We start from the raw sequence: 54,720 nt of genomic DNA on the forward strand, positions 1-54,720 counted from the left end.
CCCTCGCCGACCACAAACGCTGGAAGCAACTGACCCGCTGGACCCACAGACGCGACCGCCTGCCCGACACCTACCGTGCCATCGCCAACCTCGTACCTGACCGCTACACCACCGCCTGAGGACAGGCAATGAGCAGGTCAAACACGCCTCATCCGCTATCACGCACCAGCTCGTAAGAAGCCGCTCCACTCCACGCTCGCACAAAGGCCCGCATCCCCCGAACGAGGGAGCGGGCCTTTGTCTGTGCGGGACTGTCTGTGCGGGGGCTGTCTGTGCGAGGGCTCAAACGCCGGCGTAGGAGTGCTTGCCGGTGACGAAGATGTTCACGCCGTAGTAGTTGAAGATGTAGCAGCCGAACGCGGCCAGCGCGATGTACGCGGCCTTGCGGCCCTTCCACCCGGCGGTGGCGCGGGCGTGCAGGTAGCAAGCGTAGGCGACCCAGGTGATGAAGGACCAGACCTCCTTGGGGTCCCAGCCCCAGTAGCGGCCCCAGGCCGCCTCGGCCCAGATGGCGCCCGCGATGATCGTGAAGGTCCACAGCGGGAAGACCGTCGCGTTGATGCGGTACGCGAACTTGTCGAGCGACGCCGCCGACGGCAGCCGCATCACGAACGTGTCGGTGTACTTGGCCAGGTGCGCCTTGAAGCGCGCCACCCGCCGGTTCGACGGCAGCTCGGCCAGCAGCCGCTCCAGCCCGCGGCCGGTCCAGCCGCTCTCCAGCCGCGACTCGTAGCCGTCGCGGAAGAGGTACATCAGGGTGGAGCAGGCGCCCACCCACAGGGCCGCGCCGGAGATGATCGCGCAGGAGACGTGGATCCACAGCCAGTAGGAGTGGAGCGCCGGCACCAGCTGGTCGCTGTCGGTGTAGAGCACCGACAGGGCGAGGCCCAGGTCGAGCAGGATGGTGGTGACCAGGGGCAGACCGAGCCAGCGCACGTTCTTCTTGGCGACGAGCAGCCCGAGGTAGACCGCGACCACGGTCATGCCGAAGGTCGTGGAGAACTCGTACATGTTGCCCCAGGGGGCACGTTCCACCGACAGCGCGCGGGTGAGGACCGAGCCGGCGTGCAGGACGAACGCGAGGACGGTCAGGGAGATGGCGATCCGTCCGTAGACGTCGCCCTTCTCGCTGGTGCCCGCCGCGCCGGGACCGTCGGGGACGTCCCGGGTGCCCGCACCGGAGCGGGTGACGACCTTGGGACGCTCCAGCACGGCCGTGCCACCGCCCTGCCGCTCGGCCGTGCCGGCGGCGGCCGCCGCGGCGGCCTGGGGGGCGGTGAGCGCCGCGGCCGTGCGGCCGACCGCGCTACGGCTGCCGAGCACCCACTCGGCGATGTGCGCGAGGAAGGCCAGGGTGTAGACGGCCATGGCCGAATAGATCAGCACATTGCTGATCTCGGCCATGTTCTCGTTGGCTGCGGCAGCGATCGAGGTCACGCGCGCGCTCCTTCGGAGGAATCGGCGGAATCTGCGGGGTCGGACGTGGCAAGGGGCGGCGCTTGGGGATGCAGGGCGACGGCGAGGTCGGCAAGCTCCTCGGGGAGCCTCGCGGACTCACTGCGGCCCAGGCCGGCCAGTTCGACGACGGTGTGCCCGTCGGCGTCCCGGACGGCCCGCACCCAGACCCGGCGTCGCTGGATGAACAGCGAGCCGGCCACGCCGATCAGTGCGGCGACCGCTCCGACGAGGGCGGTGGTGTTGCCGGGCTTCTGGGAGATCTGGAAGGTGGCCCACGGCTTGATGCCGTCGAAGTGCAGCGTCCCCGCGCCGTCGGGCAGCGTCATGGTGTCGCCGACCTTGAGGACCTTCGCGAACGGGCTGCCGTCCTTGTCCTTGAACTGCTTCATCTTGGACACGTCGAGCTGGTAGACGCTCTGCGGCATGCCGGAGTCGATACCGAGGCTGCCGCGGTACGCGGTCAGGATGAGCCGCGGATTGTCCAGCGCGGGGAACTGGGACAGCATCGTGCCGGTCCGCAGGTCCAGCGTCGGCACGAAGTTGCCCTTGAAGCCGAGCTGGTCCTTCTTCCCGTCCTTGTCCCGGTAGTCACCGACCTTGAGCACGGTGGACTCGGTGACGTTGCCGTCCAGCGGCAGCGAGGGCACCGCGCCCTGGTGGGAGATGTTCCCCTGGCCGTCCCGGACGGTGACGACCGGCGCGTAACCGTGCCCGACCAGATAGACCTTCGAGCCGGCCGCCTCCAGCGGCTCGTTCACCTTGACCGTCTTCTTGCGGGGGGCGCCGTCCGCGCCCTCCCGGTAGGTGACGTGGGCCTCGTACGTACGAGGGGTGCCGCGCTGCGGCCCGGAACGCTCGTACGTGCCCTCGAAGCCGTCCAGCGTGAAGCTGAACGGGTCGAGGTCGTCGATCTTGAAGAGCGAGCCGGACTTGAAGTCGTCGTACTGGGTGATGGTGTTGGCGAAGCCGTCGCCCGCGACGATCAGCTTCTGCCCCTCGGACTTCCACAGCTGCCCGGAGGCGAAGGCCACCAGCATCACGATCAGCGCGATGTGGAAGAGGAGGTTGCCGGCCTCGCGGAGGTAGCCCTTCTCGGAGCCCACCGCGTCACCGGACACCCGGGTGCGGAACCGGCGCCGCTTGAGCAGCTTCTCCGCCGCCGCCAGCACCTGCTCCGGCTCCGCCTCGGTGCGCCAGGTGGTGTACGCGGGCAGCTTCGCCAGCCGGCGCGGGGCGACCGGCGGCCGGCCGCGGAGCTGGCCGACGAACTGCCAGGTGCGCGGCACGATGCAGCCGATGAGGGAGGTGAACAGCAGGATGTAGATCGCCGAGAACCACGCCGAGCTGTAGACGTCGAACAGCCCGAGCTTGTCGTAGAGCGGCGCGAGGGTCTCGTGGGCCTTCTTCCAGTTCTCGGCCTTCACCGCGTCGACGCTCGTCTGCGGGATGAGCGAGCCGGGGATCGTGCCGAGCGAGAGCATGAACAGCAGGATCAGCGCGACCCGCATGGAGGTCAGCTGCCGCCAGAACCAGCGCACCCAGCCGGTGGTCTCCCGCCACGTCCACGCCAGCGCGCCGAGCGCACCGGGCGCGCGGACACCGCCGAACGAACCGGGGACCGACTGCCCGCTGTCCTCGGCCGGGGCCGTGGACAGCTGTGAGCCGGCGTCACCGATGTCCTTGTCTTCCTGGACGGTGCTTGTCTGCGACTTGGCCATCTGATCAGACCTCGGGAACGTAGGAACTGGACCACGTCTGGAGCTCGGTGACCAAGCGGTCCCACATACCCGTGACGAGGAGGACACCGACCACGACCAGCATGAGGCCGCCGATCCGCATGACCCAGGCATAGTGCCGCTTGACCCAGCCGAACGCGCCGAGAGCGCGCCGGAAGGCCACCGCGGCGAGTATGAAGGGCAGCCCGAGGCCGACGCAGTAGGCGGCGGTCAGCACCGCCCCCCGTCCGGCGCTCGCCTGGTTCTGGGACAGGGCCATGACGGAGCCGAGCGTCGGACCGATGCACGGCGTCCAGCCGACCCCGAAGAGGACGCCGAGCAGCGGCGCCCCGGCGAGTCCCATGGCGGGCCTGGTGTGGAAGCGGAACTCGCGCTGCCCGAAGAGGTTCAGGGCGCCCATGAACGCGAGGCCCAGGACGATCGTGAAGGCCCCGAGCACCGTGGAGATCGTGCTCTTGTACTCCATCAGGGTCTCGCCGAAGAAGCCGAAGAAGGCACCCATGGAGACGAAGACGGCGCTGAAGCCGAGGACGAAGAGCGAGGCCCCGGCGACCATCCGACCGCGCTTGGCCTCGGCCATGTCCGCGCCGGTGACGCCGGTGACGTAGGAGAGATAGCCCGGTACGAGCGGCAACACGCACGGGGAGAAGAAGGAGACCAGCCCGCCGAGCACGGCGACGGGCAGAGCCAGCAGCAGCGCCCCGGTCAGGACGGTCTGGTTCAGGTCGCCGACGGCGGCGAGGGTGGTGACGGCGGTCACGGGGTCACTTCTCCGCGACCAGCGGATCGAGCGTCTTGCGCAGCTCGTCCTCGGTCAGCGCCTTGAGCGCACGCGCCGCGATCTTGCCGTCGCGGTCGATGAAAAGGGTCGAGGGAAGCGCCTGCGGGTTGAGGCTGCCCTTGGGGAAGCGCAGCAGGAGCTTGCCGGAGGAGTCGTGCAGGCTCGGGTACGGAACCTCGTACTCCTTCTCGAAGCGGATGGCCGGGGCGGGGTTGGGGTCGCGGGAGTTGATGCCCACGAACTGCACGCCCTTGTCCTGGTAGGCCTTGGAGACCTTCACGAGGTTCTTGGCCTCGGCCCGGCAGGGCGAGCACCACGAGCCCCAGACGTTAAGGACGACGATCTTGCCCTTGTAGTCCTCGGCGATGTCGAGCTGCTTGCCGTCGAGCGTCTTGCCGTCGAGGCCGGGCGCGCTCTGCCGGTCGGCCCGGTCCTTGACCACGCTCACCCCGCCGGTGCCCTGCACGAACTGGGTACCGCCACCGCTCTTGGGCTTGTCGCCCGTGCCGCACGCGGTCAGGGACAGGGCCGCGAGCGCGGCGAACATGACCGGCAGGGTGGTACGCCGGCGTGGGACAGGGCGTCGAGGGGCGCGGCAGGCACTCATGTGAAAAGTTTCGCATGGTCCATTTGGGGATCTTCCGCGCCCCCCTCCGGGGCCCCTCGTACGGGTTCCCGGGCCCCTCGGACGGGCCTATGGGCCTGCGGTGCCGTGACCGCGGGCCCGCCCCGTCGCTAGAGCGACGTCTTCCACTTCTCCCCGACCTGGAGGGTGCGCAGGTCCGCGAGGATCTTCGGGTCCTGGACATCCAGCCAGTCGACGAACTGCCGGAAGGAGACCAGGTGGACGTCCTTGTGCCGCTCGTCGGCGATGTGCTTGATCGCTTCCTCGACGGCGTCCATGTAGATGCCGCCGTTCCACTGCTCGAAGTGGTTGCCCACGAAGAACGGCGCCCGGTTCGTCTCGTAGGCGCGCTGGAATCCCTGGATGTAGGACTCCGTCGCCTGCTTGCGCCAGTACGAGTAGTTGGACCGGCGGCCCCGGGTGGTGTTCTTCGACTGATTGGCGAGGATGTTGTAGTCCATGGAGAGGACCTCGAACGAATGGCCGGGAAAGGGCATCTGCTGCAACGGCAGATCCCATACCCCCCGCCTTTTCTTCGGCCACATCTGCAGCCCGCCCGGTGAACTCGCGTCATAACGCCAGCCCAGCTTGTGGGCGACCGGCAGCAGATTGTCCTGGCCGAGCAGACACGGGGTGCGACCGCCGACGAGTTCCTTGCGGTAATCGAACGGCAGCGGCTCCACATCGGTGAATCCGCTGTTCGTGCGCCATTCGGTGACGAAGGAGATCGCCTGTTCGATCTCGGACCGCCAGTCCGAGGGCGTCCAATGCCCCACCGAGCCGGAGCCCTGGCAGAAGTGCCCGTTGAAGTGGGTGCCGATCTCGTGCCCCTCGAACCACGCCTCGCGCAGATTGCGCAGCGTCGACTTGATGTGGTCGTCGGTGAGATAGCCGATGTCGGATGCGCCGACCGGGTTGTTGGGGGGCTCGTAGAGGCGTTTTTTCGACTCGGGCAGGAGATAGATGCCGGAGAGGAAAAACGTCATCCGGGCACCGTGGTCCCGGGCGATCTTCCGGAAGCGGGGGAACAGCCCGTTGCCGACCTCACCGGCACCGTCCCAGGAGAAGATCACGAACTGCGGGGGCTTCTGGCCCCGCTCCAGCGGTTCGGGCTTGGGCGGCTGGTTCGGCTGCTGACCGGCGTCGGCGGTCGAACCGTCACCGATGGGTTTGGCCTTGGCCTGCTCGCTCGCTTTCGCCGCGGGGTCCTGCGCCTGGCCGGAGCCCGGGGGTGCGGAGCAACTCGCCGCGCCCAGCGCGGCCGCCGCTCCCACCCCCATTCCGAGGAGACCTCGTCGGCTGATGTCGCGCATGTCGTCTCCGTCCGTACTCGCCGTGCTTCACCCACCTGTCGTCCATATAAAACGACATTGGGTGAGAGAGCGCGTCGAGTACGGCGGTTGCGCGAATTCGCCGGTCTTTACGACCCTTTACTTGGCTTTGCCGCGCTTTGAGATCGTCAAGCGCCGGTTGACCAGGCGGCGTCGGAGCTCAGGCGCCGAACGCCTTTGCCCCGCCCTTGACCGGTTTGGCACCCGCCAACAGGTGCGCGGGCACCAAATCCCGGGCGGGCTCGCTGTAACCCACCGAAACGATTTTGTCCCCCCTATAGGTGAACGTCGTCAGGCTCGCCAGCGTGCACTGCCGCTTCCGCGGGTCGTGCCACAGCCGCCGCCGCTCCACGAAACTCCGCAGGATCCAGATCGGCAGCTGATGGCTCACGCACACGGCCTCATGACCGCGCGCCGCGTCCCGCGCGGCGTCCAGCGCGCCCATCATCCGCACGACCTGCTCGATGTACGGCTCGCCCCAGGACGGCTTGAAGGGGTTCGTCAGATGCCGCCAGTTGGCGGGCTTGCGCAGCGCGCCGTCGCCCACGCCGAACGTCTTCCCCTCGAAGACGTTCGCCGCCTCGATCAGCCGCTCGTCCGTCGCCAGGTCCAGCCCGTGCGCCTTGGCGACGGGCATCGCCGTCTCCTGCGCCCGCTCCAACGGCGAGGCGACGACGTGCGTCACGTCCCGCTCGGCCAGGTGCTCGGCCACCCGGTCGGCCATCTGCCGACCGAGCTCCGACAGGTGATAGCCCGCCCGGCGCCCGTAGAGCACGCCGTCCGGGTTGTGGACCTCGCCGTGCCGCATCACGTGGACGACGGTGATGTCGTCGTCGCTCTTCGCCGGGCCACTCGTCATGTCGCTGGTCATGCCACCCATCATTCCGTCGCCTCGGCTGCCGCCCGCGCCGCGGCCGGCAGCGCCGCCGCCACCTTCTCGATCGCCGCACCGTCGAGAGCCGTCGAGACGAACCACGACTCGAACGCCGACGGCGGCAGATACACACCCTGCGCCAGCAGCGAGTGGAAGAAGGCCGTGAAGCGGAAGGACTCCTGTGCCTTCGCCCCGTCGTAGTCCCTGACCTCGCGGTCCGTGAAGAACACCGAGAACATGTTCCCGGCGACCTGGAGGCGGTGCGCAACCCCCTCCTTGGTCAGCGCGGCGCCCACCAGACCACGGATCTCGGCCGAGACCGCGTCGACCTTCTCGTACGCCGCGTCGTCCATCAGCCGCAGCTGCGCGAGGCCCGCCGCCGTCGCCACCGGGTTACCCGAGAGCGTGCCCGCCTGGTAGACCGGGCCCGCCGGGGCCAGGTGCGCCATCACATCGGCGCGGCCGCCGAACGCCGCCGCCGGGAACCCGCCGCCCATGACCTTGCCGAAGGTCAGCAGGTCCGGCTTGACGCCGTCGATGCCGTACCAGCCGGCCTTGCTCGTCCTGAAGCCCGTCATGACCTCGTCGGAGATGAACAGCGCGCCGTTCTTCTCGCAGGCCGCCTTGAGCCCCGCGTTGAAGCCCGGCTGCGGCGGCACGACGCCCATGTTGCCCGGCGACGCCTCGGTGATCACACAGGCGATCTCACCCGGGTGGGCGTGGAACGCGGCGTGCACCGACTCCAGGTCGTTGTACGGCAGCACGATGGTGTCCCCGGCCTGCGCGCCCGTCACCCCGGGCGTGTCCGGCAGCCCGAACGTCGCCAGCCCGGACCCGGCCGCGGCCAGCAGCGCGTCCACGTGCCCGTGGTAGCAGCCCGCGAACTTGATCACCTTGGCGCGGCCGGTGAACCCGCGCGCGAGCCGGATCGCCGACATCGTCGCCTCGGTGCCGGACGACACCAGCCGCACCTGCTCGACCGGCTCGACGCGGGCGACGATCTCCTCGGCCAGCGCGACCTCGCCCTCACCGGGCGTGCCGAACGACGTGCCGCGGGCGACGGCCTCCTGAACGGCCGCGATCACCTCGGGGTGCGCGTGACCGAGGATCATCGGGCCCCACGAACACACGAGGTCCACGTACTCCCGGCCGTCCGCGTCCGTCAGGTACGGACCGGTACCGGACACCATGAACCTGGGCGTACCGCCCACGGCGCGGAACGCGCGGACCGGAGAATTCACGCCACCGGGCGTCACGGCCGCCGCCCGGTCGAACAGAACCTGCGAGACTGGGGCTTCATACGCATAGGGTTGTTCGGGCCTGACCTGCGGAAACTCGTTCACTGGTGCACTCCGTTCGCCCATGTCTTACCTTGATCCGCAGCTTCAACGACCCGCTGGCCGTCCTCGCTCATGACGCCCCACGCTGCTGCCTGCGGCGGAGCGAGGCCGACTCCACGAGGGTGCTTGGGAGCCCCCTCTACGTACTCATCTGCCATGCCGACAGGGTACGTCCCGGCCTTTGGCGGTAAGGCGCGCGCGGTACCCGCTACTCCTCCGGCCCACCGGCTCACTGTCCAAGTGAATAGGTGCCTCGGGTCCGAGCGAACCCGGCGACCAGTGAAATCGACTCCCCCGAGCTCCGCCCTCGTCTTGTGGCTCCCAAGGTGGGTACGTTCTCTTTCGTGTCCGGCGCGCGCCGGTTGGTCACCAGTTTTCGCGCGCGGCGGAAGATCGCGCACGGGACTTGGGGAGTTGGTACCGGCATGTCGTCTGACGCTGCTCGGGCATCGGAAGAGGGGTTCACTTCGGCGCGAGCGGCACGCGTGATGACTGCCGCGTGCCGAAGGGCGGGGCTGGATGACAGAGACGCAGAGCTGGTCCGGCTCGGGGAAAACGCGCTGTACCGGCTGGCGTCCACTCCCCTGATCGTGCGCGTGGCACGCTCGGCGGAGTACCTACCGGCGGCCCGCAATGAGGTAGCCGTATCCCGTTGGCTGGCGAAAGAGGGACTGGCAGCGGCCCGGGTCGTGGACGACCTCGAACAGCCACTTCTGATCGACGGCCACCCGGTGACCTTCTGGCATCTGATCCGTGAGGGGGACCGGAAGGCCACCTACGGGGAGCTGGGAGCCGTGCTCCGGGACCTGCACTCGCTGTCGCTTCCCAGTGATCTCGAGCTACCGCCGTACGACATCTTCGGACGCACGGACCTTCGGATCGAGCGTGCCGTGGGGATACCGGAGGACGATCGGGAGTTCCTGCGGAGCCGCGAACGGGAGCTACGCCACAAGGTGACGGACCTGCGCTTCGAGTCGCCCAAGGGGCCGGTGCACGGTGACGCGCACGTCCAGAACCTCATGGTGGACACCAGCGGGGCGGTGATCCTGATCGACTTCGAGGTCTTCGCCTTTGATCATCCTGAGTGGGACCTGAAGGTCACCGCCGTGGAGCACTACAGCTTGGGCTGGCAGACGGATGACCAGTACGCCGACTTCGTGAACGCCTACGGGCGGGATCTGCGCCACTGGCCCGGCTATGCCACGCTGCGTGACATCCAGGAGTTCCGCATGACGACGTGGCTCATGCAGAACGCGGCGGAGAGCGAGCGGGTAGCGGCCGAGTACGGGCGACGGATCTCCTCACTGCGGGATGCCGACGCGCCTCGGGACTGGCGGCCGTGGTGAGGGCTACTCCTCATCGAGCCGGGCGAGTGCAGCGCGTACCTGTTCGCTGAAAGCGGTCACGGTCGGGTGAGTCGACTGGGTGCTGATCTCGGTTTGGAAGTCGCTCACGTAGCGCTGAAAGCGGGCGGATTGCAGGGAGTCTCCGGCCTCGACGGCCAGACTCGCCGTGGCGACCGCTGTTTCCAGCTCGCCGTTGAGCAGTTGGCTCTGCGCCAGCACCATCCGGCAGAACCCGAGAGTCCGTGCGTACTTCGGGTCGGTTTCGTTCACGGCTCGCTCCGCGTGCAGCAGCGCTTCGGCGCGCTGTCTGAGATCGCGGAAGCAGTGGCAGAACTCGCCCATCAGCTCGGCCGAGTCGAAGTACGACAGCCATTCGGGATCTTCGGCTGTGGCTGCCCGCTCGAAGTAGCGCTCTGCCTCGTTCATGGCCCGGCCGGCGCCTCGTGGATCACCCAGGTTGGCCAGAGCGCGGGCCTCCATGGCTGCGAACATCGACATGGCACGCGGGGTAGCTCGGCCTTGGGCGCCTTCAAGGGCGGCACGGGCCAGCTGCACGGACCGAGTGTGGTTGCCCAGGTAATTGGCCTGGTGGCTGAGGTTGGCAAGGATGCGCCCGCCGAACATGCGATCACCGGTCACCTGGGACAGGCGAAGCGTTGACGTCAGGTACTGATGAGCCAGGCGGTGATTGCCTGAGTCGTACGCGGTCCAGGCGAGTAGCTGAGCGATCTCGGCGGCGGCTCCGAAGAGGGCGCTGCCCACCTTCTCGCTGTAGCTGGCGTCAAGCAGGGGCAGCACTTCGTGGCGGAAGTAGTGGCGGAGCGCCTTGTGCCCATGGCCACCGCCGAACTGGAAATCCAGTTCCATGAACATCTTGCCTGCGGTACGGATCGCTCGGACATCCCGCATGCCTACGCGCTGGCCTCCGGAACGCTCAGAGGGAATGCCGTCAGGGCGGGCGACCATCCAGGACAACACTGCGGAGCTGAGATCGCCTTCCGCGATGACGAAACTGCCGCTTCCCGATACTTCCGCGCTCTTCTCGCTGAGACCGTCGAGCATGGCAAGCGCGTCGGCAGGAGAGTCGGGGTATCCCACAGCCAAAGGGGCTGCTGGCTCGGCCTTCCCGAAAAAGCCCAGGTCAATGGGGGTGACCGTGCGCTGAAGCTTGGCACTCAGCGCGGCAGCGGCGATGGCCGCGGCCTTCGGCTGGATGCCCGCTCCGTCCCGCCATCGCTGCACAGAGACGTGAGTGGTTCCCAGGTGATCACCCCGCTGTGCGGCAAGGTCACGCATGCGCTTCGCCAAGCCCTTGTTCGAGACCTTGGCTTCTGCCATGAGAGAGATCAACTGTTCATTCGGCTCTCGGCTCATGCTCCCCTGGCCTTCGCTCGACGCCTGGGATTCATGCTGGCACAGCGAACTGACGTTGGGGGGTTCATCGGTGAACCCCCTTGGTGGAACCCCGTGTTCACGTGAACCCCCGGGTGAACGCTCCCGGTTGCACTCGGCAGGTCGTTCACTGTTCGTCACGCGGCACCGGAACAGAGGTTCCGCCGACGGACGGAGGACCAGCGGTGAGAGCAAGGAAGGCCAACCGGTCGGTGAAGGACCCTCCGGCGGTACCGCTGCACGACGTGGTGCAGGACGGTTCCCAGGAACGCTTCCGCGCGATGACGCTCTTCGTGGAGTCGCCGGACACAGTGCGCGCCGCCCGCGACATGACCCGTTCGGCCCTCGAAGACTGGGGGCTGAACGATCTGGTGGACGACACACGGTTGATCGTCTCGGAACTCGTCGGCAACGTGATCCACCATGCCGTTCCGGATCAGCACCTGGCCGTACCCGGTGCCCATCGCCGGATCGACGTAACTCTCCGGAAGTGGCCCGATTGGCTGCTCATCGGAGTGGCTGATGAGGACTCCAGCCCACCCACCCCTCCCATCGGTGACATGTTCTCGCCCCACCTGGTGGACGGACTTCCCGAAGCGCTGCTGCCGGACTGCGGGCGCGGGCTCATGCTCGTTCAGCGCCTGGCGGATGCACTGTGGTGGTGCCCGGGAGACGAGGGCGGCAAGACAGTGCTCTGCCGCCTCGACCTGGCCGGACGGTCCGCCGGCCTTCACCGGTAGAGATCCGGGCCGCTGCCCTGCCGATACCTCCCTACGCGATCGGGAGGTGGGCGGCGACCTGCGTCGGACAGGGACTGACCATCCGGTTCGGCGGAGCGCGGCCCTTGGGCCGGGACTCACTTCCCGCGCCAGGGCCGCGCTCAACAACTGAGTCCCACATGGGCGCTGGGGCGCCCGGATGAAGGGTGGCAGACGTGAAATTTCGAGTGTGGTCGCAGCGAGTAGAGCGCGGTGACGTGGTGATCGACAGGGGCCGGGGGCGTGAGGTGAAGGCCGTGCGTCAGAACGGACGGGGTGAGACCGTGCTCGTCTTCAAGGACGGGGCCCACCAGCGCGTCGACTCGACGGCGTCGCTCGTAGTGGAGCGCAAGGAGCGCCGTTCCCATGCGCGGTAGGGCGGCGCTCAGTTCCGATGCCCAGAACGGCTGGTGGGCACTGGAATGGGACATGTCGGGGAGCGGACCGGTGTACGAGGTCGAGTGCACGACGTGCGGGGGTTCCTCGGAGGCGTCGGAGGGCAGTGCGGGGCCGGATGCGTGGGCTCTTCAGCACGCGGACCGGGCCGGCCACACCGGCTACCGGAACATCCTGACGCGGTTCTCGCGGGCCTCGCGGTCGGCGGGCACCCCATAGACCGGATGAGGGCCGTGGCTCCGGGGATGGATCAAACGGCTCTCATCCTTCAACTCCCTCAGTGCGCAGACCGTGGCGCGGCGGGCCGTTCCTCCCGCCGCGCCGTGGAAGCGGGCGCTCATCCCGCGTGCCGCGCATGAGGGGGCGGCGGGATCCGTTCACCCCGTCGTCAGCGGTCCGGCCCTGATCCCCCGCGTGAGAGGCCGGACCGCGCACAACATCCGCAGAAGCAAGGCCGGACCACCCCGCGGCCTGGCAGCAACTGGGTGGTCCGGAAGGGATCGCGAGGACCCCGGTGCCGATGGTACCGGGGCTCTCGTCGTGCGTCCGTGCGACAGCCCCAGAAGAGCCATATGAGCCAAGGACTTTGAGGGGTGGCAAGTTGATGTCGGGGCCCGAGTATGAGGCGGTGGAGAGCGGCGCCGGGGGTGCTGGGGTTGAGGAGTTGCCCCTGGACGCGGTGGGAGCGTGGGTGCGCGGCGTGGACTACGTGGCGGGCTGGCGTGAGGCCACGGGCGCGTTGGCGGAACTCACGGACGCCCTGGCGGCGGCAGGGCTGAAGGGACCTGGAGTGCGGCTGCGGGCGGGCGTGGAGGACGACGGTTCTGGCGTGGTGCGCCTGGAGTTGACGGTGCCGGCTGCGCGGGCGGTGGCAAAGCTGGCGTTGGACGCTGTGGCAGGGGTTTCAGGGAATCGGTGACGTGAGCGTGTACCTGGAGTCACGATGAGGGGATGACTGGGCGGGCCAGGGTGCTGGCGTGACCGGCGACTCGACTAACAGTTCTGGAGTGTCATGAGCGGGCGAAGCAAACCAGGCGACCAGCCAGGCTCGCCCCCGCCGCTGACCGTGCCAGGGTCGTCGGTGACAGCGGCCGGTGCGCGATCTGTCGCCACGGCTGATGGTCTCGGGCTGGTCATGACAGGTGACGGCGCGGTCGGGACGCAGATCGCGCATGCCGTGGTGATGCCTCCTGAGGCGTGCGCTTCACCGTCCTCAGTGGTGTGCCCGGCGGGGCTGTCGAACCTCGTGGACCGGGCCAGTCTCTTCGTGGGGCGAGAAGAAGAACTGGGAAAGTTGGATGCGGCGTTGGCCGATCCGGGCAATGTCGTGGTGCAGGCGGTGCACGGCCTGGGCGGGGTCGGGAAGTCCACCCTGGCTGCGCGCTGGGCCGCAACCCGCACCTCCATGCACAATCCGGTGTGGTGGATCACCGCTGACTCCCCGGCCGCTCTTGACGCCGGGCTCGCAGGTCTGGCCGCAGCGTTGCAGCCGGCCCTGACCGACGTACTCGGACAGGAAGCGCTGCGGGAGCGGGCGGTGCAGTGGCTCGCCACCCATCACGGATGGCTGCTCGTGCTCGATGATCTCGCTGAACCTGCCGATATCCGGGCGCTTGTGGCCCGGGCGACAACCGGCCGGTTCCTGATCACCAGTCGCCGCGCATCAGGCTGGCATGGCATCGCCACACCTGTGGCTCTCGGCGTCCTCGATCATTCGGAGGCCGTCGAACTGTTCACCCAGATCCTCACCCATGATCGGCCCCGGGTATCCGACGGCGCCGACGAGGTATGCGCCGAACTGGGGTACCTGCCGCTGGCCGTGGAGCAGGCCGCCGCCTACTGCGCCGAAACTGGCACTTCTCCCCGCGCCTATCTCGACCTCCTCGCCCAACATCCAGCCGAGCTTTACGCGGATACCGCCGAGGGCGGCGACGCAAATCGCACCATCGCCCGCATCTGGCACGTGACGCTCGACCGCCTTGCCGACGATCCACTCACCGGGCAGATCCTGCGCACTCTGGCCTGGTTTGCGCCCGACGGCATCCCTCGCACTCTCCTGCACCATCTCGCCGATCCTCCCGCGTTGCTTCGCGCGATTGGCCGACTCGCCGCACACAGCATGCTCACTTTCGACGCCGAAACCGGCGACCTCAGCGTGCACCGACTCGTCCAAGCCCTTGCCCGGACCGCTGACCCCCACGACCCGCACCGTGAGCCCCAGGGCATCGAGCAGGCCCGGTCTCTTGCCATCGCGACGCTCAGCGACGCTTTCCCTGCCGACACGCAGGACCCCGCCTCTTGGCCCACCTCCCGCGTTCTGCTGCCGCACATGGAAGCCCTCACCAGCCACGCCCAGTCTCTCCCTGACGTCGACACAGCTTCCCTCCTCGAACGGATGGGGCTGTTTCTCCACGGTCAAGGCGCGGTGGGCCGTGTGATTGCCCTGTTCCACCGCACTCTCGCTGACCGTGTCCGGGTGTTGGGTGAAGACCACCCCGACACCCTCACCTCCCGCAACAATCTCGCCTACGCCTATCGGTCGGCGGGGGATCTCGGGCGGGCGATCCCCTTGCACGAGCGCACCCTCGCCGACCAAGCCCGGGTGTTGGGTGAAGATCACCCCGACACCCTTTCCTCCCGCAACAATCTCGCTGGCGCCTATGAGTCGGCGGGGGATCTCGGGCGGGCGATCCCGTTGTACGAGCGCACCCTCAACGATTGCGTCCGGGTACTGGGTGAAGATCACCCCAACACCCTCTCCTCCCGCAACAACCTCGCCTACACCTATGAGTCGGCGGGGGACCTCGGGCGGGCGATCCCGTTGTACGAGCGCACCCTCGCCGACCGGGCCCGGGTGCTGGGCGAAGATCACCCCAACACCCTCTCCTCCCGCAACAACCTCGCCTACACCTATGAGTCGGCGGGGGACCTCGGGCGGGCGATCCCCTTGCACGAGCGCACCCTCGCCGACCGGGCCCGGGTGCTGGGCGAAGATCACCCCAACACCCTCTCCTCCCGCAACAACCTTGCTGGCGCCTACGGGGCGGCGGGGGACCTCGGGCGGGCGATCCCGTTGTACGAGCGCACTCTCCACGATCGGGCCCGGGTGTTGGGCGAAGATCACCCCGACACCTTTATCTCCCGCAACAACCTCGCCTACACCTATGGGGCGGCGGGGGACCTTGAGCGGGCAGTCCTGTTGCACGAGCGCACTCTCGCCGACCGGGCCCGGGTGTTGGGCGAAGATCACCCCGACACCTTTATCTCCCGCAACAACCTCGCCTACGCCTACGAGTTGGCCGGGGACCTCAGGCAGGCGATCCCCTTGTACGAACGCACTCTCGCTGACCGGGTCCGGGTGTTGGGTGATGACCACCCCGACACCCTCACCTCCCGTAACAACCTTGCCAGCGCCTACCAGTCGGCCGGGGACATCGGACGGGCGATCTCCCTATACGAGCGCACCCTCCCCAACTGCGTCCGGGTACTGGGCGAAGACCACCCCACCACTCAAACCGTGCGCACCAACCTCGACGCGGCAAGGAATAGCTGACGTGGCCCCAAGGCTGTCCCACCACAGAAGTCAGGTTGGAGACCTAAGTCACGGAAAGTCAGCCGAGACGGTGGTGCGGCCTGACGAGCAGGCGCGCGTGTGTCTCCAGCAACCACTTACTCAGACCGGCCACGCCATCTGGCTTGTGAACCTCACGATGCCCGGCGCACCTCGGCCGACGCGATCAAGTCGCGCCCGCGCCTCAGTCACCTGGCCTGGAGGGGGGCGGGCGGCTGCCTCGTTCATGGCTGGCTGGGGTGTGGGCGGTGGGTGTCCGGCGGGACCGGCCGTCAGGCCGCAGCCCGCCGGGGCGGCCGGACCGCCCGGCGCGCCGCAGGCGCGCCCTTGAGTAAGTGAAGAAGGTTTCGACCGATCCCGGCTTTCAGGCGCGGGCGCGGCGTGCAGCGGGGGGCTTCTCGGCGGTGATGCGGTAGGCGAGCTGGGCGCGCTCGGCGCTGATGCGCAGGTCTTCGAGGATCAGCGGTTGGTCGTCGGTGCCGTGGGTGGTGCGGGTGGTGTAGAGGACGGGGGTGGCGTCGGGGATCTGCAAGACGTCGCGTTCGTCGGGCAGGGGCATGCGGGCTTGTACCGTCTCGGCCCACCACAGCTTGTGCCCAGCCTTGGTCAGCAGCTCGTAGATCACGCCCGGTTCGGTGTCCGGGGCCTGGGCGAGTTCGGTGTCCTCGGCGGTGGCGAACGGGATCAGCATGCGGTGCAGCGCCCTGGTGCCGGTCGCCGGATCCGTGAGTACACGGTCGCAGCCGAAGAGCGCTTCCCCCCCGCCCAGCCCCAACGGCGGCCCCGTGATCGCGGTGGTCTCGGTGCGATAGATCTTCGGTTCGTCGGGCTGTTCCCAGGTGATGCCGTCATGGGTGACGAACGGGCCTGATCCGCTGCGGCTGATCCGGCGTTCGACGGTGACCGGCGGCAGCCCAGAGGTGCGGACGAAGCTGCCCTTGCCATGCTGGACGTTCACCAGCCCCTCGGCGCGGAGTGCGGCGACCGCGTTGCGCACGGTGGGGCGGGAGACCTTGTAGCGCTCGATGAGCTGCGCCTCAGAGGGCAGTGCTGCTCCGGGGGCGAACTCGCCCGAGAGGATCGCGTCGCGAATAGCGGCTGCGACCTGCTGGTACAGCGCTCCGGGGCGCTTGATCTCCGTCATGTCTGGGTCCTTCGCTTCGGCGGTGGTCGGGGGTCGACGTCACTCGTCTCTCATAACTCGTCAGCATAAGCACTTGCGCTTCGGGTCGATAGGGCCTCATAGTCTCAACTCGTAAGGACGAGTGACGTCAGCCGGTTGGTTGGCGTCTGAGGCCAAGGGAGGCCCGCACCCCATGCAGTCCATTCCTGTGGGCACAACCCGGCTCGGCGTACTGCGGTGCGCCGTCGCGCCGGAACCGAAGATGTCCGGCTTCGAGACCAAGGAGGTGAAGAGGGACCGGGACGGCAACACGATCTACACCGTTGCCGTCATGGTCCGGCAGGACGGCCGGCGGGTCTCGGTGATCGAGATCTCCGTGACCGGCGAACCGAAGGGCGTCGTGGAAGGCGCGGAAGTGCGGGTGACGGGCCTGGAGGCGTTCTCCTGGGCCATGGGCGACCGGCACGGAATCAGCTTCCGCGCCGCCGCCATCACCCCCGTCCCGACCACCGCACCGGCGACTGCTCCGGCGGGCAAGACGGGCGGTGCCTGATGGAACCGACCACGTTCGCGTTCCTCCTCGCGGCCCTGGCCTGGGTGCTCGTTGCCGGTGCCCGGCTGAAGGACCGGAACCCGGTGTGGTTCTGGTACCTGACCGGCTACCCCGTCGTGGCCGTCCGGGTGCTGACCACGTGGCGGAAGGTCGCGCACCTGCATGACCTGTCGGTCTCGCGACGCCCGGCACGCGGCCTCGTCGGCGACCTAGTCGTCAAGGGCCAAGCGCTGCGGCCCGTCGCACCGCGGATTTCCTTCCCCAGAGCGACGCGCACGGGGTTAACCCTGGTCGTGCGCCTGCACCCCGGCCAGACACCCGCCCCGGTCATCCAAGCGGCCGACGCCCTCTCCCACGCCTGGAGGGTCCACGCCGTACGGGTCACCTCTCCCCAACGCGGCCTGGTCCGGCTGACCGCCACCATCACCGACCCGCTGGAACGCCCCGGCATCGCGATCGCACCGGTCGAACTGCTCTCCGCCGTGATCGGGATTCTGGAAAGCGGCGGGGCGTGGGTGATGAACCTGCGGCAGGTGCCGCACTGGCTGATCGTCGGCGCCACCCGGTCCGGGAAGTCCGCGCTCCTCGCCCGCCTGGTGAAGGAACTCGCCCGTCAGCCGGTGGCGCTGGTCGGGATCGACTGCAAGGGCGGCATGGAACTCGGGCTGTTCGCCCGGCGCTTCTCCGCCCTGGCCACCACCCGCCCCGAAGCCATCGCCACCCTCGGCGCCCTCGTTGCCGACATGCAGGACCGCATGCGCACCTGCCGGGACGCCGGGGCGCGGTCGATCTGGGAGCTGCCGGAGAAGCTCCGCCCGGTTCCCGTCGTGGTGATCGTCGACGAACTGGCCGAGCTGTACCTCACGGACGGGACCCGGGCTGCGAAGGCGGAGGCCGAGCAGTGCTCCACCTACCTCCTGCGCCTCGCGCAGCTCGGCGGCGCCCTGGGGTTGCACCTGGTCATCGCCGGGCAACGCGTCGGCTCCGACCTCGGCCCCGGTGTCACCGCGCTACGGGCGCAGCTCGGCGGACGGGTCTGTCACCGGGTGCACGACTCGGGCACGGCGGAAATGGCGCTCGGTGATCTCAACAAGGACGCGGTGGCGGTGGCTCTGTCCATCACGGAGGCAGAGAAGGGCGTCGCCGTCTGCACCGGGCCCGACGGTGGATGGGTGCGGGCCCGCTCGCACCTGACCTTCACCACGGAAGCCCGGGATGCCGCCGCACGGTACGCGCACCTGACCCCCGAACTCCCCAGCGTCACCCGCGGCCTGGGCACCCTCACCAAGGAGGCCGGCGCATGACGGAGAACGCGGCATTCCCGCTCGTGCTGGTCTTCGGGATCATCACCGTCCTCCTGGTCCGCTCCCGCGACGTGCGGTGGTGGCAAGCGGTGCTGATCGGCCTGTTCGGCGTCTACATCGGACAGACCCCCGTCCTCTTCACCATCCATGGCGTCGTGGCCTGGTTCCTCTCCCTCTTCCCCAACAGCTAGGCACCGGAGGCCCCGCCATGCCCATGCGCCGAGTCCGCTGCCCGATCTGCAAGGGCGAACGACGCACCAGGAAGACCCGGTCCGGCCGCTGGCACCGCTGCCGCTGCTGCCGCGGAACCGGCACCATCCGCTAACCCAACCCAACCCCACCCCGCTCGTGAGGGAGTGATCGCTATGGACGACACCGGTCCACCACCCACCATCCGTGCCGCTTCGGCGGCCCACCCCGGGAGGTCCCCACCATCCCCACGATCACCCCGGCTGACAGGCGCGCCGCCCTCGACCGCGCGGCACGCCTGCGTCAGCTCTCCGAAGCCGACCAGGACGTCATCCGCCTCGCCCAGGACCCGCAGTTCCCCCGCTTCATCGAACAGATCACCGCCACCGGCGGCTGCACCCACCCCATCCACCTCTCCGGCTCCACCACCACCCGCGACACCGCCACAGGTGAAGTGCTGCACCACTACGACACCCACAACGAACCCGGGGAACGGCTCTCGGTCCGCTGCCGCAACCGCCGCGCGTCGGTCTGCGCCCCGTGCTCCCGCCTCCACGCCGGAGACACCTTCCACCTCGTCCGCACCGGACTCACCGGCGGCAAGAGCATCCCCGCCCAGGTGCGGGAGCAGCCCCGGCTCTTCCTCACCCTCACCGCCCCGTCCTTCGGCCCCGTCCACCGCACCACGACCGACGGCGAACGCTGCCGCCCCCGCCGCAACGCAGGGAGCTGCGAGCATGGACGGCCGGTGAGCTGCGCAGCCGTCCACGACCCCGCCGAAGCGGTCGTCGGCCAGCCCCTGTGTCCGGGGTGCTACGACTACCCGGCGCACGTCCTGTGGCACGCCCACGCCGGGGAACTGTGGGACCGCTTCACCCGCGCCACCCGCCGCACCTTGGCCTCGGTCGTCGGCCTGGCGCAGACCCGATTCCGGGAGCATGCCCGGCTCTCCTTCGCCAAGGTCGCCGAGTACCAGAAGCGGGCTGCCGTCCACGTCCACGCCGTCATCCGCCTCGACGGCCCCGACGGGCCCCACACCCCGCCCCCGGCCTGGGCAACCCCCGAACTGCTGACCCGCGCGGTTCGCACGGCGGCGCGGTCGGTACTCGTGCGGAGCCCGTACAGCCCGGCCGTCGGGGAACTCGAACTCCGCTGGGGTGCACAGCTCGACGCCAGGCCACTCCGTGCCTTCGGCGACACCGACGGCCTGGCCGACGACGCCGTCGCTGCCTACGTCGCGAAGTACGTCACCAAAGGTGCCAGCGACACGGCGGCCGGCACTGACTACCGGCTCCTGACCTGGGACGACATAGATGCCGCGGCGGTTGCCCCACACACCCGGGCCATGATGCGCGCCTGCTGGCGCCTGGGCGGCTTGCCTGAGTACGAGTCCCTCCGGCTACGGGCCTGGGCCCACACTCTCGGATACCGGGGTCACATCCTCACCAAATCCCGCCTCTACTCCACGTCTTACGCCGCCCTGCGGTCACACCGCGCCGAGCACCAGCAGCGAACCGCGACCGGCGCACCAGACGATCCCGAAGTAGTCACCGACTCCCGGTGGCGCTGTGTCGGCTCCGGCCACAGCCCCGGCGCGGCCCTGATCGCTGCTGGAATCGCTGAGGACCTCGCCATGAACCGGCAGCTCGCCCGTGAAGAACAGGCGTGGCCGGATGCCTGAAAGCTTGGTGGGTTGGTTTCGATCCGGCCGGGTCATGAACCATAGGCCTGAGTCACTACCTCATTGGTGTGTATCTACCCATGACCCAAAAGTAGCGAAGGCAGTCGCTCAGCTTCTGGGAGGTCGTCCCGAGGTATCGGCACCTGGCGATGAGGGCCGTCTAGAAGTCCTGACCCACGCGGAAAAGGTTCAAGTTGTTGCCAGACCGGGTGCCTTGGTGACAGACATGAGGCTGTGGAACCGGTCTCGGCTCGTGCATCACTGCGACGGACTGGGGTTTCTAGGGCCAGAGGAGGACCGGGGCAAGCCGTGCGGGTGCCCTCGCTCCATGACCGAGCGAAAGGCCGCCGCAAAGGTTTTCCAAGGGCCGCAGCCGAATACCGTTCTTACCTTCCGGCTAGCCGATGCCCCAGACCTTGGCCTGTTCCGATTCCACTCGATGAGCTGGAAGCTTGCGGAAACCATCCAAGGGGATAAACGCGCCCTTGACGGTGCCGGTAATGGGGCGCTGCTTGAACTAGGTCTAGAACGAGTGGAGTTGACGACAGTGAGCGGAGTTTCCGTGACCTACCGGAAGCCGGTGATCAAGTTACTCAATGCGGTTGGCTAGGTCCTGTCCGACGGGTCGGGTGACCGGGTCGGCAGTCGCATCGTTCCGGCTGGTGTGGGGCGGGGTGATCTGTCGGATCGGGCGTGGGCTCGGCTTGAGCCGCACTTGCCGAAGAACGTGGGGCGTGGCGGTCGTTGGAAGAGCCATCGCAGGATGATCAATGGCATCCTCTTCCGGCAACGGACCGGTGTTCCGTGGCGTGACCTGCCGGCACGGGTGATCTGCGATGGACACACGACGGCCCCGGCACCAACCGGCAACGGGGTGACGACCGCGCGGCACAGGGCCCCCGCGTGCGTGCCGGATAATTGTCTGGTTCGGGTGGCCCGTTCGCTTGGACTCGAAGGTTAAGGTCCTCGCCTGTAAGCAACCAGGGGAGGATTGCGTGATCAAACGAATAGCGGCGACGGTATTACCTGCCCTCGCGGCGACCATGTTCCTGACCTCCGGTTCCGCCACCGCCTCGACCCGCTGGTCGAGCTGCGACGGTACCGACTGTGACTGGGGCTACGTCGACGGAGCCTACGCAACGATCTGGGACCAGAGCTGGGACGGGATCGGAGCAGCACTCGACGTCAGGACATATGACTACGGTTCCCCCCGCGTCGCCACCCTAGACCACGAGATTACGGGGGCGACGTTCTCCTCCAACGTCAAGCGGGCCCGGATCTGCGAATGGAACGGATCCAAACTGTCGAGATGCGGCGCCTGGAAAGACTTCTGAGATCATCTCGTGCCTAGGGCGTGTCCGACGGGTCCTGTCACTCAACCCATCGGACACGCCCTAGGACACATCCAAGCGATCCCTAGCCCACCACTCGACGCCGGGCGGTCCCAGCCATACTCCAGGCCGGGACCGCCCCATCTCTAAGCGGCTTGCACGACGTCCAACTCTGCTTCGTCGCGCTGCGCTTGAGCCATCCGCACCGAGACACGCTTCTCAACCTGGCACACGCGATTACTCCCGCCCCTGCCGGCCGCCTTCTTCACGCGGATCTCGTCCACGAAGAGACTCACCAGCATGCGCCGGTCGGCGACATCTGCCTTCTCCCACCAGGACCCCTCGCCCAGCGGGTCGCCGTCGGGTGCTTCGGTGTACGTCCACTCCGCGATAGGCAGCACGGGCAGTTCCAGGCCGCCCACCTCGCCGATTCGACGCTCAATGCTGGCCAGCCGTTCTTCGAGTACTTCCTTGTCCTGTAGGAACCGGGCCCGGCCGATCGCCCCCTCGTAGATGCCCAAGTTCAAGTCGTCATACAGTCGCCCGATACTGTTCTTGGTCTCCACGCGCTCCCCCAGAAGTGCGGCGCGCTCGCTTCGCATCTCAGGGACCTCGTTGTGTTTTGCGAACCTCCGCGTAGCTTCCGCCAGGATGTCAAGGGTCCCCGGATCGTCTTCCGCGGCGACGAGGACGGCCATGATTTTCCGGGCGACGTGCTCGTCCACCTCTTTCTCATTGATGGTGTTTCCGCCGACGTGCTGGTCGGGTTCCACCACACCAGATGGGCGGGAGCACTTATAGATTCCGGGCGATCCCGTCATTGGGCGGGCACACTCGCACTTGAGTTTGCCCATTGCTGTCAATAGGTGCACGCCACGCATAGGCACCGACTCGCGGCTTCGCCCGTCCAGCCATTCTTGCAGCTCGAACCATCGGGGAGGCGGGATAAGGGCTTCCCCGACAGTGATTGGCTCACCTGTTTCCGGATCTCGGAGGATCTTGTACCCGGCCAGCGTTGCGGTGGGGTACCCGTCCTTGTCCTTTCGGTAAACCGGATCGGCGGCGAATCCTGCCAACCGAGGATCGCTGAGAACACGCTTGACCGTCGGAGTACGCCACCGTCCGCCGTTCTGACTCGGAATCTCGTTCTCGTTGAGCCACGTAGTTATGGCACTTACTGAGGCCGGGTGGGCATTTTGCTTCCCGCGCCATGGTTTGCTCTTGAACTCGAAGATCCGGTCCACCATGCGGAGGATTACGCTGCTCTGATCCGACCCGTCCGGCAACCTCGGCACAGGACGCAACAGGCGAATGGTGATGGTGACAGGCTTGCCGTCCAGCATCCGCGTCTCGGGGCGGGAATAGCTCTCCATTCCATACGGCAAGACTCCGCCGACCCAACCGCCGAATTGCTTGGCATTACGCTTGGCGCCGGTGATTGTTTCGCTCCTTTCCTTACTGCTCTGGTATGCCGCCTCCAGCCGCATAACCAGCATGATGAACTCCATCGTATTGTCAGGCGAGAAGGATCCCTCAGAGACTGACGTGATGGTGACACCGTACGAGAACAACTCAAGGACGACGGGAATTGCGTCCTTGGGTTCCCTGCGCGAGAATCGAGTGATGTTGAAGACGATGATCTCTTGAACTTTCCCGTCACGGCAATCGTTCAATAGCCGCTCGAAGTTCTTGCGCTTCGCGTTCGGGCTGTAGCCTGAGACCCCGATGTCCCTGTAATGCCCAAGGAACTGACAGCCGCGCTCACGAGCCTTCCTGGCGGTGGCGTCGTCCTGCGTTTTAGGGCTGGCTTCTGACTTGTCGGCCTTCTTCTTTGACTGGCGGGTATACCCTGCTGCTACCCGGAGCACGGCAGCAACGTGCTCCGGGTGCCCAGCTTCTGAGATTTGGGTCACACCGGGAGACTACCGAACTACCCCAAGGTTATGAAGCTGGGGCTTCATATGGGTAGCTCACGCTAGCCATGGTCTCAGAGCCTCGCGGGCAGTCGCGTCCGGGCGTTTCGTCCGCCGTCCACGGGGGAGGTCTCTGAGACGATGATCGGGTTGCGCGGCGGGGGCTGTGCCACCTAAAAAGCAGTCGGGTGGAAGATATGCATCGCGGTGGCGGACTGGGTGAGGGCACTGATGACCTGGGCCCCGAGCGAGCGCAGAGGGCCCACAGAGGGCGCCACCGGCGCGAGGAAGAAAGCGCTGGGAGCAGGAGTGGCCGCGTGGGGGTGACCTACAAATACTTCGGGGCACCGAACGGGGCGACCGCTGCCCGCGTGCCGATCTCGATGCGCCCGGAGGAGCTCGGCGGTGACGAGCTCGGCATGGGCGGCATGTTCACCAAGATCAAGCCGGAGACGGTGGCCGCGATGGTCCTCACCGGCATCGAGGGCATACCCCTGCACAAGGTCCCCCCGCTTGAGCTGGTCGTTCTCCACCCCGACTACGCGGTCGTCAAGCTCCCCATGACCGTGGTCGACCCGCTGCGCGGAATCGGCGAGGAATCGGTGGGCGCCGCCGCGTTCATCTGGTCCACGGTGCCCGACCGCGGCGGCCCGCGCGACGCCTTCACGGTCTACCAGTTGCTCCACGAGTGGCAGGACTTCTCCCACCGGCTGCACGAGGCCGGCCACCAGCCGTACTGCCTGGTCTGGCCCTGAGTCCCGCCCGGCGCGGCGGCCGCGGTCAGCCCCGAGCGAGCTCCGCCGTGTCCAAGGTGCCCTGCACCACCTGCTGGGCGAGATCCGCCATCCGCAGCCGACGGGGGCGGGCATAGGTCCGCAGGCTCTCGAACGCCTCGTCCAGCCCGACCTGCCAGCGCTCGGCCAGCACGCCCTTGGCCTGTTCGATGACCACCCGGCTGTGCAGCGCCGTCTGCAGCTGCGCCTTGTCGACATTGCCCTGCTCGATCGTGCGCTGCTGGAGGATGGCGATCGTGGCCACGTCCGCCAGTGCCTGAGCCACCTGGGTATCGGCCTCAGTGATCGGCTCGGTGCGGGAGTGGAAGAGATTCAGCGCGCCGATGATCTGGTGGCGCAGCCGCATGGGAATGGCGTGCGTCGTGCGGAAGCCGGCCTGGCGGGCATGCGCGGCGAAGGGCCCGAAAGCCGCCGTGACCTGCGAGGACTCCAGATCGATGTTCAATTGCGCCACTCCGCTGTGGTAGCACTCCACGCAGGGCCCCTGCTCGTGCTGGAGGGCGAACAGTTCCAGCAGCCGGGTGTGTTCGTCCGAGGCGGCGATGACCTGCAGCTCACCATGGGGGTCGACGATCATCACGCCGACGGCGTCGACGTCGAGCAGTTCGACACAGCGACTGGTGAGCCGGTGCAGGAAGTCGATCAGATCGAAGTCGTCGATCAGTGAATCGACGGCCTCGACCAGGATCTCCAGCGTGCGTTGCTGGCTAGCCATGGCCATCATCCCCTTTTCTGAAAAGACGGGTCCGGCCCGTCACCAATGTCTCGGAAGCGCAGACGACGGGCAACCACGTCCTCCGCGGCCTGCAGCAGCGGAATTTCATGGCGGTAGGCGTGGGCGCGCAGCAGCACCAGGGCCTGGGCGACGGAAACCCCCGCCTGGACGCTGATCATGCCGCTGGCCTGGTGGACCGCGGCCCGGTGCAGATGGGAGGTGGACTCGGCCGTGGCGAACCGTTCCATCCGGTCCCCGCCGTCCAGCAGCACCGCGGTCAGTGCCCCGGCCAGGATCAGGGCGTCGTCCATCGCGGCCGCCGACAGCGGGCCCACGGTGGACCGCTGCGCGGTCAGCGCGCCCAGGCACACGCCACCGATGCGCAGCGGGAAACAGAAGAGGGCGTCCACCCCGAGCCCGTTCAGCGTCGGCAGCAGCACCGGCCACCGGTCCGGGCGGACCAACGTCAGGTCCGGCTCGACGACCACCGAGCACGAGCCCACGGCGTCCACCCCCGGGCCCTCACCGAGGGTGTACTGCTCGTCCTCGAGACGCTCGCTGGCACCCGGGGAGGCCCACACCAGCTCGCTCAGCGCGCCGCCGGTGGCGAGGGAGACCGCCACCCCGTCCACGCCGAGAACGCGGGCGCATTCCAGCGGGTCCCCGCTGATCAAGCCTGGGCCCGATCTCGAGGACAGGTCGCGCAGCAGACGGGCCATGCCCGTGCTGGTCGCCACCGATGACACCCGCTTCCCCGGCCGACCCGCCACGCGTCGCCCGGAGTGGACGGCCCGCCGCTTTCACCCTACGCCTTCGAGCTGTCGTGGCGGGTGCCGTCGAGGGCATCAAGATCGGCCAGATCCGTCAGCGAGGCGACGGGCCGGAAGACGTCCAGCAGACCGGCCATGCGCATGATCTTCAGGGCCCACGGCCGGACGCAGAGCACCTCGAAGCCGCCGCCCGTCGCGACCAGCCCGGCCCGGGCTCGGTAGAGCACGCCCAGGATGGCGCAGTCGAAGAAGGTGACCGCGCGCAGATCGACCACGACGACGGGTTTGCCCAGCGCCATCAGCCGCATGAGCAGTGCCTCTGTCTCCGGCACGGCCGCGATGTCGACCTCACCGGTCAACTCGAGCACGCCCCACCGGCCCACCACTCGAATGCGGGCTTCACCCTGCCACTGCGTCACGTCTGCTCCCCGGCTCGGACCGCATGGGACGGGGCGCGGGCTCGGGCCCGCGCGCACCGTCGCCATCAGGGTCCGGGGTGGCTACTGCGAAGGTATGCCCCACAGACTTCACTCAGGGCTCGGGGCGAGTTCAAGCCCCCGAACGTATGAAAATCGCCAGGTTCGACCCCACGGGCCCGTCGATCGGTGCTTGGATCGGGAGTTTTTGTCCCTGCGCGCGGCCGTCCATGGCCGAGACCTCACCCACCCGCACCCGGTCGTCTTCCGCAGCGCCGACCGACGCCCTAGGGTGACGCACGTGGCCCAGGCCCCCGGCCGCCGTCTCCCGCTGTCACGCCGGACGCCTCCTGCCCTGCCGGTGTTTCCGCGGTCGAGAACGGACCGGCCGGTGCCCCTACCAGGGGAGGGTGGAGCACCGGCCGGCTCCCGGCAGACACCCCCGGCCCTGCCCCGGCCCGTACCCTGGCGCTCATGCTCGTCGTCCGCTCCATCGCCCTCTTCCTCCTCGCCGCCCTCCTGGAGATCGGCGGCGCCTGGCTCGTCTGGCAGGGCGTACGCGGTGGCGGCGATGCGGGACAGGGGCGCGGCTGGGCGTGGATCGGCGCGGGGATCCTCGCCCTCGGCGCGTACGGCTTCGTCGCCACCCTCCAGCCCGACGCGGACTTCGGCCGGATCCTCGCCGCGTACGGCGGTGTCTTCGTCGCGGGTTCGCTCGCCTGGGGCATGGCCCTGGACGGCTACCGCCCGGACCGCTACGACGTGGTGGGCGCGCTCGTCTGTCTGGCCGGGGTAGCGGTGATCATGTACGCGCCGCGGGGCCGCTGAGAGCGCGGCCACCAGGCCGTGGGAGTCGGCCGTCAGGAGCCCCGACATATTCTGCGGCTGCGAATGGATCACGCCCGCCGCGCCCCAGGAGGCCCAGCATGAGCACGCGTACCGCAGTCGTCACCGGAGCGAGCAGCGGTATCGGTGCCGCGACCGCCCGGCACCTGGCCGCCGCCGGCTACCGCGTCTTCCTCACGGCCCGCCGCACGGACCGCATCGAGGCCCTCGCCGCCGAACTGACCGAGGCGGGCCATGACGCGGTCGCCCACGCGCTCGACGTCACCGACCGTGCGGCCGTCGACGCCTTCGCACGCGCCGTGGGCGGCTGTGTCGAGGTGCTGGTCAACAACGCCGGGGGCGCCCTCGGCAGCGAAACCGTCGCCACCGCCGACCCGGCCGACTGGCGCACGATGTACGAGGTCAACGTCCTCGGCACGCTCAACATGACCCAGGCCCTGCTGCCCGCGCTGACCGGGAGCGGCGACGGCACCGTCGTCGTCCTCTCCTCCACCGCGGGGCTCGCCACCTACGAGGGCGGCGGGGGGTACGTCGCGGCCAAGCACGGCGCGCACGTCATCGCCGAGACCCTGCGCCTGGAGCTGTGCGGGGCGCCGGTGCGCGTCATCGAGGTCGCCCCCGGCATGGTCAGGACCGACGAGTTCGCGGTCACCCGCTTCCGCGGCGACGAGGAGAAGGCCGCCGCCGTCTACGCGGGCGTCGCCGAGCCGCTGACCGCCGACGACGTCGCCGAGACCATCGCCTGGGCCGTCGGCCGTCCGTCCCACGTGAACATCGATCTGCTGGTCGTCCGCCCGCGCGCCCAGGCGTCCAACTACAAGGTCCACCGCGAGCTCTAGGGTGTGTCCGGCGGATCCTCGGGCGCGGACAGGCTGACGGCTGAGCCCAGCCGAAATCAAGCCCGTCCGGCACTTACCCCATGATCAACTCCCGGATACCGTTCCGAGTACGGGCGGCCGTCAGTCGCCCGCTCACCGAGCATGAAAGGCCTCATCTTGCGCGTCATCGGCTTCGACCACCTGGTGCTCAACGTCTCGGACATCGAGCGGTCCCTGGCCTTCTACCTCGGCCCGCTCGGGCTGGAGCCGGTCCGCGTGGACGAATGGCGCGCGGGCAAGGTCTCCTTCCCCTCGGTCCGCGTCGCCCCGGGCACCATCATCGACCTCTTCGAGCGCCCCCGGGGCGAGTCCAACGTCGACCACATCTGCCTCGTCGTCGAGCCCCTGGACTGGCAGGAGGTCGTCGACTCCGGCGTCTTCACGGTCGTCGACGGCCCGGGCCCCCGCTTCGGCGCCCGCGGCGACGGCGAGTCCCTCTACGTCCTCGACCCGGACGGCAACACCGTCGAACTCCGCTGGTACCCGCAGGACGCCTGACGCGGGGCGCACGCCGTCACGGCGTGCGCTCGCCAGTTCGAGTGGCGCTCCACCGTTCCAGCCCGCGGGGCAGTGGACGCGCCACACGATCACTCCATTGACTTCATGGACCTCGAAGATCCCCGCTACGCCTACATGTTCGGCTTTCTGCAGGCCGACGGGCACATGTACGCAGGCCACGGCCAAAGGGGCAAGCTGAGCGTAGAGATCAGCTACCGGGACATCGACATACTCCGCGCCTTCCAAGGGTTGTGCCCCTATAGCAGCACGATCAGTGAGCGGACGAGGGCAACGAATTTCTCGGGGGAGCACCGGTCCGCGATCTGGACCGTCTGTGCCCTGGAGGCAAGAAGCCGCCTCGTCGAGCTTGGGTTCCCCTACGGAAAGAAGTCCGCCACCATCGCTCCGCCCCGCGTTCCGTTCTCGCAGCCGGACTACCTGCGGGGCGTCGTTGACGCGGACGGGTCCGTGGGCTTCACGGCCCACGGCCTGCCCTTCGTCAGCCTCACCACAGCGAGCACCGCGATCGCCACGTACTTTTGCCGCTACATGAAACTGACGCTCGGCATATCACGAGTGCCGGGGCGGAATGCCCGCGACCGCGTTTACAACATCATGTACGCGCGCGAGAGCGGGGTGGCCCTCGCCGGGCACCTGTACTACCCCGGGAGCCTGGCACTGGAGCGTAAGCGTTCAGCGGCGACGGAGGTGGGCGCCTGGGTCCGTCCGGCACACATGGGCCCACTGCGGCCGCGACGCAGTTGGACTCAGGCAGAGGACCGAGTCCTGCTACAAGCTCCTGCTCTCGCCCGGGCGGCAGAGCAGCTCGGAAGGTCGCGGAGCTCCTGCCAAGTCCGCCGTTGGCGCCTGCTTCAGGGCCAGTCCCCCCTGCCCGACTGACCCGGTTCAACCCTTGACGCAGATGACCTGCTTGAGCTTGGCGACGACCGCGACCAGGTCCCGCTGCTGGTCGATGACCTGCTCGATCGGCTTGTAGGCGGCCGGGATCTCGTCCACCACGCCGGAGTCCTTGCGGCACTCCACGCCCCGCGTCTGCTCCTCCAGGTCCCGCGTGGAGAAGCGCTTCTTCGCGGCGTTGCGGCTCATCCGGCGGCCTGCGCCGTGCGAGGCGGAGTTGAAGGAGTCGGCGTTGCCGAGGCCCTTCACGATGTACGAGCCGGTGCCCATGGAGCCCGGGATGATGCCGAACTCGCCGCTGCCCGCGCGGATCGCGCCCTTGCGGGTGACGAGCAGGTCCATGCCCTCGTAGCGCTCCTCGGCCACGTAGTTGTGGTGGCAGGAGATGACGGGCTCGAAGGTCACCTTGGCCTTCTTGAACTCCCTGCGGACGACGTCCTGGAAGAGGCCCATCATGATCTCGCGGTTGTGCTTCGCGTACTCCTGCGCCCAGAACAGGTCGTGCCGGTAGGCCGCCATCTGCGGGGTGTCCGCGACGAAGACGGCGAGGTCCCGGTCGATCAGGCCCTGGTTGTGCGGGAGCTTCTGGGCCTGCCCGATGTGGTACTCGGCCAGCTCCTTGCCGATGTTCCGGGAGCCGGAGTGCAGCATCAGCCAGACAGATCCCTGGCTATCGATGCAAAGTTCGCAGAAGTGATTTCCGGATCCGAGCGTTCCCATCTGCTTCATGGCCCGCTCCCGACGGAACTTGACCGCGTCCGCGACGCCGTCGAACCGGCCCCAGAAGTCGTCCCAGCCCGCCGTCGCGAAGCCGTGCAGCCGCCCCGGGTCCACCGGGGAGTCGTGCATCCCCCGGCCCACCGGAATCGCCTGCTCGATCTTCGACCGCAGCCGCGACAGGTCCCCCGGCAGGTCGTTCGCCGTCAGCGACGTCTTGACCGCCGACATCCCGCAGCCGATGTCCACGCCGACCGCCGCCGGGCATACCGCGCCCCGCATCGCGATCACCGAGCCGACCGTCGCCCCCTTGCCGAAGTGCACGTCCGGCATCACCGCGAGGCCCTTGATCCACGGCAGGGTGGCGACGTTGCGCAGCTGCTGCATGGCGACGTCCTCGACCGCGGCCGGGTCGGCCCACATGCGGATGGGTACCCGGGCGCCGGGCACCTCGGTGTACGACATGATTCTCCTCATTCCCCCGTAAAACACAGTAAACGCAAAAGCCGGACGTATCACCTGATTCTCGACAAGGAACCGGCGGACGCGGCGGCGCGTGCGGTACACATTGTGTCCGGCCGCCACCTTGTGGCGGCAACCAGTTTTCCGGTGAAGGGAGCCACGGACAGTGCAGCGAAGGGCGTACGCACCAGCCGCCGCACTGGCCGCGGCGGTGCTCACCACGGCGCTCGCCGGGTGCAGCGGGGATTCCGCTTCCGGTGCCGGCGGCGATGACTCCAAGCCCGGTCAGCTCGGCGCCTCCGCCTCCGGCGGCGCGCCGGGGAAGTACCACAGCCTCCCCGAGCCCTGCGGCTCCGTCAGCCCCGCCACGCTGCGGCGCATGCTGCCCGGCGCTGAGGACGAGAGCGAGGAGGAGGCCGAGCGGCGCTACCGCGGCCAGGCCACCATCACCTACGACACCGACCGCCGCGTCGGCTGCCGCTGGAAGCTGGAGACCCCCGAGGGGACCCGGCATCTGACGGTCGACTTCGAGCGGGTCGTCTCGTACCAGACCGACCTCAGCGACGAGGACCGGGCGCGGCAGCTGTACGTGCGGCTGGCCACGGCCGCGCACATCCCGGTCGCCGCCTCCGCCTCGCCCTCGTCGGCCACGAGCCCGAGCACCGGTGCGTCGGCGGGCACCAAGCCCCAGGGCGGGGCCGGCGCGAAGAAGCAGGGTGCCCCCGCGTCCGGGTCGCCCACCCCGTCGGCCACCGGCGGCTCCACCGCCCCGGGCGGTGCCGGCGGCAAGGGGACCGACACCGACCTCGCGCCGCGCGCCCTGGACGACCCCGGTGACGACGCGTTCGTCGACGACGAGCTGGCCACCACCGGCACCGGTGTGCACCGTGACATCAAGGTCGTCTTCCGGTCCTCCAACGTCCTGGTGACCATCACGTACGACCAGTGGTCGACCGACAAGGCGCACATCCCCAGCAGCGCGGATCTGCAGGGCAGGGCCCAGGCCCTGGCCCGTGAGATCGACGCGGGGCACTTCGGCAATTAGCACGGCGAGTACCGCCCCATTTCGACCGCCGCCCCGCGTCGGCCGCGTACCGTGCCGTCTGGACACGGGCGGAGCACCACCGCCCCACGAGCAACTCGAAGCCCTCGACACCGAACGAGCGAAGGACCCATGCACCGACGAACAGCCCCGCGACTCGCCCGAATCCTCGCCTGCGCCGCAGTACCGGTGATGCTCGTCGCCACCGGCTGCTCGTCGGACGACGACAAGAAGGAAACGACGCCCAGCAAGGCGCCGACCGCGAACGCGACGCCCACGCTCAAGCCCGCGGCGTTCGCCAAGCTGCCCGAGGCCTGCAAGACCGTCCCGGCGAAGACGATCGAGAAGCTGGTGGCCAAGGCGGACCCCAAGGAGGGCAAGGCCCTCCCCGCCAGCGACACCAACGACTCGGCCAGTTGCTTCTACAGCGGTCTGGACGACGAGGACGTCAAGGATCTGCAGTACCGCTCCCTGACGGTCTCGCTCAAGCGCTTCGCCTCCGACCCGACGCTCGGCTCCGGCGAGAAGCGCGCCCAGGCGTTCCTGGCGCAGCAGGCGACCAAGGCGACCACGTCCGACGGCGCGAAGAACGCGAAGACCGAGAAGGCCGGCGGGATCGGTGACGAGGCGACCACGGTCACCTCGGACTCCAAGAAGGACGACAACGACTTCAAGAACGTCACCGTCATCGCCCGGACCGCCAACGTCGTGGTCACCGTGAAGTACAGCGGCGCCGGCTACGAGGGCGCGAAGTCGCCCGACGTGGGCGACATGACGAAGGACGCGCAGGGCGCGACCAAGGAGGCCGTCACCTCGGTCGCCGACGCGAACAAGAAGTAGCGCACGCGAAGCAGGCGGCAGGCGCATACGGCGAAGGGCCGCCGCCCGGTGGAAACCGGGCGGCGGCCCTTCGGCCGTCGTAGGGGTTACGCCCCGAGCAGCTTGCGCACCCGGTCCGCCCCCACCGCGAGCAGCAGCGTGGGCAGGCGCGGGCCGGTGTCACGGCTCACGAGCAGCTGGTAGAGCAGCGCGAAGAACGAGCGCTGCGCGACCTTGAGCTCCGGCGTGGGCTTGGCGTCCGGCTCCAGGCCGGCCTGGACCTTCGGCACGCCGTAGACGAGCGTGGTCAGCCCGTCGAGCGACCAGTGGTCGTCCAGCCCGGCGATCAGCAGCCGCAGCGACTCGCGGGCCTGGTCGTCCAGGGCGGCGAGGGTCTCGGTGTCGGGCTCGGCGCGGACGATCGTGCGGGACTCGGCCGGGACCTGGGTGTTGATCCAGTGCTCGGCCCGGTCGAGCCGGGGGCGGGTCTCGTCCAGCGAGGTGACCGGGTTCGCGGGGTCGAGGTCGCTGAGGATCCGCAGGGTCTGCTCGTCGTGGCCGCCGGTGATGTCGACGACCGAGGCGAGCGTGCGGTACGGCAGCGGGCGCGGGGTGCGCGGCAGCTCACCGGCGGCCGTGCGCGCGGCCCGGGCGTGCGCGGCGGCGTCGGCGGGCAGGGCGGTGCCGTCGGCGACCTTGGCCTCCAGCTTGTCCCACTCGTCGTAGAGCCGCTGGATCTCCTGGTCGAAGGCGATCTTGAAGGACTGGTTGGGCTTGCGGCGCGCGTACAGCCAGCGCAGCAGCGGGGCCTCCATGATCTTCAGCGCGTCGCCCGGGGTGGGGACGCCGCCCTTGGAGGAGGACATCTTGGCCATGCCGCTGATGCCGACGAAGGCGTACATCGGGCCGATCGGCTGCTCGCCGCCGAAGACCTTGCGGACGATCTGGCCGCCGACGACGAAGGAGGAGCCGGGCGAGGAGTGGTCGACGCCGGAGGGCTCGAAGATCACGCCTTCGTAGGCCCAGCGCATCGGCCAGTCGACCTTCCAGACCAGCTTGCCGCGGTTGAACTCGCTGAGCAGCACGGTCTCGGAGTGCCCGCACACGCAGGTGTAGGCGAGCTCGGTGGTCTCGTCGTCGTACGCGGTGACGGTGGTGAGGTCCTTCTCGCACGCGCCGCAGTACGGCTTGTACGGGAAGTAGCCCGCGCCGGAGCCGCTACCGTCGTCCTCGGCGGCCGCGCCGGAGCCCTCGGCGGCCTCCAGCTCGGCCTCGTCGAGGGGCTTCTGCTGCTTCTGCTGCGGCTTCTTGGCGGCCGCGGCGGGGTCCTTCTTCGTCCGGTACTGGTCGAGGACGGCGTCGATGTCACCGCGGTGCTTCATCGCGTGCAGGATCTGCTCGCGGTAGACACCGGAGGTGTACTGCTCGGTCTGGCTGATCGGGTCGTATTCGACGCCGAGCTCGGCCAGGGCCTCGACCATGGCGGCCTTGAAGTGCTCGGCCCAGTTCGGGTACGCCGAGCCGGCCGGGGCGGGCACCGAGGTCAGGGGCTTGCCGATGTGGTCGGCCCAGGAGTCGTCGATACCGGGGACGCCGTTCGGCACCTTGCGGTAACGGTCGTAGTCGTCCCAGGAGATCAGGTGCCGGACCTCGTGGCCGCGGCGGCGGATCTCGTCCGCGACGAGGTGCGGCGTCATGACCTCACGCAGGTTGCCCAGGTGGATCGGGCCGGAGGGGCTGAGGCCCGAAGCGACGACGATCGGTTTGCCCGGGGCGCGGCGCTCACCCTCGGCAATGACCTCGTCGGCGAAACGGGAGACCCAGTCGGCCTCGGTGCTCTGAGCCACGTGCGGCACTTCCTTCCTTGTGGTCCTGGCATGACCATTGTCCCAGACGGAAGGGGGCGCTTCGGGGTTGCTCGCGGCCGGGCGAAATACCATCCCGGTCCGCGAGGGGCGCGTGGGATACTCGGTCGTATCGAAAATGCCCTCTACCGGAACGGCACCCACCCCATGGCATCGGTTCCTTCCCTCGCTTCCTCGCTCGACCGGCGCATCGCGGACGCCCTTTCGGCAGCACTGCCGGAGGCCGGTGCCGCCGACCCGCTGCTGCGACGAAGTGACCGGGCCGACTTCCAGGCCAACGGGATGCTGGCGCTCGCCAAGAAGCTCAAGGGCAACCCGCGGGAGCTCGCGGCGAAGGTCGTCGAGCAGTTGCCGGCCGGTGAGCTGATCAAGGACGTCGAGGTCTCGGGCCCCGGCTTCCTGAACATCACGATCACGGACGAGGCGATCGTGAGGACGCTCGCCGAGCGTGCCGCCGACGACCGTCTCGGCGTGCCGTTCGCGGAGCACCCGGGCACCACGGTCATCGACTACGCCCAGCCGAACGTGGCCAAGGAGATGCACGTCGGCCACCTGCGCAATTCGGTGATCGGCGACGCGGTCGTGCGGATCCTGGAGTTCTCCGGCGAGAAGGTCGTGCGTCGGCACCACATCGGCGACTGGGGCACCCAGTTCGGCATGCTCATCCAGTACCTGATCGAGCACCCGCACGAGCTGGACCACAAGGGGGGCGAGGTCTCCGGTGAGGAGGCCATGTCGTCGCTCAACCGGCTGTACAAGGCGTCGCGGACGCTCTTCGACTCCGACGAGGAGTTCAAGGCCCGTGCCCGGCGCCGGGTGGTCGACCTCCAGGCCGGTGACGAGGAGACCCTCGCGCTGTGGCAGCGGTTCGTCGACGAGTCGAAGATCTACTTCTACTCGGTCTTCGACAAGCTCGACGTGGAGATCCGCGACGAGGACATCGTCGGCGAGTCCGGTTACAACGACATGCTCGCCGAGACCTGCCGGCTGCTGGAGGAGTCCGGTGTCGCCGTCCGTTCCAACGGCGCGCTGTGCGTCTTCTTCGACGACGTCAAGGGCCCGGACGGCAAGCCCTCTCCGCTGATCGTCCAGAAGTCCGACGGCGGCTTCGGTTATGCGGCCACGGACCTGTCCGCGATCCGCGACCGGGTGGGCAACCTCCAGGCCGACACCCTGCTGTACGTGGTGGACGCGCGGCAGTCCCTGCACTTCAAGATGGTCTTCGAGACCGCCCGCCGGGCCGGCTGGCTGACCGAGGGCACCAAGGCCGTCCAGCTCGGTTTCGGCACGGTACTCGGCAAGGACGGCAAGCCGTTCAAGACCCGTGAGGGCGAGACGGTCCGGCTGGTCGACCTGCTCGACGAGGCGATCGACCGGGCGACGGCGGTCGTCCGGGAGAAGGCCCGGGACCTGACCGAGGAGCAGATCGCCGAGCGGGGTGCCCAGGTCGGTATCGGCGCGGTGAAGTACGCGGACCTGTCGACGTCGGTCTCCCGGGACTACAAGTTCGACCTGGACCAGATGGTGTCGCTCAACGGCGACACGAGCGTCTACCTCCAGTACGCCTTCGCGCGGATCCAGTCGATCCTCCGCAAGGCGGGCGAGGCCCGGCCGGTGGCCCACCCGGAGCTGGCGCTGGCCCCGGCCGAGCGCGCGCTGGGCATGCACCTGGACCAGTTCGGGGAGATCCTCGCCGAGGTCACGGCCTCGTACGAGCCGCACAAGCTGGCCGGTTACCTGTACCAGCTGGCGTCGCACCTCACGACGTTCTACGACCAGTGCCCGGTCGTGAAGGCCGAGACCCCGCAGCAGGTCGAGAACCGTCTCTTCCTCTGCGACCTGACGGCCCGCACCCTGCGTCAGGGCATGTCGCTCCTGGGCATCCGGACGCCCGAGCAGCTGTAGTCGGGCGCGGGGCGGGGCCCCTTTCGCGGGCGTCCCGTACGTCACGGGAATTCGCGGAAGTGAGCCCTACCCCGCTCCCAGTTCGAACCAGATCAACTTGCCCGACAGCCCCTGCGGTTGGCCGCGCAGCTCGAAGCCGCCCCAGCTGTCGGCGCACATGCGTACGAGCCCCAGCCCCCGCCCCTGCTCGGCGTCCACCTCGGGCAGCGCCGCCAGATCCAGCCGGGGAAGCCGGGGGTTGGTGTCCCACACGGCCACCCGCACCCGGTCGCCGTCCTGCTTGACCCGCACCGACGCGGGGCCGTCGGAGTAGCGGTAGGCGTTGGTGACCAGTTCCGAGGTCAGCAGTTCGGCGGTGTCGGCCAGTTCCGGGAAGCCGTGCTCCTCGAAGATCGTGCGGAGCGTACGGCGGGCGATGCAGGGCGCCATGGGGTCGGCGGGCACCTGGAGCGTGTACTCCCAGTCGTCGGTGAGTTCGGGATCGGTACTCATGCACGCCTCCGGACAGTAAGCGATGTGCTACACACCGTAAGGAAGGCAGTGCCCCGGTTTCCAGGCGGGAATGCGTGAACGCCCCCGAAACCGGGAACGACGAGGGCGGCGTCCCCCTTGGGGGGACGCCGCCCTCGGTGTGTTCGCGTACGAACGGCAGCCGGGCTACAGCTGCCGGGCGACCTCGGTGGCCCAGTACGTGAGGATCATGTTGGCGCCCGCCCGCTTGATGCCGGTGAGCGACTCCATGATGGCCCGGTCGCGGTCGATCCAGCCGTTGGCCGCGGCGGCCTCGACCATCGCGTACTCACCGCTGATCTGGTAGGCGGCGACGGGGACGTCCACCGACTCGGCGACCTTGGCGAGGATGTCGAGATAGGGCAGGGCCGGCTTGACCATGACCATGTCGGCGCCCTCGGCGAGGTCGAGCGACAGCTCGCGCAGCGACTCACGGACGTTGGCCGGGTCCTGCTGGTACGTCTTGCGGTCGCCCTGGAGCGAGGAGCCGACGGCCTCCCGGAAGGGGCCGTAGAACGCGGAGGCGTACTTCGCGGTGTAGGCGAGGACCGAGACGTCCTCGTGGCCGGTCTGGTCCAGCGCGTCACGGATGACACCGACCTGGCCGTCCATCATGCCGCTGGGGCCGACCACATGGACGCCCGCGTCGGCCTGGACCTGCGCCATCTCGGCGTAGCGCTCCAGCGTCGCGTCGTTGTCCACACGGCCCTCGGAGTCGAGGACCCCGCAGTGGCCGTGGTCGGTGTACTCGTCGAGGCACAGGTCGGACATGATGACGAGCTCGTCGCCGACCTCGGCCTTCACATCGCGGATGGCGACCTGGAGGATGCCGTCGGGGTCGGTGCCGGCGGTACCGGCCGCGTCCTTCTTGGCGTCCTCGGGCACGCCGAAGAGCATGATGCCGGCGACGCCGGCCTCACGTGCCTCGACGGCCGCCTTCCGCAGGGTGTCGCGGGTGTGCTGGACGACGCCCGGCATGGCGGAGATCGGCACCGGCTCGCCGATGCCCTCCCGCACGAAGGCGGGAAGGATCAGCTCTGCCGGGTGCAGCCGGGTCTCCGCGACCATGCGGCGCATGGCCGGGGTGGTCCGCAGCCGCCGGGGGCGCGCCCCGGGGAAGGTTCCGTACGTGCTCAACTCCGTGCCCTTCTACGCGATCCGGGCCGCCGCTCGCTCGGGCGGGTGACCGGGTCGCCGGCCTCCAGGGCCGCGTCGCGCCGGGCCGCACCGAAGTCCGCGAGCGCCTCGGCCAGCTTGTGCACCGAGGGCTCGGGCGACAGCACGTCCACCCGCAGGCCGTGCTCCTCCGCGGTCTTCGCGGTGGCGGGACCGATGCAGGCGATGACGGTGACATTGTGCGGCTTGCCGGCGATGCCGACCAAGTTCCGCACGGTGGAGGAGGAGGTGAACAGCACGGCGTCGAAGCCGCCGCCCTTGATCGCCTCGCGGGTCTCGGCCGGCGGCGGCGAGGCCCGGACGGTGCGGTAGGCGGTGACGTCGTCGACCTCCCAGCCCAGCTCGATCAGGCCGGCCACCAGGGTCTCGGTGGCGATGTCGGCGCGCGGCAGGAAGACGCGGTCGATCGGGTCGAAGACCGGGTCGTAGGGCGGCCAGTCCTCCAGCAGACCGGCGGCCGACTGCTCGCCGCTGGGCACGAGGTCGGGCTTCACACCGAACTCGATCAGCGACTTGGCGGTCTGCTCGCCGACGGCCGCGACCTTGATGCCGGCGAAGGCACGCGCGTCGAGCCCGTACTCCTCGAACTTCTCGCGCACCGCCTTCACGGCGTTGACGGAGGTGAAGGCGATCCACTCGTAGCGGCCGGTGACCAGGCCCTTGACCGCGCGCTCCATCTGCTGCGGAGTGCGCGGCGGCTCGACCGCGATGGTCGGGACCTCGCTGGGCACGGCGCCGTACGAACGGAGCTGGTCGGAGAGCGAGGCGGCCTGCTCCTTGGTCCGCGGGACGAGGACGTTCCAGCCGAAGAGCGGCTTGGACTCGAACCACGAGAGCCGGTCGCGCTGCGCGGCCGCGCTGCGCTCACCGACCACGGCTATGACCGGCTGCCCGCCGTCCGGGGACGGCAGCACCTTGGCGGCCTTGAGCACCTGCGCCAGGGATCCGAGGGTCGCGGTCCAGGTGCGCTGGCGGGTGGTCGTGCCGGCGACGGTGACGGTGAGCGGGGTGTCGGGCTTGCGCCCGGCGGAGACCAGCTCACCGGCGGCCGCGACGACCGAGTCGAGGGTGGTGGAGACGACGGCGGTCACCTCGCTCGCGCCGACCTCGGACCAGCAGGTGTCCGAGGCGGTGCGGGCGTCGAGGAACCGCACGTCGGCGCCCTTGCCGTCGCGCAGCGGGACACCGGCGTAGGCGGGCACGCCGACGGCCGTGGCGACGCCCGGCACCACCTCGAAGGTGATGCCCTCGTTCGCGCAGGCCAGCATCTCGTCGGCGGCGTTGCCGTCGAGGCCGGGGTCGCCGAGGACGGCACGGACGACCCGCTTGCCGCCGCGCGCGGCCGTCATGACAAGATTGGCGGTGTCCCTAAGGACGGGGATGTCGGCGGTTTTTGATGCCTCATCAGTAACCGTCTGGGCAGGCATGTCCACATGGGCGCGCGCATGCGCACGCACCACGTCGAGCACCTGCGGATCGGCGATCAGGACGTCAGCGGTCGCAAGTGCCTCCACGGCGCGCAGCGTCAGCAGTCCCGGGTCTCCGGGGCCGGCACCGAGGAAGGTGACGTGCCCGTGCACGGGGTGGATCGGGGCGGTGGGGTTCAAAGTGCTCGCTCCCCCATAAGACCGGCCGCACCCTTGTCGAGCATCTCGGCTGCGAGTTCGCGCCCGAGGGCCACGGCTTCTTCGCTGGACGACGGTACGGGACCAGTGGTGGACAGCTGCACCAACGTCGAGCCGTCGGTCGAGCCGACGACGCCGCGCAGGCGCATTTCAGTGACAATCTGCCCGTCGGCCAACAGGTCGGCCAGCGCACCCACAGGTGCGGAGCAGCCGGCCTCCAGGGCGGCGAGCAGGGAACGCTCGGCGGTCACGGCGACCCGGGTGTACGGGTCGTCGAGCTCGGCGAGCTGTGCCGCGAGGGCCGTGCCGTGCACCTGGTGCACCGCAAGGCACTCGATGGCCAGTGCCCCCTGACCGGGGGCGGGCAGGACCGCGTCGGCGTCCAGGAACTGGGTCGCCTCCCCGATCCGGCCGATGCGGGTGAGACCTGCGGCGGCGAGGACGACTGCGTCCAGCTCGCCGTCGGTCACAAAACCGACGCGGGTGTCGATGTTGCCGCGGATCGGCACGGTCTCGATCTCGAGTCCGTGCGACCGCGCCCACGCGTTGAGCTGCGCCATGCGGCGCGGCGATCCGGTGCCGATCCGTGCCACCCCGTTCCGGGAGGACGCCGGGAGGGTCTCGAGGGTCAGCCCGTCACGGGCGACCAGGACGTCCCGGGGGTCCTCGCGGGCCGGGATCGCGGCCAGGACGAGGTCGTCCGGCTGCGCGGTCGGCAGGTCCTTGAGGGAATGCACGGCGAAGTCGATCTCGTGGGCGAGCAGCGCGTCACGCAGCGCGGAGACGAAGACTCCGGTGCCGCCGATCTGCGCGAGATGCTCCCGCGAGACATCGCCGTACGTCGTGATCTCGACCAGCTCGACCGGTCGCCCGGTGAGCTGGTGGACGGCTTCCGCCACCTGGCCGGACTGGGCCATGGCGAGCTTGCTGCGGCGGGTACCGAGGCGCAGCGGCCGCTGGTCGGACACGGCGCCGTGCGGGCCGGGCGCGCCGACGGTGCTGTGCGCACCGGCCGCGGCCTTGCCACAGGCGGCCGTGGAGGGGGTGTCGTTCATGCCGGCTCCCGTCCGGGGTCGCGCGAGTCGGCCCGGCTGACGGCGGCGACCGCCTGCGGGTCGAGATCGAAGAGTTCCCGCAGGGCGTCGGCGTAGCCGGCGCCACCAGGGGTCGAGGCCAGCTCCTTGACCCGCACGGTGGGCGCGTGCAGGAGCTTGTCGACGACGCGCCGCACGGTCTGCGTGATCTCCGCGCGCTGCTTGTCGTCGAGGTCGGGCAGGCGGCCGTCGAGCCGGGCGATCTCGCCCGCGACGACGTCCGCGGCCATGGTGCGCAGGGCGACCACGGTGGGCGTGATGTGCGCGGCCCGCTGGGCGGCGCCGAAGGCGGCGACCTCGTCGGAGACGATGGACCGCACCTGGTCGACATCGGCGGCCATGGGCGCGTCGGCGGAGGCCTCGGCGAGCGACTCGATGTCGACGAGGCGGACGCCGTCGACCCGGTGCGCGGCGCCGTCGATGTCACGGGGCATCGCGAGGTCGAGGAGCGCGAGGACGACGCCGTCGGCCGGGGCGTCCGGGCCGCTCTCGCAGGTCTCGTCGACGGCGCAGAGCGCGCCCGTGTGGCCGGCGTCCGTGCGGGCGGCGAGGGCCAGGCGTATGGCGTCGGCCGTCAGCACCAGGCCCGTCGCACCGGTGCAGGAGACGACGATGTCCGCGCGGGACAGCTCGTCCGCCACGGCACTCATCTCCACGGCGGAGGCCGTGAAGCCGCCGCGGGCGGCGGGGCCCGCGGGCTCGGTGAGGATCGCGGCGAGGCGCCGCGCCCGCTCGACCGTGCGGTTGGCGACGGCCACGTGGGCCACGCCCGCGCGCGCGAGGGTCGCGGCGGCGAGGGAGGACATGGAGCCGGCGCCGATGACGAGGGCGCGCTTGCCCGCGGCCCAGTCGGCGACGGGCGTGTCGCGGGCGAGCTGCTCCAGACCGAAGGTCACCAGCGACTGGCCGGCCTTGTCGATGCCGGTCTCGCTGTGGGCGCGCTTGCCGACGCGCAGGGCCTGCTGGAAGAGGTCGTTGAGCAGGCGGCCCGCGGTGTGCAGCTCCTGGCCGAGGGCGAGGGCGTCCTTGATCTGGCCGAGGATCTGCCCTTCGCCGACGACCATCGAGTCCAGCCCGCAGGCCACCGAGAAGAGGTGGTGGACGGCCCGGTCCTCGTAGTGCACGTAGAGGTGGGGGGTCAGGTCGTCCAGGCCGACGCCCGTGTGCAGGGCGAGCAGCGTGGACAGCTCGGCGACACCGGCGTGGAACTTGTCCACGTCGGCGTAGAGCTCGATGCGGTTGCACGTGGCGAGCACGGTCGCCTCGGTGGCGGGCTCCGCCGCCAGCGTGTCGTGCAACAGCTTGGCCTGTGCGTCCGCCGCGAGGGCGGCGCGCTCCAGCACGCTGACGGGCGCGCTGCGGTGGCTCAGACCGACGACGAGCAGGCTCATGCTCCACCCTCGCTTCGCTCGGGCAGGCCTGCGTCCCGGACGCGCCGTGCGTTGGCTCGCTCGCTCATGCCGGCATCACGGCGGGGACATCCCCGTCCGGTCCCTTTCGGCCGCCGCCGGCCGTGCGCGGCACGCGGGGCGGCGTGGCGGCGGCGGTCTGCGCGGCGTCCTCGCCGGCCTTGCGCTGCTCGTGGAAGGCGAGGATCTGCAGCTCGATCGAGAGGTCGACCTTGCGGACGTCCACGCCTTCGGGCACGGAGAGGACCGTGGGCGCGAAGTTGAGGATCGAGGTGACCCCGGCCGCGACGAGCCGGTCGCAGACCTGCTGCGCGGCACCCGCGGGGGTGGCGATGACGCCGATGGAGACGCCGTTGTCCGTGATGATCGCTTCGAGTTCGTCGGTGTGCCGCACGGGCAGCCCGGCGACCGGCTTGCCGGCCATGGCCGGGTCGGCGTCGATCAGCGCCGCGACCCGGAAGCCGCGGGAGGCGAAGCCGCCGTAGTTGGCCAGGGCGGCGCCGAGGTTTCCGATGCCGACGATGACGACCGGCCAGTCCTGGGTGAGGCCGAGCTCCCGCGAGATCTGGTAGACGAGGTACTCGACGTCGTAGCCGACACCGCGGGTGCCGTACGAGCCGAGGTAGCTGAAGTCCTTGCGCAGCTTGGCGGAGTTGACCCCCGCCGCGGTCGCGAGCTCCTCGGAGGAGACCGTGGGGACCGAACGCTCGGAGAGCGCGGTCAGCGCACGCAGGTACAGCGGAAGCCGGGCGACGGTGGCCTCGGGAATCCCTCGGCTTCGGGTCGCCGGTCGGTGAGTTCGGCCAGTTGCCACGGTGCTCCTGCGGGTAGAGCGGGGCTGCGGGCGGCGCCTTGTCCCAGGACCGCCCCGTCGAACGCAGGCTATGCCTTTGTGAACGCGTGCACAAAGATGGTGTCCGCTTTGTCCGGGCAAAGTGACCGGCGTCACGCGGTGTTTCGGCCCGGTCCGGGAACCATTGCCCGCACCATCGCGACCGCCACACCGATCACTCCCGTACCAGGGGTGCGTCGACGGGGACACGGGCGCTCACTCCTCATCGCCATACCCCCGGACACCAACAAATCGCCACATGATGGTAGTCGACTCAGGCACCCAAATGAGCCGTCGAGCCGGGGCGCCCTTCCAGGCACAATGGCCGCATGAGCCCGCTGCTGCGCCGAAACGCCCGCAAGAACCCCGCCGACAGCACGGTGACGCTGATCGGCAAGCCCGGCTGCCACCTGTGCGACGACGCGGAGGCGGTGATCGCCGAGATCTGCGGCGAGCTGGGCGCCCGCTGGGAGAAGAAGGACATCACCGAGGACGAGGAGCTGTACCGCAAGTACTGGGAGCAGATCCCGGTGATCCTCGTCGACGGCGCGCAGCACGACTTCTGGCGGGTGAACCCGGCGCGGCTGCGGAAGGCCCTCGGCGGCTGACCCCGCCCCGCGCGGGGCCTCGCGGCCATTCCCCGCGCGGAGAGTAACGAACACGTCCCGTGAAGTTCACGTCACTGAATCGTTCCGGCTCCGGTTACCCCGAACAAACTGGCTATGCTCCCGACATGGCCGCACTGGGATGGATCACTCCGCGCAGGCGCTCCGCCACCGCACGCAGCGTGCTGGCCGGCGAGGCCGCGGCGGAGGCAGCCCGCAAGTCCGCGCAGGAGAACGCGCAGGAGAACGCGGACGGGACCGCCGCGCAGGCCGAGCGGCGGCCACCCGCCCCGGAGAAGCCCGCCGAGCCCGAATTCCCCGTCGCCGGCGATGTACGGGCCGCTGCCTTCTTCGATCTCGACAACACCGTCATGCAGGGCGCCGCCCTCTTCCACTTCGGCCGCGGCCTCTATAAACGGCACTTCTTCCAGAAGCGCGAGCTGGCCCGCTTCGCCTGGCAGCAGGCGTGGTTCCGGCTGGCGGGCGTCGAGGACCCCGAGCACATGCAGGACGCGCGTGACAGCGCCCTGTCCATCGTCAAGGGCCACCGGGTCTCGGAGCTGATGTCCATCGGCGAGGAGATCTACGACGAGTACATGGCCGAGCGCATCTGGCCGGGCACCCGGGCGCTGGCCCAGGCCCATCTCGACGCGGGCCAGAAGGTGTGGCTGGTGACCGCCGCGCCCGTCGAGACCGCGACCATCATCGCCCGCAGGCTGGGCCTGACCGGCGCGCTCGGCACGGTCGCCGAGTCCGTCGGCGGCGTCTACACGGGCAAGCTCGTCGGCGAGCCGCTGCACGGCCCCGCCAAGGCCGAGGCGGTACGGGCGCTCGCCGCGGCCGAGGGCCTGGACCTCTCCCGCTGCGCGGCGTACAGCGACTCCGCCAACGACATCCCGATGCTCTCGATCGTCGGCTACCCCTACGCCGTGAACCCGGACAGCCGGCTGCGCAAGCACGCGCGGGAGCGCGGCTGGCGGCTGCGCGACTACCGGACGGGCCGCAAGGCGGCCAAGGTCGGCATCCCGGCCGCGGCCGCCGCGGGCGCCCTGGCGGGCGGCGCGGCCGCGGCCGTCGCCCTGCACCGCCGCCGCCACTGACGCGCCCGGCCGCGAGCCGGTCGCGGGATCACACGGACCGGCCCCTGACCGATCGGGGGTCGGCCTCCGACCGATCGGGGACCGCTCCCCGCACCGCCTTCCCCCGTGCGGGCGTCACCCCCGCCGCCGTTGCCGCCCGTATTCGGCCACCTGTGCCGAACGGGCGGCAACAGGGCGTAACCGAAGGTGACCCACAGGCAATCCTGTTGTCATACCCCCACACGGCCCCCGACAGTCCTTCCGTGTCCGGATTGCCACAACACGCTGCCCAATCGGCCACACATGCGCCCCATAACGTCAACTTCCGTTCACAGTTCGATATTTGATCGAGCGTCAATCGGTAAGAGATCGAACGGAAACGATGATTTGAGCAACTCGGTGTAGCGCTGCCTGTACGAAGCGTTATTCTCCTCAGACGCAAACCGGTACCCCCTTGTCCCTACGACGAGTGAACGGTCCCGCACTGCACGTGATGGAAGCTCTGCCTCTGGGAGTCCCGTGTACCCACACGTCGGGGTTGACGCCTCGGGCCTGGCTACGCTGCGCGCAACGGTCCTCGACCGTCTGCGCGGCTTCGTCCCCACCGCGTACGCCGTCCCCGCCTTCGCCACACCCGTCCCCGCCGGCCCCTGCTACGCCCTCGCCGAGGGCAGTGCGGCGGTCGGCAGACGCGCCCGCCGCGGCGCCGGCGCCGGTACGTCCACTACGACCCGCCGCCCGAGTGCCGACAGCGACAGCGCCCGCATGCTCGACCTGGTCGAGCGCGCCCAGGCCGGCGAGGCCGAAGCCTTCGGCCGCCTCTACGACCAGTACGCCGACACCGTCTACCGCTACATCTACTACCGCGTGGGCGGCCGGGCCACGGCCGAGGACCTCACCAGTGAGACGTTCCTGCGCGCCCTGCGCCGCATCGGCACGTTCACCTGGCAGGGCCGCGACTTCGGGGCCTGGCTGGTGACCATCGCGCGCAATCTGGTCGCCGACCACTTCAAGTCGTCGCGGTTCCGGCTCGAGGTGACCACCGGCGAGATGCTCGACGCCAATGAGGTCGAGCGCAGCCCCGAGGACTCCGTCCTGGAGTCCCTCTCCAACGCCGCCCTCCTGGAGGCGGTGCGCAAGCTCAACCCACAGCAGCAGGAGTGCGTCACCCTGCGCTTCCTCCAGGGGCTGTCCGTCGCCGAGACCGCCCGCGTGATGGGGAAGAACGAGGGCGCCATCAAGACTCTCCAGTACCGGGCCGTGCGCACGTTGGCCCGGCTCCTCCCGGACGACGCGCGCTGACCCTGTGCACCCGTTCACTCACCAGCGGTCACATCGCCCCGATCGCGTAACCCCACTGTGGAACCGCTCGTTGTGCGGGATGCAGACTCCCTGCCGTCACGCCATGCCCGTAGCGACTCACTCGATCGAGTGGATGCGCTCAAGGCGTGCAACCCTCCAGGTTTCAGGGGAGTCGACCGTCATGACGAGAGGAGGTGCCGCCTGTGATCGCGAACGTTTCGGCGCACCGGCGGGCGAACGCCTTCGCCCAGGCCCTGGAGGACCAGGAACTCCAGGGCGCGGCGGCCGCACAGCCCGGCCCATCGGTGGACCACACCGAGCAGGGGAAGTTGCTGGCCTTGGCGAGCGGGCTCGGAGAGCTGCCCGCACCCGAGTTGGATCCCGAGGTCAGGACCGTGCAGCGGGCGCAGCTGATCGCTGCCATGGAGTCCCACTTCGCCGGTGAAGCGGCCACGGTCCCCGAGCCCCGCACGGGCGCGGCGGGCGGCCGGACCGCGGGCAAGGGCACCCACCGGGCCGGCCCGCTGAGCCGGCTCAAGCCACGCTCCCGCTGGTCCAAGGGGCTCGCCGCCGGCGGGCTCACGGTGGGCGTGGCGGCGGGCGCGTTCGGCGGCGTGGCCGCGGCGAGTTCCAACGCCCTGCCCGGCGATTCGCTCTACGGGCTCAAGCGCGGCATCGAGGATCTCCGGCTCGGTCTGACCGACGACGAGGCCGACCGCGGCAGCCTGTTCCTCGACCGGGCCTCGACCCGGCTGTTCGAGGCCAACCGCCTCATGGAGCGCGGGCGGAGGGGCCACCTCGACCACGAGTCCCTGGGCGAGATCCGCAAGACCCTCTCCGGCATGACCCACGACGCCTCGGAGGGCCACCGCCTGCTCCACAAGGCCTACGAGCGGGACGGCTCGCTCGGCGCCATCCAGCGACTGTCCTCCTTCGCCTCCTCGCACCGCGAGGGCTGGAGCCAGCTGCGCGACAAGCTGCCCCTCCAGTTGCACGACGTGGGCGACCAGGTCAGCTCGGTCTTCGCCGCCATAGACGACGAGGTCGGCCCGCTGCGCTCACTGCTGCCCACCACCCCGGGGGACAAGCACGACGCGCCAGGTGCCCCGCACACGCCCCGGCACGGCACCCCGGGAGGCGCGGGCCACTCCGCGCAGCCGCCGCAGGCGTCGTCCACCTCCGACGGCAAGCGCACGGGCGGCAAGCCCCGCTCTGCGTCCCCCGGCGGCCACGACGACCGCCAGGGCCTCCTCGGCGGCACGGGCCTGCTCCAGCCCCAGCCCAGCTCCGACAGCTCGGGATCGGCCAAGCAGCCCCAGCACGGCAAGGACGGCAAGCCGTCCAAGCAGCCGGACATCACCATCCCGCCCCTCCTCCCGGACATCCTCCCGGGCCTCGGCATCCACGGCGAGGACGCGAGCTAGGCGGCGGACACAGGCGGTCGGTGTTCTTCACTCGGACAGAGGCGCGGACACCGCCTCAGAAGAACACCGACCGCCACGCTTTGCCTCCGGCAGGGGCGAGACTGACCACCGCGGTTGGCCACCGGCCGCCGACCCCGGGGAGAACTCGCCGCCCGCAGGACGAACGCTAGAAGAACACCGACCGCCGCTGCACCAGCAGCTTGTACAGCGTGTGCTGAATCGTTTCGCGCACCTGGTCCGTCAGGTTGAACATCACCATCGGGTCGTCCGCCGCCTCCGGCGAATAGCCGTCCGTCGGGATCGGCTCGCCGAACTGGATCGTCCACTTCGTCGGCAGCGGCACCAGGCCGAGCGGCCCGAGCCAGGGGAACGTCGGCGTCAGCGGGAAGTACGGAATGCCGAGCAGCCGCGCCAGCGTCTTCGCGTTGCCGACCATCGGGTAGATCTCCTCCGCCCCGACGATCGAGCACGGCACGATCGGCGCCCCGGCCCGCAGCGCGGTGGAGACGAAACCGCCCCGCCCGAAGCGCTGCAGCTTGTACCGCTCCGAGAACGGCTTCCCCACCCCCTTGAAGCCCTCCGGCATCACGCCCACCAGCTCACCGCGCTCCAGCAGCTTCTGCGCGTCCTCGACACACGCGAGGGTGTGCCCGAACTTACGGGCCAGCTCGTTGACGACCGGCAGCATGAAGACGAGGTCCGCCGCGAGCATCCGCACATTGCGGTTGGCCGGGTGCTGGTCGTGGATCGCCATCTGGAGCATCAGACCGTCGACGGCGACCGTCCCGGAGTGGTTGGAGACGATCAGCGCCGCCCCCTTCTCCGGGATGTTCTCGATGCCCTTCACCTCGACCCGGAAGTACTTCTCGTAGAACGGGCGCAGCGCCGACATCAGGATCTGGTCGGTCAGCTCCTGGTCGTACCCGAAGTCGTCGACCTCGTACTCGCCCGTGACGCGGCGGCGCAGGAAGCTCAGCCCGTTGGCCAGCTTCCGGTCCCAGCCGCCGTCCGGCTCGCGCGGGCCCCCGGCCGGCTCCGCCCGCTCGGCCGTCCCGGAGGGTTCGTCACGCTGCGGCGGCACGGGCGCCAGCGGCACCGGAGGCTGGTTCGTGCGGGCGCGGCCCACCCGCTTGCCCTTCCGCTTCGACCGTGGCTCCTCGCCGAACGGGATGACCTTCGCATCCGCCATGGTGGCTGCGCTCCTCAGTTCTGGCCGCGGCCGGCAGGCAGGACCGCGGCGATCCGGTCGACGGTACGGGCGAGGGTCTCGGGCGGCAGCAGCCCCGTGCCGCGGCTGCGCGCGAAGTCCGCGAAGGCCTCAGCGGTGGTGTAGCGGGGGTGGAAGCCCAGTGTCTCGCGCATCTGGGTGGTCTGGACGACCCGCCCGTGGGTGAGCAGCCGGATCTGCTCGGGTGAGAAGTCCAGGACGCCGACCGAGCGCAGCGCTGAGCCGACCCAGGTGACGGTCGGCAGGAAGAAGGGGAGCGTGGGGCGCCCGAGACGCCTGGAGGCCTGTGAGAGCAGCAGCACGCCGTCGCCCGCGACATTGAACGTGCCGCTGTTGAGCGTGCCGCGGCGCGGCTCTCCGGCGGCGATCCGCAGCACCTCGATCGCGTCGTCCTCGTGCACGAACTGGAGCCTGGGGTCGAAGCCGAGGACGGTGGGCAGGACGGGCAGCGAGAAGTACTCGGCGAGCGGCGAGTCGGCACAGGGCCCGAGGATGTTGGCGAACCGCAGCACGCACACGGCCACGTCCGGCCTGCGGCGGGCGAAGCCGCGCACATAGCCCTCGACCTCGACGGCGTCCTTCGCGAAGCCGCCGCTGGGCAGCGATTTGGGCGTCGTGCTCTCGGTGAAGATCGCCGGGTCGCGGGGCGCGGAACCGTAGACGTTCGTACTGGACTTCACGACCAGCCGTCTGACGGACGGGGTCTTCTGGCAGGCACCGAGCAGCTGCATGGTGCCGATGACGTTGGTCTCCTTGACCGTGGCCCGGCTGCCGCTCTTGCCGAGCGGGGTGCCGTTGACGTCCATGTGGACGACCGTGTCGACGGCGTGTTCCGCGAGGACCCGGGCGATCGCGGGATGGCGGATGTCCGCCCGTAGGAATTCGGCCCCGCCGAGGTGGTGCTCGGGTGGCACCGCGTCCACCCCGATGACCCGGTCGACGTCGGGCTCGCGCTGGATTCTGCGGACGAACCGTCCGCCCAGTTGCCGTGCGACCCCGGTGACGAGCACGACCTTGCCCAAGATCAGCGCCTTCCCTTCCCACCCTGAAGCGACGAGCGGTGCTTGGCGGCAACCGTAGCGGCTCGTTGTTGCGCTGTGATGACCACCCGATCGCCCGGGCGATATTTCAAGCCGTAGCGATTGCTTTACTTACCGCAACGTAAGCGGGGCGCAGTCGGGCCCGGAAAGCACCGCAGCCCCCCCACCGTGGACCGGTGGAAGGGCTGCGGGACGATCACAGCGACGCTGCTTACTTCTTGTTGCGACGCTGAACGCGCGTGCGCTTGAGCAGCTTGCGGTGCTTCTTCTTGGCCATCCGCTTGCGCCGCTTCTTGATAACAGAGCCCACGACTACCCTCGCTTACATCGATTCACTCGGTGCGGGGCGTCCGAGCCCACACGACCTACATCGGGCCAGCCTACCCGGCACCGGGCGAACAGCGTAATCCGAGGTCATCGTTAGGCGGTTTCCACCCCCACATAGGACTCACGGAGGTACTCGTGCACCGCCTGCTCTGGGACCCGGAACGACCTACCCACCCGGATCGCCGGCAGATGACCACTGTGTACCAAGCGGTACACGGTCATCTTGGACACTCGCATCACCGCGGCGACTTCCGCCACGGTCAGGAACACGACCTCGTTGAGAGGCCTTTCGCCAGCAGCCATGACACACCTGAACCTTCCGCACATGACGCGCACCGGCTTCCCCTCCGGTGACTCCTCGTCGCTGCGCGCTCACTCCCCAGATTAGGGGCGTGTGATGCGAGTGGGGAAGAGGAGCAGCCATCGGCCGCCTACTGTGACAGACACGCTCGATTGAGTACATAGCGAGTAAGCGGTCGGTAGTAATCAGACCGCACAGCGTCATCAAGCGGAACGACCACGGACACCCGTCCCTCGGCCTCTCCGACGAAGGGCGCGGGGTCGTCCGAGTCGGCCAGGCCGATGGCCTCAAAACCCAGCTGACCTGCCGCGCAGACCCATCCGTGGTCCCCGATGACCAGGGCCGGAAGGGGCCCGCCGGAGTCCGCCGCAGCCCCCAGAGCGACCCGAACCGGCAGGGGAGAATGGGTATGCACGCCCGGCTCACTCCGGGGCGCTCGCGCGCCGGGTTCACGCATCAGCGCGACTCCCCTGACGTAGTCAAGGTTGTATGTGCGTACGCCGAACCGGGTCGTTATGTCGACACTTCGACCCTGCGCGGGGGTGAGGACACCGCATCCGGCCGCCGAGAGACCGGCGGCCAACGCGGCGTAGAAACCGAGGAGCCGGTGGGGGTGACCGGTGCCGATCAGCACCGGAGCGCCTGTCGCGGCCACCGTCGCGAGGCGATCGGCGAAGGCATCGAGTGCCGCGATCGTGCGATCAGGGTCAATCACATCCTGCCCCGAAGTGCGCGTGGGATCGGCCGAAACTCCGCACTTTTGACCCATCAGCTGTAACAACTCATCGAAGCACCAGTCGTATTCGGGCTCCAACCCGATCAACGCCCGTGGATCACGGGCCGCGAACATCCGGTACCGGCTCAGACTCCGCTCGCGGGTCGTGGCCACCGTGCCGGCCAGTCGGGCGACGAGCAGATGCGCGCGCAGGGCGTGGGGGCTCAACACGCTCCCGATGCTGGCGGACCGCCCCGCACCCCACCGCGATTCACCCCCGGCATCCCACGCGTGGGCTAACGAGGGCGGGCGCGGGGCGTTCTCACCCGACCGGGAAGCCCGGCTCCGACGCCATGGGCACCACCGTCGGAGGGGCGAGCTACGGCAGCAGGCCGTGCGCCGGGAACACCGTGCGACGTGTCGCCAGAATCGCCTGGTCGAGCCGGTCCGCGGGGTCGTACCCGGACGCCCCGAAGTCCCGCCACTCCGGTCGCAGCCCGTCCGTCATCCGCTGCGGCGCCAGCTGCCGGGTACGGGCGTACACCTCGTCCCGCCACTCCTGCGGCACCGCCGCCTCGGGGTCCACCGGCTGCCCCGCGGCGATCGCGACGAGATGGGTCCACGACCGCGGCACCACGTCCACCACCGCGTATCCACCGCCGCCCAGCGCGACCCACCGCCCGTCCGCGTACTCGTGCGCCAGCTCGTGACACGCCTCCATCACCAGCCGCTGCGCGTCCAGCGACACCGCGAGATGCGCGAGCGGATCGTCGAAGTGGGTGTCCGCGCCGTGCTGCGTCACCAGCACCTGCGGCCGGAACTCCGCCAGCAGCTCCGGCACCACGGCGTGGAAGGCCCGCAGCCACCCCCCGTCGCCCGTCCCCGCCGGAAGCGCGAGGTTCACCGCGCCGCCCTCGGCCCCCGGCCCGCCGCTCTCCGTCGGCCACCCGGTCCCCGGGAACAGCGTCCGGGGGTGCTCGTGCAGAGAGATCGTGAGCACCCGGGGGTCCTCCCAGAACGCCGCCTGGACCCCGTCTCCGTGGTGCACGTCCACATCCACGTACGCCACCCGCTCGGCCCCCAGCTCCAGCAGCCGCGCCACCGCCAGAGAGGCGTCGTTGTACACGCAGAAACCCGCGGCCGACCCCGGCATGGCGTGGTGCAGCCCACCGGTGAAGTTCACCGCGTGCAGCGCGTCCCCGCGCCACACCGCCTCGGCCGCGCCCACGGACTGCCCGGCGATCAACGCCGACGCCTCGTGCATCCCCGCGAACGCCGGATCGTCCTCGGTACCCAGCCCGTACGAGCCGTCGGCCGACCCCGGATCGGCCGACGCCCGCCGCACCGCCGCCACATAGTCCGGCCGGTGCACCAGTCGCAGCGTCGACTCCCCCGCGGGCTTGGCCGCCGCCAGACGGACCGCGCGGTCCAGCCCGAACGCCTCCACCAACCGCATGGTCAGCGCGAGCCGCACCGGATCCATCGGATGCCCGGGGCCGAAGTCATAGCCCGTTACTGCCTCGTCCCACATCAGTTGTGCGCGGCCGCTCATGGCGACACGGTATAGGGCGGTGCGCGGGGCCGAAGGCGCGGGCATACGGCACGGTCACGAGCACGAGCAGCAGCGGTACGAGCATGGCCCCACGGTGGCTCCACACCTCCCCGAGTGCCCCCACAAGCGGCGAACCCACCAGAAAACCCACATAGTTGAAGATATTCAGCCGCGCGACGGCGGCGTCCGACCCCTCCGGGCCGAGACGCTCGAAGGCGTGCCGGCCGCCCGCGGCGAAGGTCTGCGGCACGATCACACACAGCCCGAGCCCCAGCACCGTGAACCCCGCTATCCCCACCCACGCCCCCGGCGCCACGGCCACCACTCCGAAGCCCCCGGCCGCGATCACCGCCCCGGCCCGTACGACCCCGACCGGCCCGAAGCGCCGCACCCCGGCATCTCCGACGGCACGACCGAGCAAGGTCATTGCCATATACATGTTGTAGGGCACAGTGGACAGCTGCTCGGAACTCCCCAGGACGTCCTGGAGGTACTTGGCACTCCAGTTCGCCACCGTCGAGTCCCCTATATAGACGAAGGCCATCACCAGGCACAGGGGAAGCAGGAACCTCATGCCCGGGGTGGGAGGAGGGTCGGAGACCTCGACCTCGCCCTGGGCTCGCGGATTCCGCTGGTCCGTATGGTCCGCGTCCGCGTACCAACGGCTCGCCAGCAGCGCCGCGGGGGCGAGGAGGGCCATGAGCGGCCCGTACAGGACGATCAGCGACAGCCCCCAGTGGGCTCCCGCCCACGCGAGCGACGCCCCCACGATCCCGCCCAGGCTGTACGCGGCGTGGAAGCCGAGCATGATGCTGCGCCCGTACGCACGCTGCAGGCTCACGCCGAGCATGTTCATCGACGCGTCCAGCACCCCGACCGCCAGGCCGAAGACGGCGAGCAGGACCGCCACCTGCCCCAAGCCGTCACCGACGCCCACCGCGAGCAGGGCAAGGCACACGACGGGCTGCGCCCAGCGCAGTACGGCACCGGGCCGCACCCTCTTCACCAGGCGCTCGGTACCGATACTGCCGCATCCGGCGAGTATCGGAACAGCTGCGAGGAAGGCGGGTAACAGCCCGTCGGATATTCCGTGCCGGTCCTGGACCGCCGGTATTCGGGTCACAAGGAGCGCGAAAGCCACACCTTGGACGAAAAAGCTGATCGCGAGGGAAATTCGGCCATACCGCAAGCGCGCATCCGTCATGGCCCGGGAGCGTAGGACCTCCGGTGACCAGGGCACAGAGCGATCACACGAACGCACCCGTCCACATGGGTGAATCGTTCATGCGGCGAGTCGCCCGCCCGGCCGGAGTCCCGCGCCCCGGACGGCCTCCCGGGACGGCCTCCCGCTCGTCAGGCGAGCAGGCGCGGCAGTTCCGTCAGCTCTCCGAAGTACCCCTTGGCGCCGGGCAGCCGGTCGGCCGGCGTCATCGACGTGAACCCGTAGACGTCCATGCCCGCGGCATTCGCGGCCTGGGTGCCGAGGGGGGTGTCCTCGATGACGACGCAGCGCTCAGGCTCGACGCCCATCGAGCGGGCGGCGTGCAGGAACAGGTCGGGCGCCGGCTTCCCCTGACCGACGTCCTCCGCGCTGAAGATCCACTCGTCCTCGAACCACTCGTCCAGGCCCGTCCGCCGATGTCCGACACGGATCTTCTCGTGGACGCCGGAGGAGGCAACGCAGTACGCGACGCCCTCGGCGACCAGCCATTCCAGTACCTCGGTGACACCCTTCATCGGTTGGAGCTCCCGCTCGAACGCGGCGAAGGTGCGGGAATGCAGTGTCTCGTCGAAGTCCGCGGGAAGCTTCTGCCCGGTCCGCTCGAGCACGAGGTCGTGCACACGGTGGACGGCGCCGCCCATGTAGTCCCTAAGGGACTCCTCATAGCTGGTGGGGTGACCCAGCTCGGAGAGGTAGGCGGCGAGGACCGTGTTGGCGATCGGCTCGCTGTCGACGAGTACTCCGTCGTTGTCGAAGATGACGAGGTCATAGCGCATGACGTCACCCTAAACGCAAAAATGCCTCAGGCCCCGAGTGAAAACTCGGGGCCTGAGGCTGAAAAATTGTTCGGCGGCGTCCTACTCTCCCACACGGTCCCCCATGCAGTACCATCGGCGCTGAAAGGCTTAGCTTCCGGGTTCGGAATGTAACCG

Annotated in this window: 51 protein-coding genes, 1 rRNA gene and 2 pseudogenes; 24 read left to right on the forward strand and 30 right to left on the reverse strand. The window is 69.4% G+C overall.

Translation table 11 applies throughout. The features are described from left to right. Positions 1-119 (forward strand): annotated as a pseudogene (locus ACZ53N_RS29160) (transposase family protein); the annotation flags it as partial. A gap of 163 nt (positions 120-282) precedes the next feature. On the opposite strand, the gene ccsB reads toward ACZ53N_RS29160, so the two are convergent. From ccsB to hemL, 7 genes are all read right to left on the reverse strand, one after another. Next, entirely contained in the window at positions 283-1,404 is a 1,122-nt protein-coding gene (gene ccsB / locus ACZ53N_RS29165) for a c-type cytochrome biogenesis protein CcsB (protein ID WP_469143835.1), read from the reverse strand. Between the two features lie 29 nt (positions 1,405-1,433). Then, positions 1,434-3,176, reverse strand: a complete 1,743-nt coding sequence (resB, locus tag ACZ53N_RS29170; RefSeq protein WP_469143800.1) for a cytochrome c biogenesis protein ResB — start codon at positions 3,174-3,176, stop codon at positions 1,434-1,436. Between the two features lie 4 nt (positions 3,177-3,180). Beyond that, positions 3,181-3,954, reverse strand: a complete 774-nt coding sequence (locus tag ACZ53N_RS29175) for a cytochrome c biogenesis CcdA family protein (protein WP_370419846.1) — start codon at positions 3,952-3,954, stop codon at positions 3,181-3,183. 4 nt (positions 3,955-3,958) lie between these two features. Then, the gene (locus ACZ53N_RS29180) at positions 3,959-4,582 is read right to left on the reverse strand and encodes a TlpA family protein disulfide reductase (protein ID WP_469143801.1); all 624 of its coding nucleotides are present in this window, start codon (positions 4,580-4,582) and stop codon (positions 3,959-3,961) included. A gap of 128 nt (positions 4,583-4,710) precedes the next feature. Next, positions 4,711-5,913, reverse strand: a complete 1,203-nt coding sequence (locus ACZ53N_RS29185) for a polysaccharide deacetylase family protein (protein WP_469143802.1) — start codon at positions 5,911-5,913, stop codon at positions 4,711-4,713. Positions 5,914-6,091: 178 nt separating this feature from the next. Beyond that, a complete protein-coding gene (locus ACZ53N_RS29190; protein WP_356448874.1) occupies positions 6,092-6,802 on the reverse strand; it encodes a histidine phosphatase family protein in 711 nt (236 codons plus the stop codon). Positions 6,803-6,810: 8 nt separating this feature from the next. Continuing rightward, entirely contained in the window at positions 6,811-8,169 is a 1,359-nt protein-coding gene (hemL, locus tag ACZ53N_RS29195) for a glutamate-1-semialdehyde 2,1-aminomutase (RefSeq protein WP_469143803.1), read from the reverse strand. Between the two features lie 401 nt (positions 8,170-8,570). On the opposite strand from hemL, the gene ACZ53N_RS29200 reads away from it, so the two are divergent. Beyond that, positions 8,571-9,491, forward strand: coding sequence for a phosphotransferase enzyme family protein (locus tag ACZ53N_RS29200; RefSeq protein ID WP_469143836.1), 921 nt, complete (start codon positions 8,571-8,573; stop codon positions 9,489-9,491). 3 nt (positions 9,492-9,494) lie between these two features. Here the strand turns inward: ACZ53N_RS29200 and ACZ53N_RS29205 are convergent, their stop codons facing one another. Then, positions 9,495-10,865, reverse strand: a complete 1,371-nt coding sequence (locus ACZ53N_RS29205) for a sporulation protein (RefSeq protein ID WP_469143804.1) — start codon at positions 10,863-10,865, stop codon at positions 9,495-9,497. A gap of 254 nt (positions 10,866-11,119) precedes the next feature. Between ACZ53N_RS29205 and ACZ53N_RS29210 the strand changes: the two genes are divergently transcribed. From ACZ53N_RS29210 to ACZ53N_RS29220, 3 genes are all read left to right on the forward strand, one after another. Next, the gene (locus ACZ53N_RS29210; protein WP_469143837.1) at positions 11,120-11,623 is read left to right on the forward strand and encodes an ATP-binding protein; all 504 of its coding nucleotides are present in this window, start codon (positions 11,120-11,122) and stop codon (positions 11,621-11,623) included. 384 nt (positions 11,624-12,007) lie between these two features. Further along, the gene (locus tag ACZ53N_RS29215) at positions 12,008-12,256 is read left to right on the forward strand and encodes a DUF7848 domain-containing protein (RefSeq protein ID WP_469143805.1); all 249 of its coding nucleotides are present in this window, start codon (positions 12,008-12,010) and stop codon (positions 12,254-12,256) included. 862 nt (positions 12,257-13,118) lie between these two features. Further along, positions 13,119-15,590: a tetratricopeptide repeat protein gene (locus ACZ53N_RS29220; protein ID WP_469143806.1), complete on the forward strand. Its 2,472-nt coding sequence runs from the start codon at positions 13,119-13,121 to the stop codon at positions 15,588-15,590. Positions 15,591-15,972: 382 nt separating this feature from the next. Here the strand turns inward: ACZ53N_RS29220 and ACZ53N_RS29225 are convergent, their stop codons facing one another. After that, a complete protein-coding gene (locus tag ACZ53N_RS29225; protein ID WP_469143807.1) occupies positions 15,973-16,752 on the reverse strand; it encodes a GntR family transcriptional regulator in 780 nt (259 codons plus the stop codon). 172 nt (positions 16,753-16,924) lie between these two features. On the opposite strand from ACZ53N_RS29225, the gene ACZ53N_RS29230 reads away from it, so the two are divergent. The 7 genes and pseudogenes from ACZ53N_RS29230 to ACZ53N_RS29260 all read left to right on the forward strand — a co-directional run bounded on the left by ACZ53N_RS29230 (position 16,925) and on the right by ACZ53N_RS29260 (position 21,792). After that, complete coding sequence (locus ACZ53N_RS29230; RefSeq protein WP_469143808.1) at positions 16,925-17,284, forward strand: SCO3933 family regulatory protein; 360 nt, start codon at positions 16,925-16,927, stop codon at positions 17,282-17,284. Further along, the gene (locus ACZ53N_RS29235) at positions 17,284-18,588 is read left to right on the forward strand and encodes an FtsK/SpoIIIE domain-containing protein (protein WP_469143809.1); all 1,305 of its coding nucleotides are present in this window, start codon (positions 17,284-17,286) and stop codon (positions 18,586-18,588) included. The genes ACZ53N_RS29230 and ACZ53N_RS29235 overlap by 1 nt, the downstream gene beginning before the upstream one ends. After that, a complete protein-coding gene (locus ACZ53N_RS29240; RefSeq protein ID WP_469143810.1) occupies positions 18,585-18,779 on the forward strand; it encodes a hypothetical protein in 195 nt (64 codons plus the stop codon). Before ACZ53N_RS29235 ends, ACZ53N_RS29240 begins: the two co-directional genes overlap by 4 nt. Before the next feature lie 296 nt (positions 18,780-19,075). Then, positions 19,076-20,458 carry a replication initiator gene (locus ACZ53N_RS29245; protein WP_469143838.1) on the forward strand — a complete coding sequence of 461 codons (1,383 nt, stop codon included), beginning with the start codon at positions 19,076-19,078 and terminating at the stop codon, positions 20,456-20,458. Positions 20,459-20,492: 34 nt separating this feature from the next. Next, entirely contained in the window at positions 20,493-21,068 is a 576-nt protein-coding gene (locus tag ACZ53N_RS29250; RefSeq protein WP_469143839.1) for a recombination directionality factor, read from the forward strand. A gap of 54 nt (positions 21,069-21,122) precedes the next feature. Beyond that, a pseudogene (locus ACZ53N_RS29255) lies at positions 21,123-21,284 on the forward strand (transposase); the annotation flags it as partial. A 169-nt stretch (positions 21,285-21,453) separates the two neighbouring features. After that, complete coding sequence (locus ACZ53N_RS29260) at positions 21,454-21,792, forward strand: hypothetical protein (RefSeq protein ID WP_469143811.1); 339 nt, start codon at positions 21,454-21,456, stop codon at positions 21,790-21,792. 143 nt (positions 21,793-21,935) lie between these two features. Here the strand turns inward: ACZ53N_RS29260 and ACZ53N_RS29265 are convergent, their stop codons facing one another. After that, positions 21,936-23,702 carry a recombinase family protein gene (locus tag ACZ53N_RS29265; protein WP_469143812.1) on the reverse strand — a complete coding sequence of 589 codons (1,767 nt, stop codon included), beginning with the start codon at positions 23,700-23,702 and terminating at the stop codon, positions 21,936-21,938. 197 nt (positions 23,703-23,899) lie between these two features. On the opposite strand from ACZ53N_RS29265, the gene ACZ53N_RS29270 reads away from it, so the two are divergent. Further along, a complete protein-coding gene (locus tag ACZ53N_RS29270) occupies positions 23,900-24,457 on the forward strand; it encodes a hypothetical protein (protein WP_130879193.1) in 558 nt (185 codons plus the stop codon). Between the two features lie 25 nt (positions 24,458-24,482). Here the strand turns inward: ACZ53N_RS29270 and ACZ53N_RS29275 are convergent, their stop codons facing one another. From ACZ53N_RS29275 to ACZ53N_RS29285, 3 genes are all read right to left on the reverse strand, one after another. Then, on the reverse strand, positions 24,483-25,211 hold the full coding sequence (locus ACZ53N_RS29275) for an ANTAR domain-containing protein (RefSeq protein WP_469143813.1): 729 nt from the start codon (positions 25,209-25,211) through the stop codon (positions 24,483-24,485). A 5-nt stretch (positions 25,212-25,216) separates the two neighbouring features. Continuing rightward, the gene (locus ACZ53N_RS29280; protein ID WP_469143814.1) at positions 25,217-25,948 is read right to left on the reverse strand and encodes an ANTAR domain-containing protein; all 732 of its coding nucleotides are present in this window, start codon (positions 25,946-25,948) and stop codon (positions 25,217-25,219) included. 68 nt (positions 25,949-26,016) lie between these two features. Then, entirely contained in the window at positions 26,017-26,400 is a 384-nt protein-coding gene (locus ACZ53N_RS29285) for an STAS domain-containing protein (protein ID WP_469143815.1), read from the reverse strand. A gap of 471 nt (positions 26,401-26,871) precedes the next feature. Between ACZ53N_RS29285 and ACZ53N_RS29290 the strand changes: the two genes are divergently transcribed. The 4 genes from ACZ53N_RS29290 to ACZ53N_RS29305 all read left to right on the forward strand — a co-directional run bounded on the left by ACZ53N_RS29290 (position 26,872) and on the right by ACZ53N_RS29305 (position 29,519). Next, positions 26,872-27,225 carry a YnfA family protein gene (locus ACZ53N_RS29290; protein ID WP_469143816.1) on the forward strand — a complete coding sequence of 118 codons (354 nt, stop codon included), beginning with the start codon at positions 26,872-26,874 and terminating at the stop codon, positions 27,223-27,225. 98 nt (positions 27,226-27,323) lie between these two features. Further along, positions 27,324-28,082 (forward strand): SDR family oxidoreductase, encoded by a 759-nt coding sequence (locus ACZ53N_RS29295; RefSeq protein WP_469143817.1) that lies wholly within the window; start codon positions 27,324-27,326, stop codon positions 28,080-28,082. 141 nt (positions 28,083-28,223) lie between these two features. Next, positions 28,224-28,619: a VOC family protein gene (locus tag ACZ53N_RS29300; protein ID WP_469143818.1), complete on the forward strand. Its 396-nt coding sequence runs from the start codon at positions 28,224-28,226 to the stop codon at positions 28,617-28,619. Positions 28,620-28,724: 105 nt separating this feature from the next. Beyond that, positions 28,725-29,519, forward strand: a complete 795-nt coding sequence (locus tag ACZ53N_RS29305) for a hypothetical protein (RefSeq protein WP_469143819.1) — start codon at positions 28,725-28,727, stop codon at positions 29,517-29,519. A gap of 6 nt (positions 29,520-29,525) precedes the next feature. Here ACZ53N_RS29305 and ACZ53N_RS29310 read toward each other — a convergent pair whose 3' ends face one another. Then, positions 29,526-30,719, reverse strand: coding sequence for an RtcB family protein (locus tag ACZ53N_RS29310; RefSeq protein WP_469143820.1), 1,194 nt, complete (start codon positions 30,717-30,719; stop codon positions 29,526-29,528). Between the two features lie 163 nt (positions 30,720-30,882). Here ACZ53N_RS29310 and ACZ53N_RS29315 point away from each other — a divergent pair, with 163 nt between their 5' ends. Together ACZ53N_RS29315 and ACZ53N_RS29320 are read left to right on the forward strand one after the other, a co-directional pair. Next, positions 30,883-31,761, forward strand: a complete 879-nt coding sequence (locus ACZ53N_RS29315) for a hypothetical protein (protein WP_469143821.1) — start codon at positions 30,883-30,885, stop codon at positions 31,759-31,761. A gap of 129 nt (positions 31,762-31,890) precedes the next feature. Continuing rightward, positions 31,891-32,598, forward strand: coding sequence for a hypothetical protein (locus tag ACZ53N_RS29320; protein WP_469143822.1), 708 nt, complete (start codon positions 31,891-31,893; stop codon positions 32,596-32,598). Positions 32,599-32,684: 86 nt separating this feature from the next. Here ACZ53N_RS29320 and lysS read toward each other — a convergent pair whose 3' ends face one another. After that, positions 32,685-34,433, reverse strand: a complete 1,749-nt coding sequence (gene lysS, locus ACZ53N_RS29325) for a lysine--tRNA ligase (RefSeq protein ID WP_469143823.1) — start codon at positions 34,431-34,433, stop codon at positions 32,685-32,687. Between the two features lie 156 nt (positions 34,434-34,589). Here lysS and argS point away from each other — a divergent pair, with 156 nt between their 5' ends. Further along, complete coding sequence (gene argS / locus ACZ53N_RS29330; RefSeq protein WP_469143824.1) at positions 34,590-36,347, forward strand: arginine--tRNA ligase; 1,758 nt, start codon at positions 34,590-34,592, stop codon at positions 36,345-36,347. A 66-nt stretch (positions 36,348-36,413) separates the two neighbouring features. On the opposite strand, the gene ACZ53N_RS29335 is transcribed toward argS, so the two are convergent. The 6 genes from ACZ53N_RS29335 to ACZ53N_RS29360 all read right to left on the reverse strand — a co-directional run bounded on the left by ACZ53N_RS29335 (position 36,414) and on the right by ACZ53N_RS29360 (position 42,975). Further along, positions 36,414-36,839 carry an ATP-binding protein gene (locus ACZ53N_RS29335; protein WP_365378041.1) on the reverse strand — a complete coding sequence of 142 codons (426 nt, stop codon included), beginning with the start codon at positions 36,837-36,839 and terminating at the stop codon, positions 36,414-36,416. Positions 36,840-37,004: 165 nt separating this feature from the next. Continuing rightward, positions 37,005-37,994 carry a porphobilinogen synthase gene (gene hemB / locus ACZ53N_RS29340; RefSeq protein WP_469143825.1) on the reverse strand — a complete coding sequence of 330 codons (990 nt, stop codon included), beginning with the start codon at positions 37,992-37,994 and terminating at the stop codon, positions 37,005-37,007. Further along, complete coding sequence (locus ACZ53N_RS29345) at positions 37,991-39,640, reverse strand: bifunctional uroporphyrinogen-III C-methyltransferase/uroporphyrinogen-III synthase (RefSeq protein ID WP_184740388.1); 1,650 nt, start codon at positions 39,638-39,640, stop codon at positions 37,991-37,993. Before ACZ53N_RS29345 ends, hemB begins: the two co-directional genes overlap by 4 nt. Further along, positions 39,637-40,626 (reverse strand): hydroxymethylbilane synthase, encoded by a 990-nt coding sequence (gene hemC / locus ACZ53N_RS29350; protein WP_469143840.1) that lies wholly within the window; start codon positions 40,624-40,626, stop codon positions 39,637-39,639. The genes ACZ53N_RS29345 and hemC overlap by 4 nt, the downstream gene beginning before the upstream one ends. Before the next feature lie 83 nt (positions 40,627-40,709). After that, the gene (locus ACZ53N_RS29355; RefSeq protein WP_469143826.1) at positions 40,710-42,143 is read right to left on the reverse strand and encodes a glutamyl-tRNA reductase; all 1,434 of its coding nucleotides are present in this window, start codon (positions 42,141-42,143) and stop codon (positions 40,710-40,712) included. 64 nt (positions 42,144-42,207) lie between these two features. Further along, on the reverse strand, positions 42,208-42,975 hold the full coding sequence (locus tag ACZ53N_RS29360) for a redox-sensing transcriptional repressor Rex (protein WP_385970658.1): 768 nt from the start codon (positions 42,973-42,975) through the stop codon (positions 42,208-42,210). Positions 42,976-43,322: 347 nt separating this feature from the next. Between ACZ53N_RS29360 and ACZ53N_RS29365 the strand changes: the two genes are divergently transcribed. The 4 genes from ACZ53N_RS29365 (at position 43,323) to ACZ53N_RS29380 (ending at position 47,403) form a co-directional block, all read left to right on the forward strand. Next, positions 43,323-43,601 (forward strand): glutaredoxin family protein, encoded by a 279-nt coding sequence (locus ACZ53N_RS29365; protein WP_130878856.1) that lies wholly within the window; start codon positions 43,323-43,325, stop codon positions 43,599-43,601. 125 nt (positions 43,602-43,726) lie between these two features. Further along, positions 43,727-44,698: an HAD family hydrolase gene (locus ACZ53N_RS29370; RefSeq protein ID WP_469143827.1), complete on the forward strand. Its 972-nt coding sequence runs from the start codon at positions 43,727-43,729 to the stop codon at positions 44,696-44,698. A 498-nt stretch (positions 44,699-45,196) separates the two neighbouring features. Beyond that, complete coding sequence (locus tag ACZ53N_RS29375; RefSeq protein ID WP_362213011.1) at positions 45,197-45,979, forward strand: ECF subfamily RNA polymerase sigma factor, BldN family; 783 nt, start codon at positions 45,197-45,199, stop codon at positions 45,977-45,979. 203 nt (positions 45,980-46,182) lie between these two features. Next, positions 46,183-47,403, forward strand: a complete 1,221-nt coding sequence (locus ACZ53N_RS29380) for a DUF5667 domain-containing protein (RefSeq protein WP_469143828.1) — start codon at positions 46,183-46,185, stop codon at positions 47,401-47,403. Positions 47,404-47,569: 166 nt separating this feature from the next. On the opposite strand, the gene ACZ53N_RS29385 is transcribed toward ACZ53N_RS29380, so the two are convergent. The 9 genes from ACZ53N_RS29385 to rrf form a co-directional block, all read right to left on the reverse strand. After that, a complete protein-coding gene (locus ACZ53N_RS29385; RefSeq protein ID WP_469143829.1) occupies positions 47,570-48,592 on the reverse strand; it encodes a lysophospholipid acyltransferase family protein in 1,023 nt (340 codons plus the stop codon). 14 nt (positions 48,593-48,606) lie between these two features. Then, positions 48,607-49,653, reverse strand: a complete 1,047-nt coding sequence (locus ACZ53N_RS29390; protein ID WP_469143830.1) for an NAD-dependent epimerase/dehydratase family protein — start codon at positions 49,651-49,653, stop codon at positions 48,607-48,609. A gap of 229 nt (positions 49,654-49,882) precedes the next feature. Beyond that, positions 49,883-49,981: a 30S ribosomal protein bS22 gene (locus ACZ53N_RS29395; RefSeq protein ID WP_003948845.1), complete on the reverse strand. Its 99-nt coding sequence runs from the start codon at positions 49,979-49,981 to the stop codon at positions 49,883-49,885. Positions 49,982-50,091: 110 nt separating this feature from the next. After that, positions 50,092-50,301 carry a helix-turn-helix domain-containing protein gene (locus ACZ53N_RS29400; protein WP_067299677.1) on the reverse strand — a complete coding sequence of 70 codons (210 nt, stop codon included), beginning with the start codon at positions 50,299-50,301 and terminating at the stop codon, positions 50,092-50,094. 128 nt (positions 50,302-50,429) lie between these two features. Beyond that, positions 50,430-51,245 carry a phosphatase gene (locus ACZ53N_RS29405; protein ID WP_469143831.1) on the reverse strand — a complete coding sequence of 272 codons (816 nt, stop codon included), beginning with the start codon at positions 51,243-51,245 and terminating at the stop codon, positions 50,430-50,432. A gap of 148 nt (positions 51,246-51,393) precedes the next feature. Further along, positions 51,394-52,566 carry an acetoin utilization protein AcuC gene (locus tag ACZ53N_RS29410; RefSeq protein ID WP_469143832.1) on the reverse strand — a complete coding sequence of 391 codons (1,173 nt, stop codon included), beginning with the start codon at positions 52,564-52,566 and terminating at the stop codon, positions 51,394-51,396. Further along, complete coding sequence (locus tag ACZ53N_RS29415; protein ID WP_469143833.1) at positions 52,517-53,770, reverse strand: MFS transporter; 1,254 nt, start codon at positions 53,768-53,770, stop codon at positions 52,517-52,519. Before ACZ53N_RS29415 ends, ACZ53N_RS29410 begins: the two co-directional genes overlap by 50 nt. Positions 53,771-53,919: 149 nt before the next feature. After that, complete coding sequence (locus ACZ53N_RS29420) at positions 53,920-54,564, reverse strand: HAD family hydrolase (protein ID WP_469143834.1); 645 nt, start codon at positions 54,562-54,564, stop codon at positions 53,920-53,922. Between the two features lie 68 nt (positions 54,565-54,632). Next, positions 54,633-54,720: ribosomal RNA gene (rrf, locus tag ACZ53N_RS29425) — 5S ribosomal RNA — on the reverse strand; the annotation flags it as partial.

It is taken from the genome of Streptomyces sp. NPDC033229 (assembly GCF_055576875.1).

Coding starts and splice junctions, on each gene's coding strand:
- ACZ53N_RS29305 (WP_469143819.1), top strand. CDS start 28,725: ATGGACCTCGAAGATCCCCGCTACGCCTACATGTTCGGCTTTCTGCAG.
- ACZ53N_RS29215 (WP_469143805.1), top strand. CDS start 12,008: ATGCGCGGTAGGGCGGCGCTCAGTTCCGATGCCCAGAACGGCTGGTGG.
- ACZ53N_RS29415 (WP_469143833.1), bottom strand. CDS start 53,770: ATGACGGATGCGCGCTTGCGGTATGGCCGAATTTCCCTCGCGATCAGC.
- ACZ53N_RS29295 (WP_469143817.1), top strand. CDS start 27,324: ATGAGCACGCGTACCGCAGTCGTCACCGGAGCGAGCAGCGGTATCGGT.
- ACZ53N_RS29370 (WP_469143827.1), top strand. CDS start 43,727: ATGGCCGCACTGGGATGGATCACTCCGCGCAGGCGCTCCGCCACCGCA.
- ACZ53N_RS29385 (WP_469143829.1), bottom strand. CDS start 48,592: ATGGCGGATGCGAAGGTCATCCCGTTCGGCGAGGAGCCACGGTCGAAG.
- resB (WP_469143800.1), bottom strand. CDS start 3,176: ATGGCCAAGTCGCAGACAAGCACCGTCCAGGAAGACAAGGACATCGGT.
- ACZ53N_RS29335 (WP_365378041.1), bottom strand. CDS start 36,839: ATGAGTACCGATCCCGAACTCACCGACGACTGGGAGTACACGCTCCAG.
- ACZ53N_RS29275 (WP_469143813.1), bottom strand. CDS start 25,211: ATGGCTAGCCAGCAACGCACGCTGGAGATCCTGGTCGAGGCCGTCGAT.
- ACZ53N_RS29400 (WP_067299677.1), bottom strand. CDS start 50,301: ATGGCTGCTGGCGAAAGGCCTCTCAACGAGGTCGTGTTCCTGACCGTG.
- ACZ53N_RS29410 (WP_469143832.1), bottom strand. CDS start 52,566: ATGAGCGGCCGCGCACAACTGATGTGGGACGAGGCAGTAACGGGCTAT.
- ACZ53N_RS29205 (WP_469143804.1), bottom strand. CDS start 10,865: ATGAGCCGAGAGCCGAATGAACAGTTGATCTCTCTCATGGCAGAAGCC.
- ccsB (WP_469143835.1), bottom strand. CDS start 1,404: ATGGCCGAGATCAGCAATGTGCTGATCTATTCGGCCATGGCCGTCTAC.
- ACZ53N_RS29310 (WP_469143820.1), bottom strand. CDS start 30,719: ATGTCGTACACCGAGGTGCCCGGCGCCCGGGTACCCATCCGCATGTGG.
- ACZ53N_RS29230 (WP_469143808.1), top strand. CDS start 16,925: ATGCAGTCCATTCCTGTGGGCACAACCCGGCTCGGCGTACTGCGGTGC.
- ACZ53N_RS29235 (WP_469143809.1), top strand. CDS start 17,284: ATGGAACCGACCACGTTCGCGTTCCTCCTCGCGGCCCTGGCCTGGGTG.
- argS (WP_469143824.1), top strand. CDS start 34,590: ATGGCATCGGTTCCTTCCCTCGCTTCCTCGCTCGACCGGCGCATCGCG.
- ACZ53N_RS29290 (WP_469143816.1), top strand. CDS start 26,872: ATGCTCGTCGTCCGCTCCATCGCCCTCTTCCTCCTCGCCGCCCTCCTG.
- ACZ53N_RS29225 (WP_469143807.1), bottom strand. CDS start 16,752: ATGACGGAGATCAAGCGCCCCGGAGCGCTGTACCAGCAGGTCGCAGCC.
- ACZ53N_RS29420 (WP_469143834.1), bottom strand. CDS start 54,564: ATGCGCTATGACCTCGTCATCTTCGACAACGACGGAGTACTCGTCGAC.
- ACZ53N_RS29270 (WP_130879193.1), top strand. CDS start 23,900: ATGCATCGCGGTGGCGGACTGGGTGAGGGCACTGATGACCTGGGCCCC.
- ACZ53N_RS29190 (WP_356448874.1), bottom strand. CDS start 6,802: ATGACCAGCGACATGACGAGTGGCCCGGCGAAGAGCGACGACGACATC.
- ACZ53N_RS29250 (WP_469143839.1), top strand. CDS start 20,493: ATGAACCATAGGCCTGAGTCACTACCTCATTGGTGTGTATCTACCCAT.
- ACZ53N_RS29185 (WP_469143802.1), bottom strand. CDS start 5,913: ATGCGCGACATCAGCCGACGAGGTCTCCTCGGAATGGGGGTGGGAGCG.
- ACZ53N_RS29180 (WP_469143801.1), bottom strand. CDS start 4,582: ATGAGTGCCTGCCGCGCCCCTCGACGCCCTGTCCCACGCCGGCGTACC.
- ACZ53N_RS29200 (WP_469143836.1), top strand. CDS start 8,571: ATGTCGTCTGACGCTGCTCGGGCATCGGAAGAGGGGTTCACTTCGGCG.
- ACZ53N_RS29320 (WP_469143822.1), top strand. CDS start 31,891: ATGCACCGACGAACAGCCCCGCGACTCGCCCGAATCCTCGCCTGCGCC.
- ACZ53N_RS29300 (WP_469143818.1), top strand. CDS start 28,224: ATGAAAGGCCTCATCTTGCGCGTCATCGGCTTCGACCACCTGGTGCTC.
- ACZ53N_RS29240 (WP_469143810.1), top strand. CDS start 18,585: ATGACGGAGAACGCGGCATTCCCGCTCGTGCTGGTCTTCGGGATCATC.
- hemL (WP_469143803.1), bottom strand. CDS start 8,169: ATGGGCGAACGGAGTGCACCAGTGAACGAGTTTCCGCAGGTCAGGCCC.
- ACZ53N_RS29365 (WP_130878856.1), top strand. CDS start 43,323: ATGAGCCCGCTGCTGCGCCGAAACGCCCGCAAGAACCCCGCCGACAGC.
- ACZ53N_RS29355 (WP_469143826.1), bottom strand. CDS start 42,143: ATGAGCCTGCTCGTCGTCGGTCTGAGCCACCGCAGCGCGCCCGTCAGC.